At 56.7% G+C, this 57,671-nt stretch carries 47 protein-coding genes and 1 tRNA gene (2 of these 48 only partly in view); 37 read left to right on the forward strand and 11 right to left on the reverse strand.

The genetic code is table 11. The features are described from left to right. The 6 genes from AC0V61_RS13960 to AC0V61_RS13985 form a co-directional block, all read left to right on the forward strand. Positions 1–632, forward strand: partial view of an enoyl-CoA hydratase/isomerase family protein gene (locus AC0V61_RS13960; protein ID WP_486158510.1) — the 3' portion only. It extends 148 nt beyond the left edge of the window; 632 of the gene's 780 nt are visible here — the last part of the coding sequence; the start codon falls outside the window, past its left edge; the stop codon is at positions 630–632. Between the two features lie 14 nt (positions 633–646). Next, on the forward strand, positions 647–1,657 hold the full coding sequence (gene bioB / locus AC0V61_RS13965) for a biotin synthase BioB (RefSeq protein ID WP_486158512.1): 1,011 nt from the start codon (positions 647–649) through the stop codon (positions 1,655–1,657). Positions 1,658–1,736: 79 nt separating this feature from the next. Beyond that, positions 1,737–2,450, forward strand: coding sequence for a heme-dependent oxidative N-demethylase family protein (locus tag AC0V61_RS13970; protein ID WP_486158514.1), 714 nt, complete (start codon positions 1,737–1,739; stop codon positions 2,448–2,450). Then, positions 2,450–2,863 (forward strand): lysozyme inhibitor LprI family protein, encoded by a 414-nt coding sequence (locus AC0V61_RS13975; protein WP_486158516.1) that lies wholly within the window; start codon positions 2,450–2,452, stop codon positions 2,861–2,863. The genes AC0V61_RS13970 and AC0V61_RS13975 overlap by 1 nt, the downstream gene beginning before the upstream one ends. Before the next feature lie 94 nt (positions 2,864–2,957). Then, positions 2,958–4,994, forward strand: coding sequence for an ATP-binding protein (locus AC0V61_RS13980; protein ID WP_486158517.1), 2,037 nt, complete (start codon positions 2,958–2,960; stop codon positions 4,992–4,994). Positions 4,995–5,208: 214 nt separating this feature from the next. Beyond that, entirely contained in the window at positions 5,209–5,475 is a 267-nt protein-coding gene (locus tag AC0V61_RS13985) for a hypothetical protein (protein WP_486158519.1), read from the forward strand. 13 nt (positions 5,476–5,488) lie between these two features. Here the strand turns inward: AC0V61_RS13985 and AC0V61_RS13990 are convergent, their stop codons facing one another. Genes AC0V61_RS13990 through AC0V61_RS14005 form a run of 4 tightly spaced genes read right to left on the reverse strand, consistent with a single transcriptional unit; the run spans position 5,489 to position 8,387 of the window. Next, the gene (locus tag AC0V61_RS13990) at positions 5,489–5,929 is read right to left on the reverse strand and encodes a hypothetical protein (protein WP_486158521.1); all 441 of its coding nucleotides are present in this window, start codon (positions 5,927–5,929) and stop codon (positions 5,489–5,491) included. Further along, entirely contained in the window at positions 5,930–6,703 is a 774-nt protein-coding gene (locus AC0V61_RS13995) for a cyclase family protein (protein ID WP_486158522.1), read from the reverse strand. Then, positions 6,700–7,830, reverse strand: coding sequence for a 3-dehydroquinate synthase (aroB, locus tag AC0V61_RS14000; RefSeq protein WP_486158524.1), 1,131 nt, complete (start codon positions 7,828–7,830; stop codon positions 6,700–6,702). Before aroB ends, AC0V61_RS13995 begins: the two co-directional genes overlap by 4 nt. Beyond that, a complete protein-coding gene (locus tag AC0V61_RS14005; protein WP_486158526.1) occupies positions 7,821–8,387 on the reverse strand; it encodes a shikimate kinase in 567 nt (188 codons plus the stop codon). The genes aroB and AC0V61_RS14005 overlap by 10 nt, the downstream gene beginning before the upstream one ends. Before the next feature lie 106 nt (positions 8,388–8,493). On the opposite strand from AC0V61_RS14005, the gene AC0V61_RS14010 reads away from it, so the two are divergent. The 6 genes from AC0V61_RS14010 to AC0V61_RS14035 all read left to right on the forward strand — a co-directional run bounded on the left by AC0V61_RS14010 (position 8,494) and on the right by AC0V61_RS14035 (position 14,107). Next, a complete protein-coding gene (locus AC0V61_RS14010; RefSeq protein WP_486158527.1) occupies positions 8,494–8,739 on the forward strand; it encodes a hypothetical protein in 246 nt (81 codons plus the stop codon). Continuing rightward, positions 8,732–10,690: a hypothetical protein gene (locus AC0V61_RS14015; protein WP_486158529.1), complete on the forward strand. Its 1,959-nt coding sequence runs from the start codon at positions 8,732–8,734 to the stop codon at positions 10,688–10,690. Before AC0V61_RS14010 ends, AC0V61_RS14015 begins: the two co-directional genes overlap by 8 nt. A gap of 9 nt (positions 10,691–10,699) precedes the next feature. Continuing rightward, complete coding sequence (locus tag AC0V61_RS14020; RefSeq protein WP_486158531.1) at positions 10,700–11,587, forward strand: tyrosine recombinase; 888 nt, start codon at positions 10,700–10,702, stop codon at positions 11,585–11,587. 10 nt (positions 11,588–11,597) lie between these two features. Beyond that, positions 11,598–12,542: an acetyl-CoA carboxylase carboxyltransferase subunit alpha gene (locus tag AC0V61_RS14025; protein WP_486158533.1), complete on the forward strand. Its 945-nt coding sequence runs from the start codon at positions 11,598–11,600 to the stop codon at positions 12,540–12,542. Between the two features lie 90 nt (positions 12,543–12,632). Further along, positions 12,633–13,469 (forward strand): M48 family metalloprotease, encoded by an 837-nt coding sequence (locus AC0V61_RS14030; RefSeq protein WP_486158535.1) that lies wholly within the window; start codon positions 12,633–12,635, stop codon positions 13,467–13,469. Continuing rightward, positions 13,466–14,107: a LysM peptidoglycan-binding domain-containing protein gene (locus tag AC0V61_RS14035; protein WP_486158537.1), complete on the forward strand. Its 642-nt coding sequence runs from the start codon at positions 13,466–13,468 to the stop codon at positions 14,105–14,107. Before AC0V61_RS14030 ends, AC0V61_RS14035 begins: the two co-directional genes overlap by 4 nt. A gap of 110 nt (positions 14,108–14,217) precedes the next feature. Here the strand turns inward: AC0V61_RS14035 and AC0V61_RS14040 are convergent, their stop codons facing one another. Both AC0V61_RS14040 and AC0V61_RS14045 read right to left on the reverse strand, forming a co-directional pair. Continuing rightward, complete coding sequence (locus AC0V61_RS14040; protein ID WP_486158539.1) at positions 14,218–14,391, reverse strand: Flp family type IVb pilin; 174 nt, start codon at positions 14,389–14,391, stop codon at positions 14,218–14,220. 132 nt (positions 14,392–14,523) lie between these two features. Continuing rightward, positions 14,524–14,712, reverse strand: a complete 189-nt coding sequence (locus AC0V61_RS14045) for a Flp family type IVb pilin (RefSeq protein WP_486158541.1) — start codon at positions 14,710–14,712, stop codon at positions 14,524–14,526. A 96-nt stretch (positions 14,713–14,808) separates the two neighbouring features. Here AC0V61_RS14045 and AC0V61_RS14050 point away from each other — a divergent pair, with 96 nt between their 5' ends. From AC0V61_RS14050 to AC0V61_RS14070, 5 genes are all read left to right on the forward strand, one after another. After that, the gene (locus AC0V61_RS14050) at positions 14,809–15,249 is read left to right on the forward strand and encodes a (deoxy)nucleoside triphosphate pyrophosphohydrolase (RefSeq protein WP_486158543.1); all 441 of its coding nucleotides are present in this window, start codon (positions 14,809–14,811) and stop codon (positions 15,247–15,249) included. A 67-nt stretch (positions 15,250–15,316) separates the two neighbouring features. After that, positions 15,317–15,393, forward strand: a tRNA-Arg gene (locus AC0V61_RS14055). Positions 15,394–15,554: 161 nt separating this feature from the next. Beyond that, positions 15,555–16,046 (forward strand): hemerythrin domain-containing protein, encoded by a 492-nt coding sequence (locus AC0V61_RS14060; protein ID WP_486158545.1) that lies wholly within the window; start codon positions 15,555–15,557, stop codon positions 16,044–16,046. 341 nt (positions 16,047–16,387) lie between these two features. Then, positions 16,388–17,002, forward strand: coding sequence for a GTP cyclohydrolase I FolE (folE, locus tag AC0V61_RS14065; RefSeq protein ID WP_486159563.1), 615 nt, complete (start codon positions 16,388–16,390; stop codon positions 17,000–17,002). Between the two features lie 31 nt (positions 17,003–17,033). Beyond that, a complete protein-coding gene (locus AC0V61_RS14070; protein WP_486158546.1) occupies positions 17,034–17,468 on the forward strand; it encodes a PaaI family thioesterase in 435 nt (144 codons plus the stop codon). Between the two features lie 553 nt (positions 17,469–18,021). Here the strand turns inward: AC0V61_RS14070 and AC0V61_RS14075 are convergent. Continuing rightward, the gene (locus tag AC0V61_RS14075; protein ID WP_486158548.1) at positions 18,022–18,501 is read right to left on the reverse strand and encodes a redoxin family protein; all 480 of its coding nucleotides are present in this window, start codon (positions 18,499–18,501) and stop codon (positions 18,022–18,024) included. A 225-nt stretch (positions 18,502–18,726) separates the two neighbouring features. On the opposite strand from AC0V61_RS14075, the gene AC0V61_RS14080 reads away from it, so the two are divergent. The 9 genes from AC0V61_RS14080 (at position 18,727) to trxA (ending at position 32,531) form a co-directional block, all read left to right on the forward strand. Beyond that, on the forward strand, positions 18,727–19,296 hold the full coding sequence (locus tag AC0V61_RS14080; RefSeq protein WP_486158550.1) for an S-adenosyl-L-homocysteine hydrolase: 570 nt from the start codon (positions 18,727–18,729) through the stop codon (positions 19,294–19,296). Between the two features lie 167 nt (positions 19,297–19,463). Beyond that, on the forward strand, positions 19,464–20,882 hold the full coding sequence (ahcY, locus tag AC0V61_RS14085) for an adenosylhomocysteinase (protein WP_486158552.1): 1,419 nt from the start codon (positions 19,464–19,466) through the stop codon (positions 20,880–20,882). A gap of 137 nt (positions 20,883–21,019) precedes the next feature. Next, positions 21,020–23,365, forward strand: a complete 2,346-nt coding sequence (locus AC0V61_RS14090; protein ID WP_486158554.1) for a PAS domain-containing sensor histidine kinase — start codon at positions 21,020–21,022, stop codon at positions 23,363–23,365. Positions 23,366–23,391: 26 nt separating this feature from the next. Next, the gene (gene tsaE, locus AC0V61_RS14095; RefSeq protein WP_486158555.1) at positions 23,392–23,877 is read left to right on the forward strand and encodes a tRNA (adenosine(37)-N6)-threonylcarbamoyltransferase complex ATPase subunit type 1 TsaE; all 486 of its coding nucleotides are present in this window, start codon (positions 23,392–23,394) and stop codon (positions 23,875–23,877) included. After that, positions 23,874–24,899 carry an aminoglycoside phosphotransferase family protein gene (locus tag AC0V61_RS14100; RefSeq protein ID WP_486158556.1) on the forward strand — a complete coding sequence of 342 codons (1,026 nt, stop codon included), beginning with the start codon at positions 23,874–23,876 and terminating at the stop codon, positions 24,897–24,899. Before tsaE ends, AC0V61_RS14100 begins: the two co-directional genes overlap by 4 nt. A 38-nt stretch (positions 24,900–24,937) precedes the next feature. Further along, positions 24,938–25,627, forward strand: a complete 690-nt coding sequence (locus tag AC0V61_RS14105) for a nucleotidyltransferase family protein (protein WP_486159565.1) — start codon at positions 24,938–24,940, stop codon at positions 25,625–25,627. Continuing rightward, a complete protein-coding gene (locus AC0V61_RS14110) occupies positions 25,620–28,664 on the forward strand; it encodes a PD-(D/E)XK nuclease family protein (protein WP_486158557.1) in 3,045 nt (1,014 codons plus the stop codon). Before AC0V61_RS14105 ends, AC0V61_RS14110 begins: the two co-directional genes overlap by 8 nt. Next, positions 28,661–32,158 carry a double-strand break repair helicase AddA gene (gene addA, locus AC0V61_RS14115; RefSeq protein ID WP_486158559.1) on the forward strand — a complete coding sequence of 1,166 codons (3,498 nt, stop codon included), beginning with the start codon at positions 28,661–28,663 and terminating at the stop codon, positions 32,156–32,158. Before AC0V61_RS14110 ends, addA begins: the two co-directional genes overlap by 4 nt. A 52-nt stretch (positions 32,159–32,210) precedes the next feature. After that, positions 32,211–32,531, forward strand: coding sequence for a thioredoxin (trxA, locus tag AC0V61_RS14120; RefSeq protein WP_486158561.1), 321 nt, complete (start codon positions 32,211–32,213; stop codon positions 32,529–32,531). Here the strand turns inward: trxA and AC0V61_RS14125 are convergent. The 3 genes from AC0V61_RS14125 to argJ all read right to left on the reverse strand — a co-directional run bounded on the left by AC0V61_RS14125 (position 32,528) and on the right by argJ (position 34,912). After that, entirely contained in the window at positions 32,528–32,686 is a 159-nt protein-coding gene (locus AC0V61_RS14125) for an SEC-C metal-binding domain-containing protein (protein ID WP_486158563.1), read from the reverse strand. The two genes, trxA and AC0V61_RS14125, sit on opposite strands and share 4 nt — an antisense overlap. A 190-nt stretch (positions 32,687–32,876) precedes the next feature. Then, positions 32,877–33,689, reverse strand: coding sequence for an inositol monophosphatase family protein (locus AC0V61_RS14130; RefSeq protein WP_486158565.1), 813 nt, complete (start codon positions 33,687–33,689; stop codon positions 32,877–32,879). Further along, positions 33,686–34,912 (reverse strand): bifunctional glutamate N-acetyltransferase/amino-acid acetyltransferase ArgJ, encoded by a 1,227-nt coding sequence (gene argJ, locus AC0V61_RS14135; RefSeq protein ID WP_486158567.1) that lies wholly within the window; start codon positions 34,910–34,912, stop codon positions 33,686–33,688. Before argJ ends, AC0V61_RS14130 begins: the two co-directional genes overlap by 4 nt. A gap of 94 nt (positions 34,913–35,006) precedes the next feature. Between argJ and AC0V61_RS14140 the strand changes: the two genes are divergently transcribed. The 6 genes from AC0V61_RS14140 (at position 35,007) to AC0V61_RS14165 (ending at position 41,382) form a co-directional block, all read left to right on the forward strand. After that, entirely contained in the window at positions 35,007–35,747 is a 741-nt protein-coding gene (locus AC0V61_RS14140) for a TonB family protein (RefSeq protein ID WP_486158569.1), read from the forward strand. A gap of 118 nt (positions 35,748–35,865) precedes the next feature. Beyond that, positions 35,866–36,150, forward strand: coding sequence for a hypothetical protein (locus tag AC0V61_RS14145; RefSeq protein WP_486158571.1), 285 nt, complete (start codon positions 35,866–35,868; stop codon positions 36,148–36,150). Positions 36,151–36,291: 141 nt separating this feature from the next. Next, positions 36,292–39,063 carry a preprotein translocase subunit SecA gene (secA, locus tag AC0V61_RS14150; RefSeq protein ID WP_486158573.1) on the forward strand — a complete coding sequence of 924 codons (2,772 nt, stop codon included), beginning with the start codon at positions 36,292–36,294 and terminating at the stop codon, positions 39,061–39,063. 22 nt (positions 39,064–39,085) lie between these two features. Continuing rightward, the gene (locus tag AC0V61_RS14155; RefSeq protein WP_486159566.1) at positions 39,086–39,841 is read left to right on the forward strand and encodes a sulfite exporter TauE/SafE family protein; all 756 of its coding nucleotides are present in this window, start codon (positions 39,086–39,088) and stop codon (positions 39,839–39,841) included. A 35-nt stretch (positions 39,842–39,876) separates the two neighbouring features. Next, the gene (locus AC0V61_RS14160) at positions 39,877–40,284 is read left to right on the forward strand and encodes an energy transducer TonB (protein WP_486158575.1); all 408 of its coding nucleotides are present in this window, start codon (positions 39,877–39,879) and stop codon (positions 40,282–40,284) included. A gap of 255 nt (positions 40,285–40,539) precedes the next feature. Next, positions 40,540–41,382: a hypothetical protein gene (locus AC0V61_RS14165; RefSeq protein WP_486158577.1), complete on the forward strand. Its 843-nt coding sequence runs from the start codon at positions 40,540–40,542 to the stop codon at positions 41,380–41,382. Positions 41,383–41,583: 201 nt separating this feature from the next. On the opposite strand, the gene AC0V61_RS14170 is transcribed toward AC0V61_RS14165, so the two are convergent. Next, positions 41,584–43,281 (reverse strand): bifunctional helix-turn-helix transcriptional regulator/alpha/beta hydrolase, encoded by a 1,698-nt coding sequence (locus tag AC0V61_RS14170; protein ID WP_486158579.1) that lies wholly within the window; start codon positions 43,279–43,281, stop codon positions 41,584–41,586. 591 nt (positions 43,282–43,872) lie between these two features. Between AC0V61_RS14170 and AC0V61_RS14175 the strand changes: the two genes are divergently transcribed. The 5 genes from AC0V61_RS14175 to AC0V61_RS14195 form a co-directional block, all read left to right on the forward strand. After that, entirely contained in the window at positions 43,873–44,394 is a 522-nt protein-coding gene (locus tag AC0V61_RS14175; RefSeq protein WP_486159568.1) for a TonB family protein, read from the forward strand. Between the two features lie 222 nt (positions 44,395–44,616). Continuing rightward, entirely contained in the window at positions 44,617–50,088 is a 5,472-nt protein-coding gene (locus tag AC0V61_RS14180) for an SdrD B-like domain-containing protein (protein ID WP_486158581.1), read from the forward strand. A gap of 5 nt (positions 50,089–50,093) precedes the next feature. Continuing rightward, positions 50,094–53,888, forward strand: a complete 3,795-nt coding sequence (locus AC0V61_RS14185) for a hypothetical protein (protein WP_486158583.1) — start codon at positions 50,094–50,096, stop codon at positions 53,886–53,888. Between the two features lie 18 nt (positions 53,889–53,906). Beyond that, a complete protein-coding gene (locus AC0V61_RS14190) occupies positions 53,907–56,036 on the forward strand; it encodes a methyl-accepting chemotaxis protein (RefSeq protein WP_486158585.1) in 2,130 nt (709 codons plus the stop codon). Between the two features lie 293 nt (positions 56,037–56,329). Then, positions 56,330–57,671: the 5' portion of an Eco57I restriction-modification methylase domain-containing protein gene (locus tag AC0V61_RS14195; protein WP_486158587.1), read on the forward strand. 1,850 nt of this gene lie beyond the right edge of the window; 1,342 of the gene's 3,192 nt are visible here — the first part of the coding sequence; the start codon lies at positions 56,330–56,332; the stop codon falls past the right edge of the window.

The following is a 57,671-nucleotide window of genomic DNA, read 5'->3' on the forward strand; positions in this document are numbered from 1 at the left end:
GCGCCATCCTGCTTTCTGCCAAAGGAAAGATGTTCTGTGTGGGCGGCGATCTTCAATATATGAAAGCCCAAGACGACCAAATCGAGCAGGCGGTCAAAGTCATTGCCGATGAGATGCACCGGGCGCTTTCCCATTTCGCCCGCTGCAATGCGCCAATGGTGGTTGCCGTTGAAGGAACCGCAGCGGGGGCAGGCCTTCCATTGGCGGTAAGCGGTGACATTGTGATCGCTGAGCCGCGGGCCAAGTTCACCATGGCTTACACCGCTTCCGGCCTTAGTCCTGATGGCGGATCAACCTATCTTCTCCCGCGCCTGATTGGGCTTCGCCGCGCTCAGGAAATGACCCTTACCAACCGCGTTCTGACCGCAGCAGAGGCTGCCGAATGGGGGCTGATTACGACAGTTACTGAGGAAGGTCAGGCGTTAGAGACTGCGCGCGCGATCGCAGTGAAACTGGCGGGCGGATCCAAAAGCGCGAATGCCGATGCCAAACGCCTTTTGCGCACTTCGCTCGACAATTCGTTCGAGACGCATATGGAGCTGGAAGGCCGAGAGATCGCCAAGAACGCTGCGATTGATGGCCGCGAAGGTATTGCCGCCTTTTTCGAAAAGCGCGCACCGAAATTCACATAAACTAGAGACTGACAATGACCCAAATTCGCAACGATTGGACCCGCGAGGAAATCGCGGAACTTTTCGAGCTACCCTTCACAGAGCTCCTTTTCCAGGCAGCCAGCGCCCACCGCGAGAACCACCCGCCAGAGCAGATCCAGCTGTGCACATTGCTCAGCATCAAAACCGGCGGATGCCCTGAGGATTGCGGCTATTGCTCGCAGTCTGTGAAGGCGGACAGCGGCGTTGAAGCGACAAAATTGATGGATGTGCAAGCCGTTCTGCAACGTGCAGCGCAGGCGAAGGATCAAGGCTCGCAAAGGTTCTGCATGGGCGCCGCTTGGCGCAATCCCAAAGACCGCGATATGCCCGCGATTGTCGAAATCGTGAAAGGCGTGCGCGATATGGGGCTGGAGACGTGCATGACCCTTGGCATGCTCGAGCCGCATCAGGCAGACATGCTGGCGGAAGCGGGGCTCGATTATTACAACCACAATATCGACAGCAGCCCGGAATATTACGAGCGGGTGATTTCGACGCGCGATTTCCAGTGCCGCCTCGATACGCTCGATAACGTGCGCAAGGCAGGCATCAATGTGTGCTCAGGCGGAATTGTCGGCATGGGCGAAACGCGCGAGGACCGGGTGGGTTTTGTCCACACGCTCGCGACTTTGGAAGAACATCCTGAGAGCGTTCCGGTCAATGCTTTGGTGCCTGTCAAAGGCACTGTGCTGGGCGATATGCTGGCCGATACGCCGATGGGAAGAATCGACGACATTGAGTTTGTGCGCACCGTGGCGGTGGCTCGGATCACTATGCCGATGAGCATGGTGCGCCTCTCCGCTGGCCGTGAGAGCATGTCAGAGGCGACGCAGGCGCTGTGCTTCTTGGCAGGCGCGAACTCGATCTTCACCGGAGACAAACTGCTCACCGCGCCCAATGCGGGCGATGACAGCGATGGCGCTTTGTTTGCGAAACTGGGGCTGACGGCGCTGCAACAGGAAGAGCCTGCTCGGGCGTGCAAAGTCGCCGAGCCTGCGGAGTAGGATGACCCTCGGCTTTTCCGTCAACTCACTACTTCCCAAAGCGCGGGGAGGAGGTCAGTTGCGGATGGGGCTCACCCGTTTGAATAAAGACGAATGGCTTCAGTCTGATCCTGACTTTGAAGCGCGCGCAACAGGTTTCAGAGAATGGCCTGAAGGGGTGCAACTCACATCCGAGGCTGATCAGCCGGGCCAAGAACTGGCGGCAATGCTGGGAGTGGACGGGGCTCTCACGCAAGCCGCGATGGCTGCGCATGAGGATATGTGCCTGCTTACAAAGGCGCCGGGGGGCGGCCAATACCGCCTGATCGGCGCGGCCGTTGCATGGCCCTCTGACTGGCATCCTAAAGACAAAATCGGTTTGCCCTTGCGCGCGCTTCATGCGCCCATTGCGGGCTATGACGAACAGCTCGCGACCGGAGTGGATCGGTTTATGGAAACGCTCAAACCGGGCGCAGTTTACGGCCGTTGCAATTGGTTCATCGCGGCCACGGGTGAGCGGCGTTGGCTAGAGACGCGTCCGGCGAAAGAGACATTCGCTCATGTAACAGCGCAGAACGCTGGCGAAACGCTGTTTGTCCGATCAGAGCGTCAAACCTTGCGGCGACTGCCCGAAACAGGGGCAATCCTCTTCACCATTGGCATTTATGTCGAGCCCTTGGCGGCGCTTTCCAGCGCCAATATTGCGATGCTCGCTAAGGCTGCTCAAAGTCTTATTCAAGGCGAGGGTGACCGGCGCGGTGCGCCTGCTTATGCTAATGCGCTTACGCAATTTGCCTCGCAAAGGAGTTTTTGATGTTTTCTCTATTGTTGCTGCTTGCCGGGGGTGAGCCTGCTGAATTGCCAGATTGTGATCAGGACGCAGCGGATCAGGGCATCCAGCAAGAAATGAACATTTGTGCGGCGCGCGAATTTGCAGCAGCCGATGCGGATATGAATGCGCAGTGGGCTTTGACGCGCGCTGAGATGAAAAGGCGCGATGAGCAATGGGAGGAGGAACTGGCGCCCGATTGGGATGACCGACCCGGCTATTTTGCAAGCCTTCTCGAAGCGCAGCGCGCCTGGCTAACCTATCGTGACGCGCACTGTCGCCTGGACGGCTACACCGCGCGCGGCGGCAGTTTGGAGCCCTTATTGGTTTCCACCTGCAAGACCACATTGACCGAGCAGCGGACAGCGCAGCTGCGCGACTTGGCAAGAACATATTGAGCAGCCACGCGGCTCTCATATTCGATAGGTTGCAAGGGTGCACTCAACTCTGCATAGGCGTTGGGGCATAAAGAATTTCCGTTAGGGAGCGGGCATGTTTTCAAAGATTTTGGTGGCCAATCGCGGTGAGATCGCGTGCCGTGTGTTTCAGACTGCGCGCAAGATGGGGATTGCGACGGTGGCGGTCTATTCCGACGCTGACAAAAACGCGCCGTTTGTGCGCATGGCCGATGAGGCGGTCCATATCGGGCCATCGCCTGCGGCCGAAAGCTATCTAATCCCTGAAAAGATTATTGCAGCGTGTAAGGAAACGGGCGCTGAGGCGGTTCATCCGGGCTATGGCTTCCTGTCAGAGCGCGCGAGTTTTGTAGAAGCTCTCGAAGCCGAAAAGATCGCCTTTATCGGCCCGCCTGCAGGCGCAATCGCTGCGATGGGCGATAAGATTGAATCGAAGAAACTCGCCAAGGAAGCAGGCGTCAATGTGGTGCCCGGTTTTGTCGGCGAAATCCGCGATACCGATCACGCGGTCGAGATCGCAAATGAGATCACTTACCCTGTGATGATGAAGGCTTCCGCTGGCGGCGGGGGCAAGGGCATGCGTCTTGCGTACTCTGAAAAAGACGTACGCGAAGGGTTTGAAGCGACTAAGCGTGAAGGTCTCAACTCCTTTGGCGATGACCGCGTTTTCATTGAGAAATTCATCGAAAACCCGCGCCATATCGAGATCCAGATTCTTGGCGATAAGCACGGCAATATCCTCTATCTGAACGAGCGCGAATGTTCGATCCAGCGGCGTCACCAAAAGGTCGTTGAAGAAGCCCCGTCGCCCTTCGTCACAGAGAAAATGCGCAAAGCTATGGGCGAACAATGCGTCGCTCTGTCCAAAGCGGTGGACTATCATTCTGCTGGTACAGTCGAGCTAATCGTGAGCGGCGCGGATAAGACGGGCGAGAGTTTCTATTTCCTCGAAATGAACACCCGCCTTCAGGTTGAGCACCCTGTGACCGAGGCGATCACCGGGGTTGATCTGGTCGAGCAGATGATCCGCGTTGCTGCGGGTGAAAAGCTGGGGTTGACCCAAGACGATATTGGCATTGATGGCTGGGCGATTGAAAACCGCGTCTATGCCGAAGACCCCTATCGCGGGTTCTTGCCTTCAACAGGCCGTCTCATTGAGTATTCGCCCTCGGTCGAAGGCTGGACCGATGACGGCGAGGTCGCTGGAAAGCCGCGCCGCGGTGTTGCTCGCGGAAACGGCTCTGTGCGCGTCGATGATGGCGTGTTCGAGGGCGGCGAGGTTTCCATGTTCTATGACCCGATGATCGCTAAGCTGATCACTTGGGCACCCACGCGCGAAGAAGCCGCTGACCTTCAGATCGAGGCATTGGATGCTTTCCGCATTAAGGGCCTTGGCCACAACGTCGATTTCCTCTCTGCGATCATGCAGCACGAACGCTTCCGCTCTGGCGAGCTGACAACCGGCTTTATCGCCGAAGAATATCCCGAAGGGTTCGAAGGCGCGCCCGCAAGTGATGCGGACTTGCGCCAACTTGCGGCTTTGTTTGCAGGCGCTGAGTTCGACACTCAGGTGCGCGCGCGCAAGATATCAGGCAAGCTTGCAGGCGTTGATAACCCGCCGTCTCACTGGATGGTGAAAATTGGCAGCCAGAGCTTTGACGTGACGCTCGAAAAAGGCGGGGCGACCGTGGATGGCGTGCGTTTGAATGGCACTTGGGATTGGGCCGTGGGCAAAACTTTCGCTCATGTGACAGGCGACAATGAGATGATCGTCCAGATCGAGCGCGAAGGCGTCCGCTGGCGGATCACGACACGCGGTGCCTCGCATGAAGCGCTGGTCTTGCCGGCCCGCCTCACTGCCCACGAAGGGCACATGATCGAGAAAGAGCCGCCTGACCTTTCCAAATTCCTGATTTGCCCGATGCCCGGCATGCTGATGAAACTGCATGTTGCTGAAGGCGAAACGGTTCAGCCGGGACAGCCACTCGCCACGGTCGAAGCGATGAAGATGGAGAACATCTTGCGCGCTGAAAAAGAGGCGGTGATCGCCAAGGTCAATGCAGCAGAGGGCGAAAGCTTGGCTGTGGATGCAGTGATCCTAGAGCTTGAATAGATCGACTAAGGCAAATGATGGCCGCTAGGAGGCGTTTGATCGCTCAAAGACACAAGTTAACCTTGTGCCGAAACAATTAATGCCCCCAACATCCCATTTTGGTCAAAAAACACAGTTTTACACAAGCGCTCTAGCTAGAGCCCCTGAATTGTTGGAGACTTGCCGAGCCGAATCGGCATAAAACGCAAGCTCACCTTTAGGGAGGAGTGGTATTGTGGCTAAAAAAGGAACGGGATACTTTGACCGCAAAGGCCAGTTTTTCAAGTCTGCGCGCGAAGCAACTGCTAGCGATATAGCGGGGTTACTCGGACAAATTGGTGATGGCGAGAGTTTGGCGCCGGGAATTGCGCACATGCTTATTGAAAAGCGTGAGGAAATTGAGCGGCTTTTTGCTGAACACGATGAGATGACCCAAGCGGAAGGCGCGCTTGATGGTGACACTTCGGGCAAAGTGACAAAGCTGCCGCGTTCGGCAAGCTGATTTCAGCATCGACCTAAAATGTGTCGGTGAAACTCACATTCGTGACGCTCCAGCCGCGCGGTAAGTGATCTGCGCGCAAGGTCCACTGAAGCAGCAAGTCTTGGTGTTGGCAGATATACTTAATGCTAATGCGCAGCTCAGACTTATGCGAGTGCGAGCTCAATATACACTTCGTGATCGGGCCGTAGAGTTGGACCCCTGTTTTTGCCTGTGAGACGACGAGATCCATGTCCTGTTGCTTTTCTTTAAGCAGCGGACTTCCTTCTTGAAGTTTGGCAATGGCAGCTTCGAAGTTGCCTCCCTCTATCAGCCTAATGATGCCATCGCTCACCGCTTTAGCGGCAGCGAAATCGGGCCCGCTCGGCTTAGAATGGTATGTTGTCGAGTGATCGTCTGCGTAAGCAACTGAGGAAAGAGCGGCTAAAGCTGCTCCCAAAAGCGCCATATTTTTCATTCACTTGTCCTCCACTATGGCCACCGCACGAATCCATCCGGCGCTGGCGCGTTCGATCTTCACTGGGAAACAGCTTAAGGTAAAGCCGTGGGGCGGCAGGCTTTTCAGATTGGTCAGCTTTTCGATCTGATAATAGGGGCGGATGCGGCCCGCCTTGTGGCCTTCCCAGATGATCGATGGGTCACGTTTCTCAGCCCAGCGCTGTGCGGTGTGGCTAAACGGTGCATCCCAGCTCCACGCGTCCGTGCCAACAACTTCAACGCCGCGTTCAGTCAGCCAAAGAGTAGCCTCTGCACCAAGCCCAACGCCTTGATCGGTGAAGTGATCGGTCCCGTAAACTGCGCCTGATTGAACAAGAACAATGTCGAGCGGTTCGAGCTCATAATCGATCTTGGCAAGGGCGCCTTCAACCTCGGCGGCGCTCACGACATGGCCGTGGGGGAGGTGTGAAAAATCGAGCTTAACACCGGGGCGAAGGAAGCGGTCAAGCGGGGCTTCATCAATGCTCGGGGCTGGGGCAGAACCATTCTGCGTGGTTGAGTGGTAATGCCACGGGGCATCCATATGGGTGCCATTGTGAGTGGAAAGCTCAAGCATCTCCACCGCCCATCCTTCGCCGTCCGGCAGGTCATCTTTCTCAAGACCGGGGAAAAACATCGCGATTTGCTCCCACGTGTTTTCGTGGGTCATATACGTGACCTTGGGGCGCATGACCTCTGGGTCGGAAATCACGTCATTGGTGATCGGAATTGAGAGGTCAATGAAGGTTGTCATGCAAGCTCTTCATCCAGAAATGCCGCAACATCACTCAGTTCAACGTCGCGCGCCATGTAGGCCTCGCCAAGACCCTTCAGCAAAAGGAAGGGCAAGGTGCCTGACCCTTCCATCTTTTTGTCATGACGCATATGCTCGACGAGCGTTTCGCCGCTGCAACTAAGGCCTAGCTCAGCGATCTCGGCAGGCAATCCGCTCGCGCCAATAACAATCGCGGCGCGGCTTGCGTCTTGTCCCGAAATCTCACCGCGTTTTGCTGAAAAACGTGCAGCCAGCACCATGCCAAGTGCGACCGCTTCGCCGTGGAGCAGGCGGTCAGAAAAACCTGTCTCAGCTTCCAACGCGTGCCCAAAAGTGTGCCCCAGATTGAGCAGAGCACGCACCCCAGAAGTCTCACGTTCATCTTCTGCAACAATACGGGCCTTTGCCCGAATGCTGGTGGCAATAGCGTGGGTAAGCGGTTGGGGCTCACGCGCCAGAACGCCCGCTGCATTCGCCTCAAGCCATGCGAAGAACTCAGCATCGCCAAGCAAGCCATATTTTATCACCTCGGCATAGCCCGCGCGCATCTCCCGGTCGGGCAGGGTATCGAGTGAAGCCGTATCGGCGAGCACCAGCGAAGGCTGGTGAAACGCACCAATCATATTCTTGCCTGCAACGGTATTGATCGCAGTCTTGCCGCCAACCGAACTATCCACTTGAGAAAGAAGAGTAGTGGGCAATTGGACAAATCCGCACCCGCGTTTGAGGATACTGCATGCAAAACCCACAAGATCGCCCACAACCCCGCCGCCAAGCGCAAACACGTGATCTGAACGGGTTATTCCAAGGCCTAGCATCCAATCGGTTAGCTTTTCCAAACTCGCCCAGCTTTTGGACGCTTCGCCAGAGGCCACATCATACCAAACGGCCTCATATCCTGCTGCCACAAGCGATTTTTCTATACGAGCTCCATGGTGCTTGCGCGCATTGACATCGGCGACAATCGGCACACGGCGCGCAGCGTAGCTTTTCAGAAACGCGGCCGCGTGCACGGCAATGTTGTCAAGGAGGCCTGCACCCACCAGCACATCGTACGAGCGCCCTCCCAATTCCACCCGGATCGTTTCGGACGCGGTCACAACCATGTATCAATTGCTTTCAAAATCGCCTCTGCCGTTTCAGAGTGCGGTGCATTTTTGCTCGTCACCTTAATTTGGGCCTGCGAGTAAAACGGTTCGCGCTCTTCATAAAGTCGCGTCAGAATTTCACGTGGGTCCCCGTTTTGAAGAAGCGGGCGGGTGTTGCGCCTCGAGGTGCGCTCAACCAAAGTCTGGATATCGGAATGGATCCACACTGCAATTGCGTGCTCTAAGATCAAGGAACGGGTTTCAGAATCGACGAATGCGCCGCCCCCGGTCGCGATCACGCCGCGGCGTTCGCTCATGAGGCGTACGATAACCCGGCGCTCTCCGTCACGAAAATAGGCCTCGCCAAACTCTTCAAAAATCTCAGAGATAGAACGCTGTGCCGCTTCCTCTATCTCCTCATCAGCATCAACAAAATCGCGACCAAGCATCTCTGCAACTTTGCGACCAACGGTGGATTTGCCTACACCCATCAGGCCAACCAGCACGATTGGCTGCTTAATACGCATGGCAATCTGGTCAATCTGTGACCTGTTGAGGGCGGCTTGGTCTCTCATTTATCGTTCAAATCTTGATGTTTCGATCAAATCTTGGTGTTTGGGCAGCATCGTTTCAATTTCTCTGTTCCTTATCGGCCTAGACTTGGGGTAAGCCGCGCGCAATATGTCTGACAATGCAATCTCATCTTCGATGCAAACTGATCCCCGGCCGCTCGCACAGCGCTCTATGTCCCGATCAAAGGGCCAACGCGCGAAGTGGCGCTATGTGTTTTATGGGGTTGCGGCGGTGATGCTGGCTTTGATTGTTGCTTACATCGACGGCGGTGAAGAACCGCTTCATCCCATTGTCCAGACGGTTTCTCTCCCGATTAATGGGCCCCAATCAAATGGGGGAACCAGCCGTGAGTAGATGGAAGACCTATATTTCGGGAAGAGGTGCGGCTGGACTGGCGGTCTCAGGGCTAGCGGTCTCAGGGCTAGCGGTTTCTGGGCTTGCGCTGACTGGTGCATTGGCTGGTGTTACGGCAACAGGGTTGGCCTCGGCACAAGAAGCACCTGAATCCCTGCTGCCCCCTGGTTTTGATGATCCGGCACCGGCACCAACCCCTGCGCCGCAGCCCACAGCCGCGCCGCCCGTCTCGCCAGTAACCGCTCCCGGTGGCACCGCACCACCTGTGAATGCTCCGGTCGGTCCGGGGGCGCCAGGACCAGCACCTCTTCCCGGTAACCTGCCCAACGTTCCACAATTGTCAGCTGAAGAGCGCGATGGCTTACCAACCCTTGAGGAATTGGAGGAGCTTTCCACCGACGAGCTCGACGATCTTCTTGGTCTCAAACCCAAATTTGATATCCCTCCAGCAGCGCGCCGTTCGTTAAAGCAGGTGGGCGTGCTTGCCCCATCCGAAGGGGGCTTGCCGGTCAAATCGTTTGCCAATCAGCCCGAGCGGCTGGTTGAGGCTATTCTTAAAGGCACCAAGGGACCGCTGGTTTCGCGCTGGGGCCATATAATGGTGCGCCGCGCTCTTGTGAGCCGCCTCGAAGCGCCTGCTGGCATGAACCCGTCCGATTTTGCAGCAATGCGCGCGGGCGTACTCAACACCATGGGTGAATTCGCGCTCGCCCGCGCGCTTGTGCAGGATATTGACACTGGCAATTGGAACGAGGCGCTAACGGCCGAGGCGCTCACCGCCTATGTGGGGGCAAGCGATGTGGTAGGCGCATGCCCTGCGGTCAGGCTCCAGGGGTCGAGCCGCGACGACCCGCAGTGGGTTATGCTCTTGGCGATCTGCAATGCTTATGCAGGGGAAGGGGCACTTGCCTCGCGTCAGCTTAATACGGCACAAAATGAAGAGATCGCGCCAGAAATCGACCTCCTGCTGGCTCAGCGGTATGCTGGTGCTGCTGGGCGAGGGCGAGGCGGTACGACCGTTGAATGGGACGGGGTGGAAGGCATCACCCCTTGGCGTTTTAGCCTTGCCAATTCGGTGGGGGAGACGATCCCTGAAGGCATCCTTAGCAGCGCATTGGAGAGCCGTACTGGTTCCTATTACCGGCTAGCAGGTGCTGCCTCTTCCGCAGTGCCGCTGGATCAACGTATTCCGCATGCAGAATATGCAGCGACACGCGGTGTGTTTTCCTCCAAAGCCTTAGTGGATTTGTATAGCGAGCTCTATAACAATGAAGGGCTTGGCGGCGAGTATGCGCAGCGCGCATCGCGCCTTCGTGAGGCCTATGTGGTGGTTCAACCGGCGGCTCGGATTACTGCAATGCGCGGTCTTTGGGGCGAGGGTTCAGCAGGCTTTGCAGGTCAGATACTCACCGCTTACGCCGCAGCTCGCATACCGCCTTCAACCGAGGCGCTTGGCGATGCTGACCAACTGATTTCCTCGATGCTCACCGCAGGGCTCGACCGTGATGCCATGGCTTGGGGCGCATTTGTGGAAGAGGGGTCTTTGAGCTGGGGGCTGCTCGCGCTCGCAGCTCCTGATGGAGCGACCGCCACGATCACCGGCGTTGACGGATTTTTGAGCGGTGATGACAGCGAAGAGGCGCGCAAATCGCAGTTCTTTATCGCAGGACTGGGCGGCCTTGGCCGTGTGCCGGGAGATGATGTGAACGGTTACGGCGCTCAAGTGGGCGTCGATTTCACTCGCCAAACGCGTTGGACCCGGATGATCGATCGCGCCGCTGAGGTGAATAACAAGGCGATGGTCGCGCTACTCGCAGGGCTTGGCATGCAAGGCGAAAGCTGGAGCCAAATGACGCCGGTGCATCTTTATCACCTTGTTTCTGCATTGAACCGTGTTGGCTTTGAAGCTGAGGCTCGAATGATCGCTGCTGAAGCGGTCGCACGCGGTTAACCTTAAGCCATGTCGGCTGCGACGCGCGATTTTCTGGATATGCTTGCAGCGGAGCGCGGCGCCTCGGTAAATACCCTAGCAGCGTATACACGTGACCTTGATGGGGCGGAGGAGTTGCTGGGGGATCTGGCGAAAGCACCGCGCGCATCGGTGGCAAAATTGGCAGGAGCATGGGCTGATCTTGCGCCCTCTACAGTGGCTCGCAAGACTTCGGCGTTGAGGCAATTCTTTGGGTTTGCGATGGACGAGGGCTGGCGCGAGGATGATCCCTCAGGCGCTTTGCCCTCGCCTCGCACAAGGCGGCCTTTGCCAAAAGTCATGAGCCACGAGGCGGTGAACGCATTGTTTGCGCGTGCTGAATTGGAGGCGGAGAACGGGAAGCCTGCAAGTGTTCGGCAACTCGCACTTCTCGAATTGCTCTATGGGTCAGGGCTAAGAGCGACAGAACTCGTGAGCCTTCCAATCAGCGCTGTTCCGCGCGATGCGCCGCTTCTGACTGTCATGGGCAAGGGCGGGCAGGCCCGCATGGTTCCCGTAAGCGAGCGGGCAAAAGACGCAATTTCAGCGTGGCTGGAAGTGCGGCCTACTGAGCCAACCTCACGCTTCTTGTTCCCCTCGCGAGGTGGCAAGCACTTATCTCGTGTGCGGCTTTTCCAGCTCTTGAAGGAGCTGGCTGCACGGGCGGACCTCGACCCCGCAGGCATATCCCCGCACGTGTTGCGCCACGCGTTTGCGACCCATCTTCTTGAGGGCGGCGCGGACCTTCGCGTACTGCAAACCCTGCTTGGCCACGCCGATATTGCGACCACACAAATCTACACGCATGTCGATGCAGCACGGCTAGTGGAGCTGGTAAACTCGCGCCACCCCCTTGCAGGGGCGCGTCCAAAGCACTAGCGGAAATGGCATGATTTCTTACCTCGAATTTGAAAAGCCGGTCGCAAGTTTGGAACTGCGCATCAAAGAAATGCGCAGCCTTGAGGTTGATGACGGTGTCGATGTGGCAGCTGAGATAGAGCGGCTTGAAGTAAAAAGCGGTGAGCTGCTTGCTTCAACCTATGCCTCCCTAACGCCGTGGCAAAAGACCCAAGTGGCCCGTCACCCCCAACGTCCGCATTTTCGCGACTATATCGAACACGCCTTCACCGATTTCATGCCTCTTGGCGGGGACCGGACCTACGGCGATGATGAGGCGATCATGGGCGGATTTGCCAAGCTCGGGGAACGCCGGGTGATGGTCATTGGCCATGAAAAAGGCCATGATACGCAAACCCGGATCAAGCATAATTTTGGCATGGGAAAGCCTGAGGGGTATCGCAAAGCGATCCGATTGATGGAGCTGGCTGGACGTTTTGGATTGCCGGTTGTCACTCTCGTCGACACGTCGGGCGCTTTTCCGGGCATCGAAGCCGAAGAGCGTGGGCAGGCCGAAGCCATTGCGCGCTCGACCGAGGCTTGCCTTGCGCTGCCGACACCGATGGTTTCTGTGATCGTTGGCGAAGGCGGCTCTGGTGGGGCCGTAGCTTTGGCAAGCGCCGAGCGCGTGCTGATGCTTGAACATGCCGTTTACTCAGTGATTTCGCCTGAGGGTTGTGCATCGATCCTTTGGCGCACGTCTGACAAAGCAGCCGACGCAGCGCAGGCGATGAAAATCACCGCTCAGCATCTGAAGCGCCTTGGCGTCATCGACCGAATTGTAAAAGAACCTATCGGCGGCGCGCATCGCGATGTTGAAGGGACAGCAGCAGTGCTTGGCAAAACCATCGGCGAAGAGCTTGATAAACTTGCCAAAATGGACAGCAGCGCGATCCTTTCTCTGCGTGAAAAGCGGTTCTTGGAACTAGGCGGCTAGTTGTGTGTCCTAGGTCAGGGGGCTGACACAACCGCAAAGGATGTGCTTCAGCACCTCCAATATCTATCTGCACCGACCAGGAGAGGCCTCATGACCAAATTCACGCGCACGTTCAAAATGGCGGGGGTTGCCTCGCTTTCACTCGTTTTAACCGCCTGTGCGACCACACCCATTCCGGGGCAAACCGAGGCGATCACTCAAACCGAAGCGCAGCAAGGTGCACAGTACCACCCACAGCTGGTTGCTGAATTTGGCGGCGAAATGTCAGGGCCGCTGGGGCAATATGTCGAAGGGATCGGCAAGAATGTCGCTGTGAACTCTGGCCTCGGCGGCGCGCGCGACAGCTTTACCGTCTCCCTTCTGAATAGTCCGGTAAACAACGCCTTCGCGGTGCCGGGCGGCTATATTTACACCACGCGCCAGCTTGTAGCTCTAATGGAGAGCGAGGCAGAGCTTGCAGGCGTGCTCGCGCATGAGGTCGCTCACGTCACCGCGCGCCACTCTGAGCGGCGTCAAAGAAGGGCGCAGCGCAATCAAATATTTGGTGTACTTGGCGCAGTTGCTTCGGGGGTTCTGCTCGGCGATAGCCAACTTGGTAACCTCGCCACACGCACAGCCTTGGCCGCACCGCAATATGCCAATCTTGCCTATTCGCGCGCTCATGAGGAAGAATCAGATCAGCTCGGCATCGATTACATGAGCCGTGCTGGATACAATCCCAAAGCGATGGGCGATTTGCTCGAAAGGTTAGCGCTTCAAAACGCGCTCGACGCGCGCCTTCAGGGGCGGTCAAATGCGCGCCCCCCGTTTGGGCCAGTAGCCACCCGGACCCTGCCGCAAGGGTCCGTCTTGCGCATGCTTATGCCGAAGGAAAGCCGGGAACTGTCAACAATCGCGACGCATTCCTCAATCGAATCGATGGGATGATCTATGGTGATGATCCCAAACAAGGAATTGTTGAGGGGCGCGACTTCATCCACCCTGATCTTCGCCTCAAATTCAGCGCGCCAGATGGCTATTACATGCTCAATGGCACACGCGCCGTCGCTATTAACGGGCAAGGCGGGCAGGCCCAGTTCACAACGGCAACTTATAACGGCGATCTCTCGCGGTATATTTCACAAGCGTTTACAGCAATTGGGGGCCAGAACAGCCAACTCGCACCGAGCCGAATCGAGCGGACCCGTGTGAATGGGCTTTCTGCTGCCTATGGTCAGGCGCGTGTGAATAATGGAAATAGCCAAGTAGACGTCACTGTCTTCGCTTACGAGTTTGCACGTGATCAAGCATTTCACTTTGTGACGATTACTCCGGCGGGGCAGTCTAACCCGTTTGGCAGCATGTTCCAGTCAATCCGGAAGATCAGCGCATCAGAGGCCGCACAGGTTATTCCGCGGCGTTTGCGGATCGTCACGGTTCAGCGCGGTGATACGATTTCAGGTCTGGCGCGGCAGATGGCTTATGACACCGCTCAAGAAGAGAGGTTCCGTGTGCTCAACGGACTTGGCAACGGGGATGTCCTTCGCGCCGGGCAGCGTGTGAAATTGGTGGTGCGAGCGCGTTAGGCTTGAACCGGGTCCTGGTTGGGCTGCAGCCAAATACCAGTAAGACAAAAGAAAAGCGGCGGGGAAATTCCCCGCCGCTCCGCTTTTGAAAAAGTCGTGACGACTAATTCTTAGTTGAGGCCCGACTGCATGTCAGTCTGAACTTTAGTGAAGGTGTTGGTGAGCGTGCCACCAAGTGCACCCATAGCGGTGATTGCAGCAACAGCGATAAGAGCAGCGATAAGGCCGTACTCGATTGCAGTTGCACCAGCTTCGTCACGAGCAAGCTTGTTGATGAAAGTCATTTGTAGTCTCCTGGTTTTGGTCTTCGGTACCCGTTGTCCGCCTAACCCCGGTTTGATTGGGTTCAATTGGACGATTCGTGGAATAAACGCTGAGCAATTGAGAAATTCCTAATTCGGAACCTTTCAAATGTCTTAATTGCCCTCCATTGCCTCCACTGAGCGTTCCCGAACGAGGGTCCATGTTTCGTCGGTTACAGAAGCAACGCTCTGCAACGCTCCGATCATGGCGATAACGATCAGGCTCACTATCAGTCCGTATTCCACAGCAGTGGCGCCAGAATTGTCGTTCCCAATGTGCTTGAGGAAAGTCGTCAATTTCATGATGTCACCCGTAAAAACTTCCTGACGAGACAGAAAATCGGCTCAAGGCGTTAAAAAATCTCTAAGATGACAACCGAACATGGAAAAAAATCCGACATGACAGGCGAAATCATCTGGGTGGTCGCGGGTGCCTTGGCGGGTCCCGACGGTGAATGGCTGATGCACCAACGGTCCTTAAAAAAGGCCCATGGAGGTTTATGGGAGTTCCCCGGAGGGAAGATCGAAGCAGCTGAAATTCCAGTAGAAGCTTTGATTCGTGAACTTCACGAGGAACTTGGAATTGTGGTCGAGCCTGGTGATTGCAGCCCCGTTGGATTTGCAGAGGAGCAGCGCTCAGCGGGCGAAAAAGCGATTGTCATCTTATTTTACAAAGTCGCCGATTGGATCGGTAGCCCCCAAGCTTTGGAAGGGGAGGGCGTCGCTTGGTTCATGCCTGATGAGATTATGGCTTTGTCAAAGCCACCGCTTGATGAGCAATTGGCAAAGCAGCTGTTTGAAGACCAGCTTTACAGGCAATCTGACCAAAAAGGCAGTTAGTGTGACTATTTGACGCTGAAAGGGATTGCCAATCTGCTTATGGCCGCTTAAGAGCCGCCTCTCTCGCGCGCCAGTAGCTCAGCTGGATAGAGTACCTGACTACGAATCAGGCGGCCGGAGGTTCGAATCCTTCCTGGCGCGCCATAAAAGCCCATCCTCCGCAAAGAGGGTGGGCTTTTTTGGTGGGGCGTCGCGGCTAAGCGTTCGTTCGATGGGGAGCGCTGTGAGCCGGCAATACAATTTGGAACGATCGGCATTGCCAATCCTAAGTGTGATGTATGACAATTCACACGCAAGGAGCGACCATGACAATCGAGACAAACGTCCTCAAACGCATCGAGGAAGACCACAACCGCCAGCGTGACCTTCTTGACAGGATCGCGAAAACCGAAGGCGACAGCGAAGAACGCAGGCAGCTTTTCGAAGAACTTACGAAGGATTTGAAAAGCCATGCCGCAGCTGAAGAGCAGTCCGTCTACTCTGAAATGATCGCTAAACCCGAAGCCAATGACGAAACACGTCATTCAGTAGCGGAGCACCAGGAGATTGATGAAATGCTCAATGATCTTGCCGCGACCGATATGAGTTCGCCTGGTTGGCTGCAAAAATTCAAACAGTTTGATCATCGCTATCGCCACCACATCAATGAAGAGGAAGAGGACCACTTCCCAAATTTTGAAAAGCTGATCGATGAAGAAACAGACGCCGAGATGGTGGAAGTTTTTGAAGAACGTAAAAAGATCGAGAAGGCGCAAGCCGAAATCACTCCCGTGAGTTCTGACGACGCTAAAGAATAACACTCTTTCGCCAGACCGTTTTATCACAAGAGGGCCCTCCACTTAACGTGGAGGGTTCTTTCGTTGAGGGGTAGCCCATTGCGCGCCCGAAAAGGGAGCTGCCCGTTTGTGCGTGCAATTTCGCAGATTGCCCCTATATTGATTTGCAGGGGCAACCTATGGGGGTTGCAATCAATTCACGCCCGCCGATAGGTGCAAATTTTGCACGGAACTATCTGAGCATGCAGCGATTTTTACCCTTGGGATCACGGAAGGAAAGTTAACGGACCGCATGCCGGCTCCCTTTGCTTGCCAGGAATATGCCGCCCAAGCGGCAACAGAAAGGTAATGCCATGAATAGAATGCAAAGCCACATGCACGGGGAATTTGACCCCGACAATCCGCTTAACAAGCCCGACGTGCCAGAAGATGTGCAGGATGCCATTCGCACGCTGCTTCGCTGGGCAGGCGATGATCCTGAGCGTGAAGGGCTTCTCGACACCCCGAAAAGAGTGGGCCGTGCCTGGCTCGAATATTGCCGTGGCAATCAGGAAGATCCCTCAATCCACTTAGCCCGCATTTTTGAAGATGTGGGCGGATACGAAGAGGTGGTTCTGTTGAAGGACATCCCCTTCCAGTCGCACTGTGAACACCACATGGCCCCAATCACGGGCAAGGCACACATCGCTTATCTGCCTCACAAAAAGGTCGTTGGCATCTCAAAGCTTGCCCGTGTGCTTCATGGCTATGCGAACCGCCTTCAGGTGCAAGAGCGCCTGACGGCCGAGGTGGCTGAGTGTATTTGGAACAATCTGGAGCCGCGCGGGGTCGCTGTTGTGATTGAAGCTGAGCATGGCTGCATGACCGGACGCGGGGTTAAGGTGCATGAGGTTGAGATGCTTACAAGCCGCATGATGGGTTGTTTCCTTGAGGATCCGGCCAGCCGCAAAGAAGTGCTTGGCCTGATGGGCTTTTGAGCTTTTCAATAATCCCGCTAAAGATGCGGGCATGACCTCAAGTGAACGCATGCCCGTATTAACGGCCGATCAATTGGTCGACTTTTTTTGCGAAGCTTTTCCGGGCCAAGATCGCTCGGTTCATGACTTTGTTGAAATTAAAACTGGCTTTGTTCGGCTGCGTTTGTCGGCGGAGCATGCCATGCTGCGCCCGGGTGGGATTGTGTCTGGGCCCACACAAATGGCGGTGGTGGATCGTGCTGCTTACGCGGTGATCCTTGCACACATTGGCATTGTGCCTATGGCGGTTACGAGCAATCTCAACATCAGCTTCCTGCGCGCGGTTAAAGCGCACGAGTTTTTCGCCGATGCTCAAATCATTAAACTCGGCCGAAGATTGGCCACAGTCGATGTTCGCTTATGGCAGGACGATCCGGCAAAGATCGCTGCGCAATCGACCGTTACATACGCTCTTCCTGCAGAATAGACGCGCTCATTTGTGCGGCCATCAATCCGGTCCCATTTGTACCGCGATCTGAACCGACGATTTTAGATACAGGGAACGACGAAAATTCCAGACCCTCTAGCGTTTATGCGCTCTAGGGGTATGGAGCAGCCGGCGAGAAAGTCGCGCGCACAAGGTTTGGTGCATCCAAGCAGACCGAGTTTTCGCACCCATCTTTTGCGATCAGGTCTTGGATTATTCGAAGTCGCTGACAGCTTGCACCTTCACTCTTCACAGCAGTCAAGGGACGTTCGCGCATCACAGAGACTGATCTCACGAGCCGCGATAGTGTTTCCTCATCGATCGGATTACCATTCCAAGCAATGGTTTCATCCTGCCTGACTGTGACGAGGTTGAGGGGGTATCGCCCGGCCAAGTCTCTCCTTCGAACCGCGTCCATTCCCGAGCCGCTTCACACCTTGGGGTGGCTTGCGTCACATCTGCCACTGCGGGCGAAGCATGGAAGCTCCGCCCGCCGACAAAAATATCGGTGCGGCCAATGCTGAAACCGCAAAAAAGTTCAGGGTAGTTTTGATCAGAGCTGGCCGAGCATATGTTCAGCGCTGGAGACCTTAAAATCGCCGGGTTCCTCGACGTTCAGCTGGGTGACGGTGCCATCATCGATCACCATAGAGAACCGCTGACCGCGCTTGCCCATGCCGAAGCCTGAGCCGTCCATGGTAAGGCCAACCGCTTCGACAAAATCGCCATTGCCATCGGCCAGCATCGTGATGTCGCCAGAGCCCGCCGCATCATTCCACGCGCCCATAACAAAAGCGTCATTCACGGCAGTGCCTACAATTTCGTCAACGCCCTTGGCTTTGAGATCGGCTGCTTTCTCAACAAAGCCGGGCAAATGCTTGGCTGAACATGTTGGCGTGAATGCGCCGGGGACTGAGAAAAGCGCGACTTTCTTGCCTGCGAAATATTCTGACGATGAGACCGGCTGAGGGCCTTCTGCAGTGGCTTTCACCATGTTTACTTCTGGCATTTTGTCGCCGACTGAAATCGTCATTGTAGTCTCCATGAGCTATTACGGACTCGTACCTAAGAGAGGTCCTCCTTAGGTTTCCCCACTGATATAGGCGCTCCGTGCTGCTCCACAATGCCGGATTTTTTACCCGCTTTTTGAAGGAGAAGCGTGGTTTAATTTTCTTAACTCCAGATATTGAACCCTCGGTAAACCGGCTCAGCGACATTCAAAGACGTGGTGGAACACGACAGTCTTTGGGGACGCAAAATGAAAAGCAAATACGATATGACGGCAGATGGGGGCCTTCGGCGCTCGATAAGGTCGATTGGCTTTGTCATGGGGGTCGCATTGTCAGCGGCAGTGACGAGCGCTCCGGCAAAAGCAAACGATGGCTTTGAAGAGGCACATTCGCTGCGCAGTCTGGATATCATGCTTATGGTCACCGCTTTGCGATGCCGGACAGGGGAGCATGACTTTCAAAGCGATTATCAAGCGTTTTCAATCGCCCATATTGCGAGCCTTAAAGCGGCAAGCCGGACGCTCAAGCGAACCTTTGCGGCAAGCTATGGTGAGCGAAACCCGAACCGCGCGCTCGATCGTATGGGGGTTAAGATTGCAAACGCTTATGGCGGTGGTCATCCGTGGATGAGCTGCGCTGAACTCCAAAAGGAGGTCCGCGTGCTTTCGCAAAACTCAGATGTGGTGAGTTTGGCTCAGCGTGCGCGAACATTGCTCAGTGCGACCCGGCCACCTGCAAGAGTAGCCCCGCGGCTCGCACAAAATGAAGGTGTGAGGATTAGCTACAATATGACGGCTGAATGGGATAAGCGGCCCTGATGCAGGGATTGGCACGTGTCGAATTGCGGCTAGGTCATATCAACATATAAAGAAAACTTTATATTGTGATTGCCCAAGGGGAGAGAGGCGGCTAAAGGGCCACCTCATACCCTTTGGGCATTGCGCATTTTCGGCCGGTGCTCATCCAACAAGACAGGAGATGGCCCATGGCCACCGCAGCTCACACCCACGAATATGTGATCAAAGACATTGCGCTTGCCCAATTTGGCCGCGACGAAATTGCCATTGCTGAAACTGAAATGCCGGGCCTGATGGCTCTGCGTGATGAGTACGGCGCAGCTCAGCCTTTGAAGGGCGCGCGCATCACTGGTTCGCTGCACATGACCATTCAGACCGCTGTTTTGATTGAAACGCTTGTGGCGCTTGGCGCGGAAGTTCGCTGGGCGACCTGCAACATCTTCTCGACGCAAGACCACGCAGCAGCCGCGATTGCGGATCAGGGCATTCCCGTATTTGCGATCAAAGGCGAGACGCTGGCGGATTATTGGGACTATGTTGGCCGTATCTTCGATTGGTCGACTGATACCGATGCGGACCTTACCGCAAACATCATCCTCGATGATGGTGGCGATGCGACCATGTTTGCGCTTTGGGGCGCACGCATCGAAGCTGGCGAAGAAATGCCGGCACCTGCCAACGCTGAAGAGATTGAATTCCAGCGCGCGCTCAAAGCTTATGTCAAAGCGAAGCCCGGCTACCTCACCAAGTCGGTTCAGAACATCAAAGGCGTCTCAGAAGAGACCACCACCGGCGTTATGCGCCTCTATCAGATCGCCAAACAGGGCAAGCTTCCTTTCCCAGCGATCAACGTCAACGACAGCGTGACCAAGTCGAAGTTCGACAACCTTTACGGCTGTAAAGAGAGCCTCGTCGATGCAATCCGCCGCGCAACCGATGTGATGCTCGCCGGTAAAGTCGCCTGTGTCGCGGGTTATGGCGATGTGGGCAAAGGTTCTGCCGCCTCGCTTCGTGATGGCGGCGCGCGCGTTATGGTCACTGAGATTGACCCGATCTGTGCGCTTCAAGCGGCGATGGACGGCTACGAAGTTGTTTCCATGGAAGAAGCGACAAAGCGCGCTGACATCTTCGTGACCGCAACCGGCAATGAAGACGTCATCACCGGCGAGCACATGAAGAACATGAAAAACATGGCGATCGTGTGCAACATCGGCCACTTCGACAGTGAAATTCAGATCAGTGCTCTGGACAATTATGACTGGAAAGAGATCAAGGAAGGCACCGACATGGTCACCTTCCCTGAAGGCAATTCGCTTCTGATCCTTGCGAAGGGTCGCCTCGTGAACCTTGGCTGTGCGACCGGTCACCCAAGCTTCGTGATGAGCGCAAGCTTCACCAACCAGGTGCTCGCGCAAATTGAGCTCTTCACCAAGTCGGATGAGTACAACAATGAGGTCTATGTTCTGCCTAAGCACCTCGACGAAAAAGTTGCAGCGCTTCACCTTGAGAAGCTCGGCGTGCAGCTCACCCAATTGAGTCAAACGCAGGCCGATTACATCGGTGTGCCGCAAGCTGGTCCGTTTAAGCCGGATCACTACCGCTACTGACGCAAACTTACGGGGGCTCGTGCCTCCTGAACAATTTAGCCCCCGGACACCCGTAAAGCGTATCGCCTGTGGGTTTCCGGGGGCTTTCGTATATCTCCCCCGTTGCAAGCTGAGCCCCGTGCGCATAGCTCAAGGCGATGGAACTCTCGCAACCTGCCTTGATTGTGATAGCGATTGTGCTTGCGGCATGGACGATTGCGGCGGCTGTGTTTGTCCTGCGTGCAAATGCCAAGACCAACCGCACGAAGGCGATGCAGACCTCTTTGCGGCGTATGCAGCATTTGATTGATGCAGCTCCTGCTATCCCGCTTCTGGTCCGAACCGATGGACGTATCGAAGCGCCTGAACGTTTGGCACGCTGGCTGGGCCTTGAGAATATCCCTGCCTATCTGTCAGAACTTCAAGGCAATGCAGGCGAGGGTCTTTCCAAGGCCCAAGTGAACGAGCTGTGGGACAAGGTGCGCACCACGCAGAAAAGCGCCGGGCCTTTTTCGATGACCATTACGCCGCCAGGCTCCAAGAAAAGCCTGTCTCTTGAAGGCTCCCTTGCCGATCCTCAGGTGTCTCCGGGTGGTGCGGTGATTGTATGGGTGTTCGATTTTACTGCCAGCGAAAGCGAACTTGGCCGTCTTCGCTATGAAGCAAGCAATGCGAAGTCCGATTTCGCCGCGCTCAGTGGACTTATTTCCTCGGCTCCAACGCCGATGTGGATACGCGATCCAGAGATGAAGATCCGCCTTGCGAACGAGGCGTATGTGGAGGCGGTCGGGGCTCCCAATCTTGAGACCGTTATCGAAGGGCAGATTGAACTTCTTGAGCCGCGAAACGGACAATCTCCAGCTCAGCTTGCTTTGGACGCTTTTCAACGCAAGCAGCAGATTGACCGGGTTGATGGCGTTACGATTGATGGTGAGCGGCGCGCTATGCGAGTGACGGACCTGCCGCTTGGGCGGGACGGTGTTGCAGGCTATGCCATTGACGTAGAAGAGCAGCAGCAGATTGCCCGCGATTTTCGCGCCTTTCGCGATGCGCAAAGGGCGATGTTGGATCAGTTGTCAGTGGGCGTTGCCCAATTCAGCCCTGATGAAATGCTAAGCTTTGCAAACCGGCCATTTCGTCGCTTGTTTGGGTTGACCACCGACATGATCGAGGGGCGTTTGATCTTTGCGCGCTTTTTATCAGATGCAAGGGAACGCGGGCAGACCCCAGAAGTCAGGGATTTTCCAGAATGGCGCGAAGAGCACCGTTCATGGTTTGATGCCTCGGAGACGGTCGAGGAAAACTGGCCATTGCCAGGAGGTATGCACCTTCGGATCGTTGCACAGCCGATGCCAGATGGCGGCCTTGTTATGATCGCTGAAGATCGCACTGAGCAACTCGCGCTTTCCGCGACGCGCGACACCCTTCTTCGCACGCGCACCGCAACCCTCGATAGCCTTATCGAGGCGCTCGCGATCTTTGCGCCTAATGGCTCTGTTCAATTGTGGAACCGCAGCTTTGCAGGCACTTGGGGCCTTTCGGCAGAGCTGCTTGATACGCATCCTAGCGCAGAGGCGCTTTTGACCGCGATTAGCAGGAATCTGCGCGAACCATCAGAAGTCGAGGCCATTGGGGCTGTGGTGAGGGCTGCAACGCTGGACCGCCGCGAAAAACAGGGGCAGGTGGCGCTCAACGATGGGCGGACCCTGCGATTTGCAGGTGTTCCATTGCCCGACGGGAATGGTCTCTTGACGGTCCTCGACATCACCGATTCTCAAAAGGCGGAGGCGGCTCTACGAGACCGGGCGGTTGCCTTGGAAGAGGCAGATGCCGTCAAAGCTCGCTTTCTTGCCAACATGTCATACGAATTCCGCACGCCTCTCACCACGATCGGGGGCTATGCTGAATTGCTCGCAAGCGGGGCAGCAGGCGAGATAAATGAGCCGGCTGGCGAATATGTCGATGCCATTCTCACATCGGTTGCGCGGCTTACCGAACAGGTTGAGAATGTCCTCGATCTTTCGCAAACCGAAGCGGGCCTGATGCCAATTACGAAGGAGAAGGTGGACCTTTTGCCGTTCCTCACAGACTTGGTTCGCGAGCGTGAAACGGCGATTGTGAAGGCGGGAATTGGGCTTGATCTCAAAGGCCGGCGCGGGCGCGTGGTTGAGGCCGATCCACGCCAGCTTGGCCGGGCGGTGGGCAATCTGATTGACAATGCGATTACCGGCACGCCGCAAGGGGGGCAGATCACGATTGAGATCCCCAAACCGGGCCGCGAGGATGAATGGCGCGGGTGCATCATGGTTCGCGACGACGGCAAAGGCATGTCGCGCGAGCATTTGGACCGGGTGTGGAATTCACAGCCCAGCGGTGAGGAGGCCGGAGCAGGCTCTGGCCTTGGTTTACGCTTGGCGCGCCAACTGGTTGCAGCACATGGAGGAATGCTCGAACTCGATAGCCAAGAAGGTGTCGGCACCATTGCAGTGATAACTTTGCCATGAGTGATCGGGCCATGAGTGATCGGGCCATGAGTGATCGGGCCATGAGTGACCGGGCCATTGGCGACACACGCCAATACAATCTACCCGATTTGGCAGCGATGAGCGCGTGGGGCGCTAAGATCGCAGCGCTCGTTCAGGCTGGTGATGCCATTGCGCTTGAAGGCGGGCTTGGGGCTGGCAAGACCACTTTGGCTCGGGCAATCCTTGCAGGGCTTGGCCATGAAGGCGAAGTTCCATCGCCAACCTTCACGATTGTAGAGACCTATGACGCTCCGCCTTTGCGTGTGCCTGTTGCGCACGCCGACTTTTACCGTTTGGAGGACCCTCGCGAAGCCTTGGAACTTGGCCTTGATGATTATCGCGAGGGCGCTGTCCTTATCGCGGAGTGGCCGGACCACGCTGGCGGGTTCGCGCATGAGGCGGGCTGCCTCACGATTGTGTTGGAAACGTGCATGCAAGGCCGGATAGCGACTGTGAAAGCGGGGCAAGATTGGTTAGGGAGAGTGCCATGAGCAAGCTACCTGACGGTATTGAGAGATTTGTCGCCGAAGCAGGATGGAAAGGTGCTGCGATTGAGCCACTGGATGGCGATGCGTCTTTCCGCCGCTATTTCCGAATTCGGCGTGCTTCGGGCGAAGCACCGTTAACCGGAATGCTGATGCATGCACCGCCGCCTAAAGAAGATCCCAAACCGTTTCTCAAAGTAGCCAAATGGTTGGAAGAAAATGGGCTTCGCGCTCCTAAAATCTATCATGAGAAATGGCGCAAAGGCTGGGTCCTAACCGAAGACTTTGGCGATGTGCGGATGAAGGAATGGATCGATGCTCATCCCGATGGAGAGAAAGGCGCTTACACACAGGCGCTCGGCCCTCTTTTTGATCTGCTTAAATGTCAGCCAGGCCCATTTCCGCAATATGATATGAATGCGTATCTGGCTGAGGTTGCGCTCCTGCTCGATTGGTATTGCCCGGCCGCCGGGCTTACATTTGACCGGGAGAGTTATTTCAAGGCATTTGAGGAAGTCCTTGAGCCTGTCGTGGCAGCGCAAGTCCCCGGCGTAACAGTCCTTCGAGACTATCATGCTGAAAATATCATGATGCTCTCACCACAAACCGAGGGGCCAGATATAGGTACGGGAGACCAAGGCCTTATCGACTTTCAGGACGCGCTTGTTGGGCATCCCGCCTATGATTTGGTCTCATTGCTTCAAGACGCTCGGCGTGATGTACCCGAGGAGCTCGAACAAGAAATAATGGACTATTATCTCTTGGGTGCCCTTGGATCAATCAAAGGGGATTGGGATTTTGACGCGCACTATGCGATCCTTGGTGCGCAGAGAAATGCAAAGATTGTCGGTATCTTCACCCGGCTTGCCAAGCGCGACGCAAAGCCGAAATATCTTGACCTGATCCCGCGAGTTTGGGGCTACCTTGAAAGAGATTTAGCGCATCCAGCGCTCGAACCCCTGGCCAATTGGTTCGATGCCAATATCCCCGCCGAGCTTCGAGCTTCTGGCGGGAGGATCACTTTGTGAGCGACATCGCAAGATCGGGCCTTGTCACGGACACAGCTATGGTAATGGCCGCCGGTATGGGCAAACGTATGCGCCCGCTCACAGCCACAATGCCAAAGCCAATGGTGCGTGTTGCAGGGAAGCCTCTGATCGACCACGCACTTGATCGGCTGGCTGAAAGCGGTGTGAGCCGCGCGGTTGTTAATGTGCATTATCTGGCCGATGCGCTTGAGGCCCATGTGCTAGAGCGTGACCTTCCCAAGGTAACGATTTCCGATGAGCGCGAGACTTTATTGGAAACGGGCGGCGGCTTGATCAAAGCGCAAGAAGAGCTTCCAGATACATTCTTTTGCCTTAACGCCGACAACATCTGGCTTGATGGACCGCGCACCGCGTTCCAGGACCTGTCGGCGCGCTGGGACCCAGATCAGATGGATGCGCTTTTGCTGTTGGTTGGCCATGCTCGAGCTGAAAACTTCACGGGCAAGGGCGACTTTCATATGGACCCGCTCGGGCGCCTTACTCGTCGCAAATCAGGCCGTATTGCGCCTTTCATTTACACAGGCATTCAGCTCGTCTCAAAGCGCCTCCTTCGCGATGCGCCACAGGGTAAGTTTTCAACCAACATCCTTTGGAACCGCGCTATGCAAGAAGGGCGGCTGTATGGCATTTCCTTCACTGGACTGTGGTTCGAGGTAGGAACGCCAGAGGCCATCGCTCCCACGCAAGATGCGCTCAAACGTGGCTGAGGCGAACAGATCAAAAGAGAGCGCGCCCAATATCTATTCTATCGCGGCGCATCGCGGCTTTGCTGATGCCCTCGTTGCAGGGCTCGTTCCGCGGTACGGCGATGAGGACATGGGCCTTGCTCGCCTTACCCTTCTTGTTCCCAGTTCAAGAGCCGCGCGCACAATATCCGAGGCGTTCATCCGTCACACAGGCGAAACGGGCCGTGCGGGCATGCTGATGCCGCGCATGGTGGCGATTGGTGATCTTGATTTGGACGAAGCCTTAGGCGCGCTGCTTGATCCACTTGGCGCCACAAAAATTTCTCCTGCAAGCGATCCAACGCGGCGCTGGCTTGAGCTTGCACGATTAATCGAGGTTGAACGTTCAGAGCTGAATGAGCCGAAACTGCCAGGTGCAGCAAGGCTCAAACTGGCGCGCGAGCTTGCTCGCACGATGGACCGGCTTTTGGTCGAGGAAAAGGCGCCCGATGATCTTTTGAGCGATCCCATTCTCGATATGCTTGGGAACCTTTCAGAGCATTGGAAGCGCTCGCTTCGCTTGTTTGCACGGGTTCAAGAACGCTGGCGCGCGCGGCTTGAAGAATTAGGCGAGATTGATGCGGCCACAAGGCGCAACCAGCTGTTCGACCGGGCAAGCGGCAAGTGGAAAGCGCAGCCCCCGCAAACGCCAATTGTCGCAGCCGGTGTGACAAGCGCCTCGCCAGCGTTAGCGCGCATGCTGCGCGTGGTTGCAGACCTGCCAAATGGCGCGGTGATATTGCCTGACCTTGACCTTTCGCTTTCTGACGAGGCTTGGGAAGAATTGGGCCGGGCAGGGGCAACGCCGGAACCAGGCGGTGAGATATTTGGCAAGCAGGACGCGCTCACGCACCCGCAATACCACCTGAAGCTGCTGCTACAACGCATGGGCATTGCGCGCGAAGAGGTTCGGCCGTGGCATCGCTCTGGCATGAGTGCTGCAGAGCCTGCTCGCACGGTAGCGATCAGCTCGCTGTTTTTGCCCCCACAGGCGAGCCGGTCATGGGCGAAGATGGGGCCTGAACTACGCCGCCTTAAAGATGTGCGACTGATGACCAGCGCTACGGCAGAAGATGAGGCACAAAGCATCGCTCTGTTGGTGCGCGAGGCCCTTGAAGTGCCTGAGAAGCGCGTTGCTGTGATTAGCGCAGACCGGTCGCTTGCGCGCCGCATTGCGCAAAATTTGCAGCGCTGGAACATTGACGCTGATGATACGGCAGGCCGCGCTTTGTCCCTGACGCCAGCGGGGCGTATAGTTGGACTGCTCTCCGATTTGGCGTCGACCGGATTTGGTCCTGCACAAGTGGTGAGCACGCTGTCGCATCCATTAGTGCTGCGTGATGATCCTGAGGCGCGACGTGTTTGGCTCTCTTCGCTGCGTAAGTTTGATCGTAAGCTGCGCGGCCCATCGCCTGCGCCCGGCCTTGCACCCCTGCGGCAATTTGCGCGCGAAGCGGATGTTGTTGAATGGTGGGATACGATCGAGAAGGTGCTTACACCGCTGTCTGATTTTCCCAGCGAGTTGCCGTTTGCTGACGCCTTGGATGTATTGGCGCAATGTGGCGAAGCGCTAGCAGGCGAGGCGCTTTGGTCGCGCGAAGATGGCCGTGCGCTTTCTGCAATGATCGAAGAATTGCGGCTCAACTCGCGCAATCTTGGCACGCACGTGGCGCCCTCTGACCTTGCAGGCGTTATGCGCGATTGCATGGACGAAATCGCGGTGCGACCGCCTTATGGTGGGCACCCCCGCGTGGCGATCTACGGCCTGCTTGAGGCGAGGTTGGCGCGCGCAGACCTTGTCATATGCGGCGGGCTTAATGAAGGCAGCTGGCCTCAGGCACCGGGTTCAGATTCGCTGCTCGCCCCAGGCGTTTTGCGGGCGCTGGGCGTGCCGGGGACAGAGTTTCGCATTGGCCTTGCGGCACATGACTTGGCAGGAGCGATGGGCGCGCCAGAAGTGGTGCTGAGCCGGGCTCAGCGCGATGCAGAGGGGCCAACGCTGCCTTCGCGTTTCCTTTTGCGTGTAGAAGCGCTGCTGGGTGAGCTTGCCAAGGAATCGCGAGAGACACGCATGGGTTCGCTTTTGGCGGCTCTTGACCGTGCACCTGAGCCCGCTCAGCCGTATCCACGTCCCGCGCCATCCCCAAGCGCCAAGCAGCGGCGTGTTGATATTAAAGTGACTGGTTTGGACCGGCTGTTGGGCGATCCTTACCAATTTTATGCCAGCGAAATTTTGGGTCTCAGGAAGCTCGATTGCCTGGCCGCCGACCCTTATGCAGACCCTGCGCTAAGAGGTACTTTGGTCCATGATATCCTCGACAAGTGGCACCGCGCGCGTGTGAACGAACCGGGCCTGCCAATTGCTGAATTTGCCGCTGAAAAATTTGAACAGGCGCAGGTACACCCCCTGTTCAAAGGACTTTGGCAGCCGCGCCTTATTGCCGCCTTAGAGCGCTTTGCCGCGTGGGTTGATGAGGGCGCTTTAGAGGGGCGGCAAGTTGTTGTCACCGAGGCGGATGGCTCAATGTTAGTCAAAGGCGTCAAAGTGCGCGGGCGCGCTGACCGGATAGACCGCATGCCTGATGGGACCCTTGCTATTGTGGATTACAAAACCGGTGCGCCGCCTTCCAAACAGCAAGTATCGGCAGGTTATCGTCTCCAATTGGGCTTGCTTGGCCTCATTGCGCGTGACGGCGCGTTTGAGATCGATGATGGCCTTCTTTCACAAGAACCAAGCAAATTCGAATATTGGTCTGCACACAAACATGAAGGCGATTATGGTGAGATATTTGAGCCGCTTAAACTGAGCGACCGGCAATCTGGTTTTACGCTGGACGAATTCCTACCCGAGCATGAGAAATTCCTGCACGATGCGATCAATCGCTTCATCCTTGGCACAGATCCTTTTACCGCCAAAGAGAACCCGGATTATCCTGGCTATTCTGAATATGATCAGCTGATGCGCTTGGAGGAGTGGATAGTCCGAGTGAGCAACCTTCAACAGGAAGGTGAGCGATGAGCGGCGCGGTATTCCCTCTCGAAGACAACCAATTAGACGCAGCAAACCCGCGCGACAACGTATGGCTGTCGGCCTCTGCTGGCACGGGTAAAACGCAGGTTCTCTCCGCGCGTGTGCTCCGCTTGCTGCTTACCCCCGGCGTTGAGCCGAGCCAGATCCTTTGCCTGACCTTCACCAAAGCGGGCGCGGCTGAGATGGCTGAGAGGATCAACTCTGTGCTCGCGCGCTGGGTTAGGCTGGATGACGTTAAGCTTATGCAGGAGCTTGCGTTTCTTGGCGCTGATAAGCACCCTGAAGCGCGCGACCATGCCCGTACCTTGTTCGCCAGCGTGCTCGATTGCCCCGGCGGTGGTCTCAGGATCGATACGATCCATGCGTTTTCACAATGGTTGCTCGCAAACTTTCCCGAAGAAGCACAGCTAACCCCCGGCGCACGGCCCATGGAGGACCGGGAACGCGAGCTTTTGGCGCGCGATGTCTTGGCGCAGATGCTGTCAGCAAATGATGAGAGCTTTAACGCGGCCGTGGCTCACTTTGCGAAAGCGAAACAGCCAGATGATTTGCGCAAATGGCTGATGAAATGCGCGAGCTCTGCCGACATGTGGGAAGGCCACGGGGCGTGGCAAAGCCCGATGGATGGCCGTGTGCGCTGTGTATTGGGAATGCCTGCTGATGCGGACGACGCTTGGGCTAGGGAAGTCCTGCACCCAGATCTCTTTCCTGATGCGCAGCTCACCGCGATGCTCCCGTTGATGCAAGCTTGGGACACGCAAGCGGGACGCGCTTGTGCTCAGTTCATCCCTGTTTGGCTGGCAGGCGAGCCAGAGGCCCGTCCCTCGCTGGTGGATCAGTTTTACCAAACGATCCTTACAAAGACGGGCACTCCGCGTAAGATGGCAAAGCCGTCTAAAACCGATCCTGTCCTGCCACAGCGACAAGCGGACATTGCTGAGAGCCTTGCGCTCTATAAGGATCGGCTCGCACTCCTCGACCTCTCAACCTTTCTCACCAATGCGCTGGAGATGGGGCGCAAGTTCTGGCAGCGTTGGGAAGAAGCCAAGACGCGCGAAGGGTATCTGGATTTTGACGATCTCATCCGGCGTGCAGCGCAGCTTTTAAGCAATAACGAGGCCTCCGATTGGATTCGCTATAAACTCGACCGGGATTTTGATCATATCCTGATCGACGAGGCACAGGACACCAACAAAAGCCAATGGGACATCATCTTTGCGCTGATCGATGACTTCTTTTCAGGCGAAGGCGCTCGGGGCGACAATATCCGCACGATTTTCACCGTGGGCGATTACAAGCAGGCGATTTTCGGATTTCAGGGGACCAGCCCGGAAAATTTCGAAACCGCTAAACTCAAAGTCAAAGCGCGTATCGAAGCGGCGCGTGCCAACGCTCACGAGATGCGTGATGAGCGGCGCTTGCCCACATGGAATGACCTTGATCTGGGACGCTCCTTCCGCACCGCGCTGCCTGTGCTCGATTTCGTCAATCAGACGATGGACGCAATTGGGCATGAGGAGTTTGGCCTGACGGAGCGTTCCGCTGAACATATAGGCGATGATCGCGCCGGGCTTGTGACCTTGTGGGAGCCGGTCAAAGGTGTCGCCGATGAGGTCGAGGGCGAAGACCGCAAGCAGGATTGGCTGCCTGCACACGATACCCAAATGGCCGAGAATATCGCAGAACAAGTGCGCCTTTGGGTCAGCGATGAAGAGCCTTTCGTGCTTGAAAAGGACTTTGATCGCAAAGGCGAACGGCGCCATGCACGGGCGGGCGATGTCATGGTACTGGTGCGAAAACGCAAGGATTTGGCGCGCCAGATTGTGGCGAAACTTCATGCTAAGGGCGTGGGCGTGGCAGGGGTTGATCGGCTGCGCCTTGGCGAACCTCTGGCGGTGAAGGATTTGATGGCGGCCTTGCGCTTTGCTGCGCAGCCCTTGGATGACTTGTCGCTTGCCAATGTGCTTGTCTCGCCGCTCATCGGATGGTCGCAAGAAGAGCTGCTTGAATTTGTGCCGCGCGGCCCGGGCAAACGCTTATGGGAACACCTTCGGCATCACGATAACCCTCGCGTGGAAGAGACCGCAGAAAAGCTCAAAACACTGCTTGCGCGTGCTGATTTTGAAACGCCGCAGGACTTGCTGTCTTGGCTCCTCACCGGACCTTGGGGCTCTCGCCGTGAGTTGGTCGCACGGCTGGGGCGTGAAGCAAACGATCCGATTGATGAGCTTATAAACTCCGCCTTCGCCTATCAAACCTCGCATACCCCTAGCCTTGCCGGTTTTATCGAGTGGTTCGATGCTGGTACGACCGATCTGAAACGCGATGCCGACGATGCAGGCGGGCAGGTGCGTGTGATGACGGTGCATGGCTCGAAAGGCTTGCAGGCGCCGATCGTGATCCTTGCCGATGCGACAGGTGATCCGGACACAAAAGGTGATCTGGAACTGCGCGATGATCCGCTTGGGGCAGAAAAGGAAGATGCGCGCAAGGTGCCTCTTCCATCGCTCAAGAAAGACGAAAGCGTTGGCCCGGTGGAGACCGCGAAAGAAGCCGCTGCCAAAGCTGCCATGGAGGAACACTGGCGGCTTCTTTATGTGGCGATGACCCGCGCGGAAGAGGCGCTGTTTATCGGTGGCTCGCTTGGCAAATCGCGCGCGGAGAAGGGGCCGCACGAGGACAGCTGGTATTCTCGGCTTGAACCGCTGTTTGATGTGCCAACTGAGGAAGACAGCGTCTGGGGTACGCGGCGCGAGCTTGGCGCGAGTGCCGTGCCAGAGGCGCTTGTTCATGAAACGCGGGCCGGCGGGGGGATCTGCGAAATTCCGAAATGGCTCACCGCGCCTGTGGGATTAGAGCCCAAGCCGCCAAAACCTCTTGCACCAAGTTCTGCGGGCGAAGAGCAGGGCTCTGACCCGCCGCTTGCGCCAGAGATTGCCAAGGATGCGGCGAGACGGGGGACTTTGATCCACGCGCTGTTGGAGCGCCTGCCCGATGTGGCACCCGATGCGAGGCGCGAGGCGGCGGGACGGTGGCTGGAGAAGCATGCTGGTGATCTGAACCAAGGCGCACGTGACGAGATGCTCGAGAGCGCTCTGGCGGTGCTCGATACGCCTGAATTTGATGAAATTTTCTCCGACCAAGCGCTTGCCGAAGTGCCGCTAACCGCACAAGTGGGCGGGGTGGTGATCGCTGGCACGGCTGACCGGCTTTTGGTGACGCCCCAGGCCGTTACGGTGGTCGATTTCAAAACAACTCGCCGCCCGCCTGAGAATGCCGGGAGCATTCCCAAAGGCACAGTCAAGCAGATGGCGGCCTATGTGAGCGCGCTTGAGGTGATCTATCCGGGCAGGTCGGTGAGGGCCGCTGTCCTTTACACCCATGCGCCTGCGCTCTTCGAGGTTACACCTGCCCAGATTGAGGCGCACAAAAGAAGTTTGGGGGACACACAGGATAAGTTTGTACCTCTTGATATTGAGTGAGAGGCCTTCGCGCCCTACCTCACACACAACACAAGAATAAGGAGTAAGCCCCATGGCCACCGTGAATATCACCGATGAGAGCTTCAAGGCCGATGTGCTTGAAAGCGAAACCCCCGTTCTGGTCGATTTCTGGGCGGAATGGTGTGGCCCATGTAAGATGATCGCGCCTGCCTTGGAAGAAATCAGCGAAGAGCTGGGCGGTGCGGTTACTATCGCGAAAATGGACATCATGGAAAACACTGGCATTCCAGCCGACATGGGCGTCCAGTCAATTCCGTTGATGGTTCTTTTCAAGAATGGTGAGCCGGTTGCACGCAAAGTCGGCGCGGCTCCCAAAAGCCAGCTCAAAGAGTGGATTGAAGGCGAAATTTAAGAATTTGGGGCGCCGCACCGGGCGCCCCATTCTTTACCGCCAATAATTGTCGCGCTCCGCTCCATCGAAAGCGACCAGATTTGAGGCAACACTTCTTGAAAGCTCCGGCCTGATCCACACGGACAAGGATCGTTGCGGCCGAGTTTTTCGACCAATTCCTTATCGCCGTGGACGAAGCGCAGGCCTCGTTTAACGCTGGTTTCAGATGGGAAGCCCTTGCGGCGCTTAGATGTGCGCTCGAAAGCAGGGCAGGTCGGTCATGTCATTGGTCTTGCGAGCCATAATAGCCTCCTGTTGCTTAGCCCAAATATGTAGGGCCCGGCCCCATAGAGCTCACACCCTAGATTAGTCCAGCTTTCCCTGAACACGCGCCGCAAACGCCTCCCACAGATCGGGGCTTGATGCGCCGATCATGCCGGTTCGCTCGTGCTCATCGACGCGGTATTCGCTCCCGTCATATCGTGCCGCTTTTCCGCCCGCTTCGTTGAGCCAGAGAACGCCCGCCGCGTGGTCCCAGGCAAGCGTGCGCTTGAACACAGAGATATCGTTTTCGCCAAGCGCAAGCCGGGGATATTGCTCGGCAGCGCAGCGAGGAATGTCGACCAGACTGTAATGCGGGGCGATCCGCTCATCCATTTGCGCGCGTTCTTCTGCGTCGAGGAACAAGGTGCTGATCCCGGCGATAGGCGGGGTTTGACCTGTTGTCTTGGCGCGGACCCGCTCACCATTGATAAAGGCCCCTTCGCCTTTGCGCGCGTGGCATAGGCGGTCTTTGTTCGGGTCGTAAAGCCAGCCAGCCACTGCTACCCCAGCATCTGCGAGCGCGATGATGATGCCGAACGGCTCTTTGCCCTCGGTGAAGTTGGCGGTGCCGTCCAGCGGGTCGATGATCCAGCAAGCCTCGGAGAGCTTATCCAAGACACTGGGGTCTGCGGCAACCGCCTCCTCTCCAACCACCGCCACATCGGGGGCAAGCCGGGTCAGCGCTTCGGTGAGGAACTGTTCGACTTCGCGGTCGACGATGGTGACGGGATCGTCCACGCCCTTCATCTCAATCTCATCGTCAGCCAGCGCGCGGAAACGTGGCATCATGCTTCGCTCAGCGGCAAAACGCAGGAGGTCACGGATTTCGGCGTCTAGGGCAGAGAATTCGGTCATGATCTGTAATCCGCATTGATCGAGATATAGCCATGGGTGAGGTCGCACGTCCAAACGGTGGCTGAGCCTGCACCCATTCCTAACTCCACAGCGAGGTCGATTTCCTGTCCCTTGAGGTGCTCAGCCACTGGCGCCTCGTCATAGTCCTCAACCGGCAAACCATCGCGCGCTGCCCAAACCCCTCCAAAGGCGATGGAGAGCTTGTCGCGGTCAGCCGGTTCGCCTGCTTTGCCGACGGCCATCACGACCCGGCCCCAATTGGCGTCTTCGCCTGCAATCGCCGTTTTCACCAGCGGTGAGTTGGCAACCGCAAGGCCCACCCGGCGCGCGCTGTCGTCGCTGACCGCGCCTGAGACGCGGATGGTGATGAATTTGGAGGCTCCTTCGCCGTCCCGCACCACGGCCTGAGCGAGCTGGCGGCACACATCGGCAAGGGCGGCAGCAAAGGCGTCTGCGCCCGGACTGTCCCATCCAGTGATTTTGGCATTGCCCGCCTTGCCCGTGGCGAAGACTAGCACTGTGTCGCTGGTCGAGGTGTCGCCGTCCACGGTGATGCAGGAGAAAGTCTGAAGGTTGGCAGAGCTCAAGAGCTCTTGCAGGAACGCTGGCTCGACATCGGCATCGGTGAAGATATAGCCCAGCATGGTCGCCATATCGGGCGCGATCATGCCCGAGCCTTTGATAATCCCGCACAGCTCCACGCGAGTGCTGCCCAGCATCGCCGAAGCGTGTGCGCCCTTGTTGAAGGTGTCGGTCGTGTTGATTGTGGCCGCAGTATCCTCCCACCCACACGGTTCAGCGCTCAACGCCGCAGCGACGCCTTCGCGCGCCTTATCCTTGGGAAGGGGGACGCCGATCACGCCAGTTGAGGAAACAAGCACTTCACTTGGTCCGCACCCAAGCCCCTCAGAGACCTGCGCCTGAATAGCCTCAACAGCCTCTGCCCCGCGATAGCCGGTAAAGGCGTTCGAATTGCCAGCATTGACGATTAACGCGCGCGCCGTGCCGGATTTGACCTGCTCACGGCCTAGCTCAACTTCGGTGGAAGCACACGCGCTTTGGGTGAAAACGCCCGCTACGCTCGTGCCCTCGGCAAGTTCAACAAAGGTCAGATCGCAGCGGTCCCAGTCCTTATACTGAGCACGCGCCACGCGCAGGGTCACGCCATCAATCGCTGGCATATCGGGAAAGGGCAGGGCGAGGGGAGAGGTCTCAAGGTCCATAATGCGAAGGGCCCTAGTGGTCTTTTTGTGCAGCTGCAATTGCTAGGCGTGGGGCGAGGGGGTAGGCTGAGCGTCAGTTTAGGAGAGCGCCCCCGTGAAATTTGTTTACTCCACCGTCTTGGCATCACTTTTCTTCACAGGGACCGCAAGCGCGCAGCAGTCGGCGGCCGCAGAGGCTGCTCAGGACGCTGCGAAGGCGGTAGCGGCGGCGGCAGCAGAGGAGCGACAAATCCCGCCACCGGCTCCACCGATCGAAGTAGTTCCAGCAATTTCGCCGCCTCCCGCTCCGATGGAGACTTCATCTAATCCAGCACCGAAGAGCTGGCGGCTAAGTCGTGGTCAACCCATTGACTATCCTCCAAGTTCGTGGGCAGCGGATGAAGAGGGTGTGGTCAATTTTCGGGTGCAGCTGGATTATGATGGCAAGGTTACCTCATGCGAGATTGCCAAAAGCTCAGGGTTTCCGACCTTGGATGCAAAGACCTGCGAAATTCAGAAGGAGCGCGGCGAATATTATCTGGATCGTGATGAGAGCGGCGAACCCATTGAGGCCACTTATGAAGGGCAACAAGTATGGGAGAAGCGGGAGCATGAATTCCCGGGCACTTCCGCCATCGAAGTCACGTTCGACGTACTGGAAACTGGGGAGACAACCAATTGCGAGTTTGTTGAGGTAAGCGGTGAAATCTCACAGCGCACCCGCGACCAATTAGAGAGGCGGCCTTGTCCCTTTAGTAGCCGAAATGGTCGCAACATATACCGCGATGAAAATGGTGTCCCTGTGCCAAAGACGGTGAGTTTCAGGGTTGAAGTGACGGTTGAAGACCCCGAGTAACCTCCGGGGCACAGGCCACGCGCTCACCAAATATTCACCATAAGTGGGCAAAGGACATGTGTAACCGCCAGCAAGGCGGTGGACGAACACATCTGAAATGCCTATTTGCAAGGTCCCTATGGTCAAACGCCATCTCTTGACGCTCTTCGTGCTGCTTAGCGGGCTTACCGCTTTGCAAGCGCCTGTGCATGCGTCTGGGGCGGAAACTGTGGCGGCGCAGACCCGTGCGTTTGCGGGTGGTTGCGAGGCGGTTGAGGCGGCACATGAGCTGTGCGCTTTTGTTGCCGAGGCGCGTGCAGAGGCGACGGGTCGGGTCGATGAGGCACGGCCAAATTACGATGCTGTGCCATGGGAGGCGTTCAATGCGCCTTACGTTTTCGGGGTGGAACGCGCGCTTGAATAGCGCCCGCTGATCCAATTTCCTTTCTTTGACCGCAGCTCGATTGGGTGCGGCGTACCTTTCATAAAATTCAGTTTGCACAAGGCGGTTTATGCAATCGCCATTTTGCGCAAAAACGTATATTTACAAGGCTTTGTCAGTCCTATGTTCAATTCAGTGGTAAAATCGGTCTTCGGCTCATCCAACGACCGCTACGTCAAGAAAATCCGCAAAGTCGTCGACAAAATCAACGCTTTGGAGCCTATGATCGAAGGCCTCTCTGACGAGGCTTTGAAGGCGCAAACCAACAAGTTCCGTGATCAGATCGATGCAGGCACCAGCCTCGATGATATCCTGCCCGAAGCCTTTGCCACTGTGCGTGAGGCATCAAAGCGCGTTTTTGGAATGCGTCACTTTGACGTGCAGATGATCGGCGGCATCGTACTTCAACGCGGTGAAATCGCGGAGATGCGCACCGGTGAGGGTAAAACGCTGATGGCGACGCTTGCGTGTTACCTGAACGCGCTTGATGGCAAGGGCGTCCACGTCATCACGGTCAACGATTACCTCGCGCGCCGCGATGCCGAGTGGATGGGTCAGCTTTACACTTGGCTTGGCCTAACAGTTGGCGTCATTGTCCCCAATATGATGGAGATGGATAAGCGCGACGCTTACAACGCCGACATCACGTATGGCACAAACAACGAATTCGGCTTTGACTACCTGCGCGACAACATGAAGCATGAGCGCGCTCAAATGGTGCAGCGTCCGTTCAACTACGCGATTGTCGATGAGGTGGACTCGATCCTTATCGATGAGGCGCGGACGCCGCTGATTATCTCAGGGCCGACTGAGGACAAATCCGACCTTTATGTAAAGCTCGACGCGGTTGCCAAAGAGATCCCTGAGGATTGGTATGAAAAGGACGAGAAGACCAAGAACATTCAACTAAATGAAGATGGTCTTGATAAGGTCGAAGAGATGCTCATCGAAAAGGGGCTCCTGGAGACAGAGAACCTCTACGATGTTGAGAACACGCAAGTGGTCCATCACCTCGATCAAGCTCTCAAAGCCGTCCACATGTTCAAGCGCGATGACCACTATATCGTGAAGGACGACAAGGTTGTGATCATTGATGAGTTCACCGGCCGGATGATGGACGGGCGGCGCTGGTCGAACGGTCTGCACCAGGCGGTGGAGGCCAAGGAAGGCGTCAAGATCGAGCCTGAGAACCAGACGATGGCCTCGATCACCTTCCAGAACTACTTCCGCATGTATCCGAAACTTGCCGGAATGACCGGTACGGCGGCGACTGAGGCGGCCGAATTCTGGGACATTTACAAGGTCAATGTGGTTGAGATCCCAACCAATCTTCCTGTCGCTCGGATCGATGAGGATGATGAGTTCTACAAGAACACGATGGACAAGTTCCAAGCGATTGCAAAAGCGATCCGCGAGAAGAATGAGATCGGTCAGCCCATCCTTGTGGGTACAGTTTCGATTGAGAAATCTGAGCTCCTTTCAAAATTCCTCGACGAAGAGGGTGTGCAGCACGAGGTCCTTAACGCACGCCAGCATGAGCGTGAGGCGCATATTGTGGCGCAAGCGGGCCGGATTGGCGCGGTGACGATCGCAACCAATATGGCAGGGCGCGGGACCGACATTCAGCTTGGCGGCAACCTTGATTTCCGCCTCGATGATGAAGTCGGCGAAATGGAAGATGGCCCAGCCAAGGACGCGGCCATCGCCAAGATCAAAGAAGAGGTCGCGGCTGAAAAAGCCAAGGTTCTGGAAGCAGGCGGGCTCTTCGTGCTTGGCACAGAGCGCCATGAAAGCCGCCGGATCGACAACCAGCTGCGCGGTCGTTCGGGCCGTCAGGGTGACCCGGGCCTTTCACGCTTTTACCTGTGCCTTGAGGATGACCTCCTGCGCATCTTTGGCCCCGATACTTTGTTCGCAAAGATGATGAACTCCAATCTTGAAGATGGTGAGGCCATCGGTTCGAAGTGGCTGTCGAAAGCCATTGAAACCGCTCAGAAAAAGGTTGAGGGCCGCAATTACGATACGCGTAAACAAGTCGTCCAATACGATGATGTGATGAATGACCAACGTAAGGTCATTTATGAGCAGCGCGGCGAAATCATGGAGAGCGAAACCGTCGATGACGTGGTTGTCGATATGCGCCATGATACGCTTGCTGCGATCATCTACGGCAATTGCCCTGCTGGCTCTTATCCAGAACAATGGAATGTGCAGGGCCTCAAGGACAAGCTGGAGGAAGTCTTTGGCATCACTCCACCAATCGACGAGTGGCTCGAAGAAGACGAGGTTGAGCAAGAGATCATCCAAGAGCGTATTAAAGCGCAAACCGATGAGATGATGGACACCAAAATCGCAAAGACTGATCCTGCCATCTGGCGCTTGGTCGAAAAGCAGGTGCTGCTTGAAAAGCTCGATTTCCATTGGAAAGAACACCTCGCAACGCTGGATGCGCTGCGTCAGGTTATCTGGATGCGCGGTGTGGCTCAAAAACAGCCGATCAATGAGTATAAGCAGGAGGCGTTTGGCCTGTTTGAAAGCATGCTCGACACGCTGCGTGAGGATGTGACCAAAGTTCTTTTGAAATCTGAACTTCGCATCCAACAACCAGAGCCAGAGGCACTGCCTGATCTGCCCGATTTCCTGACCAGTCATATTGATCCGCTCACCGGGCTCGACAATTCGAACGATGGCGATGGGTCAGAAAACCGCCCGGATATGATCGGTTCACTCGCGCCGTCAACGCGCGCCGAGGCAGGCACCGGCGGGGCGATCACTGAAAACCCCTATGCGCATTTGAACCTTAGCCGTAATGCAACGTGCCCTTGTGGTTCGGGCAAGAAGTACAAGCATTGCCACGGTGCAGCGGGCGTTCCCCCGGTCGCTGCTCCTGTTTAAAACGAGCGATTAGGCTGTGCCGCTGATCCTACTTTTAGCGGTCGGGTTTTTCCTAACTGCGCTGCTTTATGCCAGCGTAGGGTTTGGCGGCGGTTCGACGTATTCGGCGCTTTTGGCGCTGGCAGGCACCGACCACCGCGTGCTGCCGCTTATTGCGCTTGCGTGCAATATTGTGGTTGTTGCAGGCGCGAGCGTGCGCTTTGCAAGGGCAGGGGTAACCCCGTGGAAGGGCGCATTTGTGCTAACCGCCTTGGCAGCACCGGCTGCGTTCTTGGGCGGACTGGTGCCAATAGACCGCACAAGTTTTCTGTTGCTCTTGGGCGCCAGTTTGGTGCTGACAGCGCTCACTATGTTGATCCCGGTCCGGGAGGGTACAAGCGAGGATACGGGGGAGGGCGCTCCAAACAGGTGGGTGAAAGCTATGCCCTTTGTGGCCGCTCCTATCGGGTTTCTTGCAGGGCTAGTGGGCATTGGCGGCGGCATATTCCTAGCCCCTCTGCTGCATTTGACCCGGTGGAACGGTGCACGCGAGATCGCTGCGACTGCCAGTCTGTTTATCCTCGTGAACTCGATGTTCGGTCTTGCAGGACAACTCGCGAAAAACGGCCCCTCAATGTTCGCAGGCGCAATGGTGGAGGCTCTGCCGCTGCTGCTTGCCGTAGTGGTCGGCGGGCAAATCGGCAGCCTAATGGCGGTGCGCGTACTTCCGGTGAAGTGGATTAGGTGGCTCACGGCGGCGCTTGTGTTTATTGTAGGAGTGCGGTTGCTGGGGCTTTAGTCTAGGTGTTCTGTCATCGTGGGACGGGTGTATTTATGATGAGATATCTTTTGGCCGCCATCCTCTGGGCGACCCCGCTTTGTGTTAGCGCTGCCCAGATCGACGAGGCTGATGACACCCAGCAAGCGCGAGAGGTCAATGACCGCGCCAGAGGTGCTGTACCCGTTAACCGATTGCGCTGGGCCAAGAAGATACTACGCGATTATCCGAAGGCGGCGCGCAAAGCTGCGCTTTTTGGTTCCGTTGGTCTAACCGTGCGGGTTAATGAGAAGGGGCGCGTCATTCAGTGCACTGTCACCAGCACAAGCGGGCATGATACTCTCGATGCAGCCGCCTGCGAAGGCATGATACGCCACGCAAGGTTCAGTCCTGCGAGAGATACAAATGGTGACAAGGCAATTGGCAACTACAGCACGCGAATCACGTATCAACCAAACGGATAGCGGCATTATTCTGCGCTGATCCTCGAAAAACTCGTCGATGCTTGGGCTATCAATGCCTCGCGATAATTGTGATGCACATCACATATCAGCGAGAAACCTCTGACTTTCCGCAAAATTACGGACCGATTATCCCGCCCCTTATACCACATGGGATATGCCAAAGTGCGCGTCCCACCAATAGTTCGATCCTCGTTGTCAATCAGGCCGGTCAGCCATGGGGGCAGAGCCGACCAATCAACGAAGGATCGAAGTTACATGAAAAACCTTATATGCACTTTTGTGGGCACCTCGCTTGCGCTTGGCACTCTTGCCTATGCTGATCCCGCGTCTGCTCAATTCCGCGGGCTTCGCGACGCTGTGCGCGATGTCAAGAAAACCACTGATGATGCCAAGGACGTCGCCGAGGCGGCAGAAGATGTGGCCGAAACGGTCACAGGCAATCGCACAACCCGGCGTTCGCGTGGCGGCTTTGCCAACCGTGGCAGCACATCAAACAGCCCGCGTACCGCAAGAGCGCCGGGCCATGCAGGTGTCGCAGGCGCCGCTCCAGCGAATTTCTCAAGTCAGCTTTCCTGCGCCAGTCTTGGGCTTGGCAATGCTTTTGTTGCGCGCGCTGGCAACTACACCTTTAGCAAAGGCATCAAGACCGAAGAGCGCAGTGGTCTTATTGAGCGTCGTAATGTCACACCGACAAACGGTTGTATGTTTGAGGGGCTTGGCGTTGGCGATGTGCTTTATGTTGAATTTGACAAGAGCCGCTTCAAAGAACGCGATTACGACATGCAGTGCGTATCGTTTGACGGCAGCGAGCAGTTGACCCGTGCAACCCGGCCTCCGGTGAACAACTACAAAGGCAAAGATGTGATGCTGCACACCGGTCACTCTTTGGGCTACACGCCGACCGCATCGGGCAGCAATTCATCGCGTTCTGGCGCGTATGACAAATATCTCGACGGGCGCGGGCGTGCGATGGCGACGGTCAACTTTGGTTCGCTTCACACCGATAAAAGCGGAACCGACTTCTTCTGCCAGTGGTACAGCGAAAGCACAGGCAAAAGCGCATTTGCCCTGACCTTCCGCCGCGGTCCATCGGGCTAACTCAACCAAGAATTGCAAAGCTTTACTGAATTGCAAGCGGCTCAGTGGCGCGGCTTGCAAGCTGCGATGGCCTTATCTTCATCCGCTTTGCGATCCTCAGCCTTGAGGTAAGGCCGTCGCAGCGAAACATTTGCGGGTTAGGGCCCGATCAAGACGCGTGACTGATGTGTGGGGGCAGCCCGCATCAGGCTCGCGTCTTTTTCATGAAGAGCGGATGAAATCCGCGAGCCTCGGGATGATTAGGTGCGGCTTTTGATAAAGCGCCAGATGGCCGGCGCTTTCAATGACCTCAACGTTGAGATCGAGGGATTTTTCATCCTCAAACGTGCTTAATAGCTCCGGCGTAAAGGACAGGTTCTTCTCCCCAACGAGGTTGAGCACAGGGCATGGCATATCGCTGATCAGCTCTTGCCAATCGAGTGAGGCGAGGGTGATCTCATGGCTGAATCCGGTAAAGCCATGTGCTGTGATATGGCTGTGGGTGCGGCGGAAGCGGCGCTGAATTTCCGGATTTTTGATGGTCTCCAAATCAACGGGGTTCTTTTGCAGGAACACTTGGAGGAATTCGAAGTCTTGGCCTGAATCAACCACGCGCAGCATTGAGCTCATCACGAGCCCAGCAATTTTGGGCAGATGGCGGTGGACGTGAAACCGCAGGCGCTCTGCCGGGTTGAGCATCTTCACATGCGCCCCCGAATTGACCGGGATGATGCCGTTTACATTCACCACATGCGAAATGCGCGAGGGCAAATGGGTGCCAAGCGCGTAGGCAAACATCGAGGATGTAATATGCCCCATGACCGCTACGCGTTCGGTCCCAATGTGATCAAGCAGGGCAGCAATATCGCTCGCATAGTCAACGAAACGCTCCTTTGTGGGACCACCGCAGCTATCGGTGCTTCCCATGTTTGGCCGCCATGGAATGATAAAGCGCAGTCTGCTTTTAGCCATGGCTGCGACCATATCATCGGTTATCGCTGAACCGCCGAGAAGCGAGGGGAGGTAGAGGACAGGCGTATCGCCGGGCGCTCCGACCATTTCGTACTCAAGTTTTCGCCCATCAGGCAGGTCAATTGCCAAAATTGGTGCGCAGGTGTTGTCGTCTTCCAATGCAGGAACGGCGCCGCTTGCCCCGACATATCCGTCATATTTGACGACGCCGGAATACAGACAAACCAACTCCGTTTGTGAGCGCAGTTCCAGCTTGGCGAGCAATTGCTTCATCTGCTGGCGCACTGTGCCAACAGATCGCCCCCGCCTTTCAGCAATAGCGCCCAAAGATATGCCGTTCACAAGGCCCTTGGTTATGTCCATCTCGGCCTGTGTAAGCCCAAAAAGCGATTGGAAATGCGCAGCTTTTTCAGGCAGCCAATTGATTTTGGCCAATTCAAGATATCCAAGAGCGCCGTCCGCGAGTTGATCTACGCGCATCATGGCGACGTGAAGCGGGTCGTCCGCATCGCTTGCATAAAGGCCAAACAGCGAGATGACTTTGTTTTCAGAAAAACTCTCTATCTTGCTAAGATTGTTGAGGAAGTTTTTATGCTGGCCGCGTTCAAAGAGCGCTTCGGAAACAAACTCCCCCGCTTCAAAACCGAAGGTATCGCGGGCCGGAGTGTTGGCGACAACCACACGGCCTTCACGGTCGACCAAAGCTGCAGGCGTTTCGCTTGCCTCGATCACCTTAAAGGAGAATGCAACGCTGTCCTTTTGACGGCCCGAAAGATCAAGCAGGCTCAGCGCATTGCTAAAATGATCTTCTAATGCCTCAAGTTCCGCGGTGATTACGGCTTGGCTTTGCGCATCTTGAGCCGCTGCCTCGTCTTGCTCCAACAGCTCTTCAAGGCGGCGTTTGAGACTTGCGAAAAGATCAAGATAACGCTGTTCACCGATTGCCATGCAATATGCAAACTTGACGATTTCCTCGTCTGCTTGAGATCTTTGCACGGTTAACACTGACCTGAATCGAAGGTGACAAGAGCCCGATGGGGCTAGCGGTTTTTAACACCGCTCCGCGCCGTGTCTAACGCAAACTTCGCAAGTTCGGCGGCAAAATCTGCCAAACATGGACCCAATCCGGGCGAGGCGTTTTCTTTAATGCAATAGGTCAAAGGTTCGCATATCTTGTTTGGATCGATATGGGAGCGAACATGCAGGCGACTGACACGAAATCCACGCGGGTGAAATTTTCCCGTTTTCTCCGAATACCCCTGTACTTTGCGGTCGCTGTTTCAGTAGCGGCCTCGGCAGGTACTGCGCACGCGCAGGAAGGATCAACGGTGAGCGAGAACGCCGCTGATTATCCAATCGCCTCGCCCAAGCCTACACCAGAACAGGCGTTGCAAACGGTGCCAATTTCGCCGCCGGAACCTTCTCCCATCGTGCGAAGACCCCCTACAACTGCGCCCCCTCTCTGGCTCGCGGCGTGACAGAGCGTAACGTTGGTCGTTGGGCGGCCAGAATACAGGAAAACTACCCCCTTGGTCACTTTTGCTGGCGCAAGAGGGAAGCGTGGGCGTGTGGATCGACGTCTTGCCGAACGGGCGAGTTGGGCGCTGCAGGGTCACAATGTCGAGCGGACATTGGCAACTCGACGAGGGCGCCTGCAAAAGCATGACGCGGTATGCACGCTTCAACCCTGCGCTCGACCGGGAGGGTAATCCAACCAACGGGACTTACAGCACGCGAATAACCTACGCGTTTGTTCCAAGTGTGCTTGCATCGAGCAAACCCGTTGCAAAGGCGCGTGATGAGGACGTGTGGTTGGGACAGATTATAGACGAATTGGCCCTAACCACAGATTGGAAGGGGCGGGTTGGTTACCTGGTGGCTGTTGGGCCCGATGGCCTTGCAAGTAAATGCGAGATAAGCAGATCCAGCGATATAAGAGAGGTCGACTTCAAAGTCTGTGAGCTTGTTGAGCGATATGCCCGGTTCGACGCCAGCGATGCGACGGCAACAGATAAAACCCCGGTCGCCCACTATCGAGGGACTGTCGAGCTTAGCGACTAAAGGAGAATAGCTCCGAGTTGGCGGAAGCCTTTCGTCTCGTAAGGGACTGTAAGATAACGTGAAAATGCATTACGCCTTGGATGGCCTGAGGCGCCCTAAGGAAGAGCCGATATGCCGCAGTTAATCTCCTGAAAATAGGGGATAATAGCGGTGAGCTGCGCCCTATTCTCACACTTTAGCCTTCTACGCCCCTGGTCGCAAATATGACTCAGGAGAAGGCGGTTGAGCCGTTCCAAAATTTCCACTTGGCCAAAGACTTCCGCGCGTGTGTGGGCAAGGATCCTGCTTGCAGCGACGGCGATCGGTTCGGGTTCGGCGGTTTTGGCGGCTCCGCCTCTTATCATCAATGATGTGGCCGCCCCTTCGACCCAAGGCTCGGGCCAAGGCGAACGGGCAGTTTGGACGAACGCGGGCACGGTAGGCGGGCAAGCAGTTGATATCGTTGGGGTGGTGGTTACCGCAAGCATTGACCATCAATGGTCGACCACCGCCAACCGCCCCTCGATTGTCTCGGGCGGTCAGGACCAGATATTCATCCAGTGGTTCATTTATGAGGCTGGCACGTACAACATTTCGACCGATTCCGGCGGCGTCCCGGTGCTGGCTGATATTCATGTGCAGATTAATGATGTTGATGGCCCTAGCAATGAGGAAGTCTATTTCCCTGTCTGTCAGGGCGACATCCAAAGTGTTCGGATTGATCGCAACGCGACAACAGGCCGCACCTTTGGGACGGTGGCGGGCCGCCCTGAAACACTCTCTTTGATCGGCGACCAGAATTACAACAACGAGCCAGAATCAGGGATCGAGATTATCCTGCCAGATCGCCCGTCTTTTGAGATGGGTCGCACAGCAAACAACGGGTTTTTGATCCGCCTCGACAATCCGACCTACTCGGAATTCAACACTCTCGATTTCTCCTGTGCTGACTTCACCACCCCAACCGCTGTTGATGATAGCCAAGAGGGCACACCAGGTGTGAACACCTCGATTGCCATCTTGCGCAATGATTCCGCAGCAACGGACAACAACAATCCACCCAACAACAACTCTATGGTCGAAAGCGAGGCGGCGCGTGCCTCGGTCAATCTGATCCCGCCTGGAACTGCGACGAATATTAGCCTCGACGTGGATGGAGATGTCGCAAGCTTCATCGTGCCGGGGGAAGGGACATGGAGCTATGATGAGGGCACAGGCGAGGTGACCTTTACGCCCGATCCCAGCTTTGTGGGAGAGGCAACCCAGATTGAATATGAGTACACCAACGGCGTTGGCGTTACCTCAAACCGGGCGACGGTCACGGTGTGGTATCCAGGGCTCGGCCTTCTCAAGAGCTCGACTTTCAATGACGAGAGCGCCGATGGCTTTGCGCAAGTGGGTGAGACGATCACGTACAGCTATGAGGCGCGTGCCTATGGCATGGAATCGCTTGGCAATATCAACCTTTTGGAAACCGGGTTTACCGGTAATGGCACAGCGCCCATGCCGATGTTCCAGGGCGGGGATGCCAATGGGGACAGCCGCCTCGATCTGGGTGAAGTGTGGACGTACACAGCGACCTATGCGCTGGTGCAAGATGACATTCCGGGAACGGTTCAAAACAGCGCAACGGTAACAGGGCAGACCGCTGGCGGGACGGTGGTCAATGATGTGTCGGATTCTAGCAATCCGGGCGATGGCAATAACACCGCTACCTCTTCGCCGGGGCCGGGAAATGATGACCCGACTACGACCACACCGCCAAGCACTCCGATAGATGCCGATGATGATGGGCAATCTGGCACCATCTTCACAAACCTTGGTGCAGCGAATGCGTTCAATGTTCTCGATAATGACACGTTTGACAGCGCACCGGCCAGTCTTACCGACGTAACACTGGTTGTCACTGCGCCAGCGTCCGATCCCGGTGTCACCTTGGATACGGCCAGCGGGGAGGTTTCGGTCGCGCCCGGAACGCCGGCTGGCACATACACCATCGATTACGACATCTGCGAGATTGGCAATCCGAACAACTGTTCCAGCGCGCGGGCAACCGTTGTCGTCTCCGCGATCAATTCGATCAATGCCGTCGCCGACATGCCGGGCTCGGTCACTTCCTCCACGGGCGGGGTGAACATTATCAATGTTCTTACCAATGACGAATTGGCCATGGCTCCTGCCAACGCTGCTGTGGTCGATATTTCTGTCCTGACACCGGCCTCTGATCCGGGCGTTACTCTGGATACGGCAACGGGCGAGGTTTCGGTCGCGCCCGGAACGTCGCCGGGCAACTACACAATCGCCTATCAAATCTGCGAAAGCGCAAACCCGATGAACTGCTCTGATGCGGTTGTGACGGTTGTGGTTGATCCCAACCCGATTAGCGCCTTGCCCGATACGCCTGCGGCAGTGATTGGCGCGAGCGGCAGAGATGACGTTGTAAACGCCTTTGCCAACGATCGGCTGAACAATGCGGCATTCGATCCGGCCGACATCAATGCAAGCGTTACCGCGCCTGCAACGCCTGCCTCTCCCGGTGCCCCGGTGCCCGTTCTGGACACCGCAACAGGGCTTGTCGATGTGCCAGCCGGAACGCCTGCGGACATTTACACAATCGGCTATCAGATTTGCGAGGCAATTGACCCTGACAATTGCGCCTCATCCAGCATCACCATCGAAGTCACTCCTGCGCCCATTGTGGCAGATCCTGACAATGCGCCAACGGTGACCGCGGGCGCTGGCAATCCCAATGCGATCAACGCCTACGACAATGATGAGTTGAACAACGCGGCCCTCGACCCGGCTGATATCATCGGCAGCGTGCTGACACCGGCTACACCAGCAAGCCCCGGTGCGCCTGTCCCGCAGCTTGATCCGGCAACCGGCATTGTCTCGGTCGCGCCCGGCGTTCCAGCAGGGACTTACACGATCACCTATCAGATTTGTGAGAGGCTGAACCCCACCAATTGCATGTCGAACACTATCACGGTGACGGTCTCTAACGCGCCGATCATCGCAGACCCTGACACGCCCCCTGTGACCAATGGAGCCACTGGCGGCTCTGGCATCATAAACGTGTTTGACAATGACCGGTTGAATGGCGCGATGCTGGACCCGGCTGATGTGACGGCAATAGTGTTAGCCCCTGCCGACCCGGCAACACCTGGCGCGGCGGTGCCAGTTCTGGATCCCGCAACAGGACTTGTGGATGTGGCTGCTGGCACTCCGGCGGATACCTACATCATCCGTTATGAGATTTGCGAGAATGCAAACTCCATCAACTGCGCATCGAACGTTGTAACGGTCGAGGTCTCCGCTTCGCCAATTAATGCACAGCCAGACGCGCCGCCCCCTGCCAATGGAGCCGTGGGTAATAGCGCGCTCATCAATGCTCTCGATAACGATACGCTGAACGCTGTTTCGGTTGATCGCGCCGATATCATTCTCACTGTAACGGCACCGGCACCGGCACCGCCCAGCTCGCCGGGCGCGCCTGTCCCTGCGCTCGACCCGGCAACGGGGATCGTTGACCTGCCCGCAGGCACACCAGCCGGCACTTACGTCATCAGCTACCGGATTTGCGAGGCTCTTAACCCGGGCAATTGCGCTGACACTACGATCACTCTCGAAGTGACCGGTTCCTCCATCATCACGCAGCCTGACATGCCTGACCCCGTTAGCGGCGATTTGGGCGGTGAGGATATTATCAACGCCTTTGCCAATGACACGGTGAACGACCAGCCGGTTGATTTGACCTCCGTTACTGCGACAGTAACTTCGCCTGCTACCCCCGTCACACCGGATGCGCCAACTCCTGTTCTCGACCCAGCCACCGGCTTCGTCAACGTACCGCCGGGCACGCCAGCTGGCACATATGAAATCACCTATCAGCTGTGCGAGGATTTGAACCCGGACAACTGTGCGACCGGCACTGTGACTGTCACGGTTGAGCCGCCGGAACTGGTTGCACTCGGCGAGACGCTGGACCCCGTCCGCAATGGCGTTGGCAGCGAGAATGCGGGCAATGTCCTTGCCAATGACACCCTTGGCGGTGGTCCGATTGATCCGTCAGACATAACGCTCACCCTTGTCACACCGCCCGCCGATCCCGGCATCACTTTGGACACAGACACCGGTATTGTCGCAGTCGCGCCGGAAACGCCTCCGGGCACCTACACGATCACTTACGAGGTTTGCGAGAACCTCAACCCTGACAATTGCGCAGTCGGCACCGCGACTATCGTGGTTCAAGAACCGACCGGCTCGATCGCGGGCAATGTCTTCACCGATCAAAACGTCAATGACGTGCAAGATGGCGGCGACACCCCGCGCGAAGGTTTCATCGTTGAGGTCGTGCGCGATGGCGAAATGGTCGCCTCCACAACAACCAAGGCCGACGGCAGCTATGTAGTCGACGATGTGCTTTCGGGTGAGGGTTATTCCATCGTCTTCAGGCAGGCTGACAGCGGCACCGTCTACGACGTCATCGGCGATATCACCGTCCGGGTCGCAGCGACCACACAAGATGTGAACCTGCCGATTGACCCCTCCGGCATCCTCTACAATTCGATCACCCGCGAACCTCTTGCAGGCGTTGCCATCGCATTGGTTGATGCCGATGGTGACCGCTTGCCGGCGGTCTGCTTTATCGACGCATCGCAGGCTGATCAGGTCACAAGTCCGCTTGGCGAATATCAGTTTGATATCGTGCCGGGCGCGGCTCCTCAGTGTCCAACGAATGAAGCCGTCTATGGGATTACGATTACCCCACCTTCAGGCTTCAGCGCGCCTTCAAGCGTGATTGCGCCGCTCGATGGGCCGTTTGACCCCACCGGGCTCACAGCGTCGGTGCGGATCAACCCAGATGCGAGCGCGCCAACAATCGCAAATCCGCCGTATCATCTGAGCTTTAGGCTGGAGGCAGGCGATCCCGATGTGATCTTCAACCACATCCCGCTTGACCCGTTCCTAAGCCGCAATCCGCTGGTGGTCACCAAAACCAGCACACGGCGCACCGCCAATGTCGGCGATATCGTCCCTTACGAAATCACCGTTCGCAATCAGGAAGCCGCTCAGCGTGCAGATGTGGATGTGGTCGATGTGCTGCCATCAGGCATGCGCTATATCGCTGGCTCTGCCTTTGTGAATGGTGTCGCGACCGAGCCTGAGACCGACAATGCAGGCCGCCAGCTTGTGTGGCGCGATCAGTTGGTCCCGGCAAATGGCTCAGTCACCTATTCGCTTTCTCTCGTAATCGGGGCAGGGGTCAGCACGGGCGAGAAGGTGAACACCGGCCTTGCCGAAGAAGGCATCAATGGCGATGTAATCTCGAACCGGGGCACGGCCGTTGTTCAGATCGTGCCAAGCTCGGTCTTCGATTGCTCTGAGCTGATCGGCAAGGTCTTCGAGGACGCCAACCGCAATGGCTACCAAGACGAAGGCGAACCCGGCGTTCCCGGAGCGCGGCTTGCGACGGTCAACGGCCAGCTTGTCACCACGGACGAATTTGGCCGCTACCACATTGCTTGCGCTGCGGTTCCCAATGCTCGGATCGGGTCGAACTATGTGCTCAAACTCGATGTGCGCACGCTCCCGCTTGGCTGGGATGTGACCACCGGCAACCCGCGCTCCATCCGGCTGACGCGGGGCAAATTTGGTGAGCTCAACTTCGGCGTTGCCGCCTCTCGTTCTGGCCGCTCGCAAGGAGGGGAGTGAAGCTCATGACAAACCGTAACTCCCATTTCCCTGCCTCATCACGCACGAGCAATGCATGGGCGCTCAGATGCTCTTTGATAGCAGCAGCCGCGGTCTCGGCGCCGAGCGTTGCGAAGGCCGAAAGCGGGGCAGGGCGTACTGCAGAGCCCCCGATCGTATTTGTTTCTGTCCCAGTGGTTCAGGGCGAATTTAACGCCTCGACCTCGAAGGCAGCGATTGCGAGAGCGGTTGCGGCAAAAGGGCCCGCCAAGCCAGCAGCCTTGCGGTCTCTCCCAAAGCCAGTGCCGAATGCCAGAGCAGCAGCACCAAAGGTTGCTGATGCTGAGCTTGTGCAAATTTCTAACGGCGAGCCAATTGGTTCAAGCACGCCAGAAGTTCAAAGAAACGAAGCGCTTCAGGAAGCGGGTGCCTCTGCGAACAGCCGGGTAGAAGACCAGAAGGCTGAAACAGCTTCATCAGACCCGCACCAAATCCGGTTTCGCGCTGATACGCTTGTCATCAACCCGGTCCTAAATGTCGGGCTTGTGGATTCCGCAAGAACCGCTGCGGCGGGCGAGACGGTCAGCTTTTTGAGCTACAACAATTATCCCGCTTTCGTTGAACGCGGGGAGCTGCGCATTTTCCGCGCCTCGCAGTCACCCGATGGCGAGCCGGTTGCGGTGATCGAAACGGACCGCAATGGCGCAGCAAGCTGGCAAGTGCCCACCGGCAGCGCCTCCGCGCTGTTCTATGTCCTGCGCGTGTATGGCAAAGGCGGGAAGTTCGATGAGACGAGCCCGCAAGAGCTCACCATTGTCGATGCGCAGGTTTCCAGCGTCCTTCGCCAGGAAAAGGTCGAACGCCCGAACTTTGGCACCATTGACGAAACCGCACGCCGCAACATCGAGCTTGGCGGAATGATGGCCAGCGTGAGCGGTTATGCAGACCCTTTAAACGAACGCGTGTTTGTCGCAGGGCAAGCCGTACCGGTCGATGCTGATGGCCGCTTTGCCGCTCAGCAAATCGTTGCCCGGCGCGGCTCTGCCTCGCGTCTCGGCGTGGTTATCGAGCGCGGCGGACGCAAGGTTCACGAAGTCGAACAAAGCTTTGCCGCCCCTAAGGACGATTGGTTTATCGTGGGCCAAGGCGAAGTCACTCTGGGCGAAAGTCTGGGATCAGGCCCCGCCGCCGATGTGTCGGGCGACCCCACGGCTGAGGGCACCTACGCGATTGGTCGCGGCGCGTTTTACGCGAGCGGCGTGATCGGCGATGAGGAGGGCGATGACAGCAAGGATATTCGCATCACAGCCTCGCTTGATACAGGCGAGACTTTGATCGAGGACCTCCTCTCCAACCTTGATCGCAAAGACCCCACACAGCTCCTGCGCCGTCTTAACCGCGAGCAATTTTATCCGACCTATGGCGACAACTCGACCCTAGTGGAGGACGCGCCAACGCAAGGGCGGTTCTATCTGAGAGTGGCGCGTGACGACGATCAGCTCGTCGTCGGCAATTTCACCACCAGCATCAATGGCGGCGAGCTGGCTCAGCTTGATCGCGGCCTCTTCGGCGTGCTGGCCGATGTGAACTCGCAAGAGACCACCAGCTTTGGCGAGCGCAAGCTCCAAGTCACCGCCTTCGCCTCTGACCCCGGCACCGTTCCGGGGCGCGAAGAGTTTCGCGGGACGGGCGGTTCGCTCTATTTCCTCAAACGTCAGGATGTGTCCGTGGGCTCGGAACGCCTGCGGATCGAGACGCGCGATGTGACCACGGGCCTAGTGCTGGAATCACGTGATCTGTTCCCGCAGCAGGACTATGATTTCGACCCCTTCCAAGGTCGGATCACCCTGCTGCGTCCCCTCGCCTCGATTGCCTCGACGGGGGCAACCGTGCGCGAAGGGCCCACATCGGGCAGCATTCCGGTGTTGGTCGTGCGCTACGAATTCTCCCCCACAGTGGGCGATCTCGAAGGCTACACCATTGGCGGGCGCGCAAGCGCATGGCTGGGAGACTCATTGCGCCTCGGAGCCACCGCGCAGCGTGATACCGTCGAAGAAGCAGGGCAAACGCTGATCGGAGCAGACGCTTTGCTGCGCTTCACCGCTGGCACATATCTGAAAGCCGAAGTCGCACAAACCGACGGCCCCGGCTTTGGTCAGTCCAATTCGGTCGATGGCGGCCTCAGCTTCACCGATATCGTCAATCCGGGAGCGGGTGTTACCGCCCAAGCCTATCGCACCGAATTGGCGGTCAACTTGGCTGAGCTTCTAGGCGAAACGGGCGATGCAGGCGAGTTTGCAGGGTATTTCGAACATCTCGACCAAGGCTTTGCCTCGGCAGGCCGCTTGGCCCCTGCTGAAACCCGAGCATGGGGTCTGAGTGCGTCCATGCCCGTGGGTTCCATCGGCGGGATCGAAGCGCAATATGACGAGCTGACCTCTGGTGCTGCCGGTGACAGCCGCACGGGACGCCTCGATCTCTCCACTACCTTTGGCGCAGTCACGGCGAGCGCGGGCTTTCGCTATGAAGACCGCACACCAGGCACGCTCAACAACTCACTTGCCGATGGCAGCCGGTTGGACGGCGCGGTTGAGCTGGGCGTTGATCTGGCCGACAACATCAACGTCCACGCCTTTGGCCAGATGACGCTCGACCGCGATGGCACGCGTCAGCGCAACAACCGCTTTGGCGGCGGTATCAACGCACAAGTGGCTGAGCGGATCGGAATTGTCGGCGAGGCGTCTGCTGGCGACGGCGGGCTTGGCGCAGATGCGGCGCTCAATTACCGGCTGGGCGACGGGTCAGAGGCCTATGTTGGCTATTCGCTCTTTGCCGATCGCACGGACACAGGGCTCGATCCGCAAAACATCTTCACCCGCTCCAACCGCAGCACGTTGACCGTGGGCGCGCGCCACCGCTTCACCGACAGCCTCAGCGTCTATGGCGAAAACCGCACAGGGATTGGCGGCACAGCGCCATCGCTCATCCGCAGCTTTGGCCTTCGGTTTGAGCCCAACGAGCACCTCTCCTTCACAGGGTCCGGCGAGCGTGGGCAGATCGATGATCCCACCACCGGCCTCTTCCGCCGCACAGCGGGCAGCATCGGTGTGGGTTATGTCAATGAAGGGGTGCGCATCGGCTCTGCGATTGAGCTGCGCAAAGAAGACGGCAACGGCATCGACCAGACCGTCTGGCTGCTTCGCAATGACCTCTCCTATTCGGTAAACCCCGATTGGACCGCGCTCGCCCGCTTCAACACGGCCAAGGCGGACAACGACAGTGCCTCCGTGCGCGCAGCCGAGTTCACCGAGGCCATGGCAGGCTTTGCCTATCGCCCGGTCGATAATGAACGCCTCAATATCCTCGCGCGCTTTCAATATTTCGAGGACTTGGGGCCCGCCGGACAATTCACCGGATCAGGTGAGGTCGAAAGCCCCAAACAGGAGAGCATCGTGGGCTCGATTGACGTGAATTACGACCTCAGCAACCAGCTCACCGTGGGCGCCAAATATGGCTATCGCTCTGGCCGCGTCTCGCTTGGCAGAGACAGCGATGAATTCATCAGCTCAAACGCGCACCTCGCTGTCTTGAGAGCCGATTACAACGTCCACCGCGACTGGGATGTGCTCATCGAAGGCCGCGCGCTTTGGGTCGAGCTCTCCGATGATGTGCGGTATGGCGGGCTTGGCGCGGTCTATCGCCACCTTGGCAACAATGTGAAAGTGGGCGTTGGCTATTCGCTGTCCGATTTCTCAAGCGACCTCACCGACCAATCCTTCACCAGCCACGGCCCTTTCCTCAATATCTTGAGCAAATTCTAAGCATCTTGGATCGCGGTCTTGAAAGCAAAGCTGAACATACCATCGTTCCTCGCCAACCTCCCGATCGCTCTTCGGCTATCGGTGCTTGCCTTGATCCCTCTTTTGGCGGTTCTTGGACTGACCGGGCATTCTCTTGCTGATCAATTTGCGTTTGCGCAGCAGACAAGAAAGGTGGAGACGACCATTGCATTCAGCCGCGATGTGTCTGCGCTTGTCCATGAGCTTCAGAAAGAACGGGGGATGTCGGCCGGCTACACCGCGAGCGCGGGAACAAAGTTCAAAGCTTCTTTGGCAGAGCAGCGTGGCCAAACGGATCAACGGATCAAAGCCCTGGAAGGGCAGCTTGAGGCTCTTGGACAGGAGCGGTTCAGCGATGCTCAAAGACAAGCCATTGGGCATGCCTCGCAGCGCCTGAATTTTCTTTTGCAGAAACGCCAAGAGGTCACAGCGCTCAATTTGAGTGTCGGGGAAATCGCCAGTTACTACACAGATATAATCGCAAGCCTTCTGAGATTTGTCACATCAACACAGGTCCAAGAACGCGACATCGCAATCGTGGGTGGCCTGACTGCCTATGACAATCTCCTACAGGCGAAAGAGCGGGCCGGATTAGAAAGAGCGATGGGTGCGACAGGCTTTGGCAAAGGCCAATTCGAGCCCCGCATCCACCGCCAGTTCATTGAGTTGATTTCGCGTCAAGAAAGTCACTTTGACGTCTTTGAAGCACACGCCTCACCTTCTCAAAACGATGCTCTTGCAGAGGCCCTTAGCAGTGATGCAGCCAATTTGGTCGCTACCATGCGCCGCGTGGCGATTGGTGACCCTTTCGAGGCAAGAGCCAAAGATGTGGACGTGGATCAATGGTGGGCTGCGACCACAACAAGAATTGACGCCCTAAAGAAAGTCGAAGAGCTTGTGGCAGGCGATCTTCAGACGCTCGCCGAACAAAAGTCGAGCGCTGCAAGCCATGCACTTTGGTCAAACCTGCTTTTGGCTTCAGCTCTAACAATCGCGATGGTTGTCCTGGTCGCGGTTATCGCTGCCACAATAATACAACCCCTTCGGTCGTTGAGTGTGTCTACGCAGCGCATGGCAGAAGGCGATTTCACAAACGCTATCAAAGTGAATGAAACATCAGATGAAATCGGCACACTCGCTCGGTGTATCCGCATCTTTGGAGAGGGGCTCATCGAAAGGGAAGCTGAAAGAGAAAAACTCGCTCAAGCGCAAACACGCATCCAGCAAGAGCGTGAAGCGCGTGAATTGGATCGAAGAAATGAGGCAGAGACCATCATCAGCCGTGCGCGCACAGTCGATACGATCACTCATTCCTTGGATGAAAGCATGACAGGCACGCTCTCTATGTTTGCAAAGTCAGTTCAAAAACTCAGGGATACAGCGCTTGTGATGGAGGCCGAAGCTTTGGGAAATGCACAGCGCGCATCCGATGTTGCCGATGCTTCAAGACAAACAAACCTCAGTGTTGAGACAGTTCTGCGCGCAACGCAATCGATGTCGTCGTCGATCCAAGAGGTTGTTGAGCAGGTCGCAAACAGCTCTAGTGAGCTTTCATCTGCGGTCGAATTGACCCGGTCCACCGACGATCAGATCAGCTCTCTTTCCGATTCAATGAATGACGTCGGGGCGGTTGTCGAAACGATCGGTGGGCTTGCAGAACAGACCAACGTGCTCGCGCTCAACGCGTCGATCGAGGCAGCACGCATCGCTAATGAAAACCAAGGGTTTGCAGTTATTGCCAACGAAATACGAGCATTGGCAGCCAAATCAGGCGCTGCCAGTCAGGAGATCGGTGCCACTGTTGATGCCATGCAATCGAGGGTCACATCGGCAATCGATGCAATTGCGATGATTGCGCGAATAATGGAGCGCTTGGAGACCAATGGCAAATCCGTCTCGGGCGCCATGGAAGTTCAAGCGCAAACCGCCAACAGCATTGCATCAAGCATGACAGAAGCATCGCGCGGCGTCACTCAGGTTGATGCGAACATCGAAAGGATTGCTCTTTCAAGTTCTGAATCCTGCGAGAAAGTGCGCAGAGTTCTTGAGGCTACCACCGATTTTGGCGATCAAACCAATCACGTAAGAACCAGGCTCTCCCAGTATCTGTCGGACATAAAGGCGGCGTAATCTCAGCACACGCAGCATGTCCGGTAAAACTGCCTGAGTATTGCGCGATGTCGACGGTCGGATCGCAGGAGGGTTGCGGAGCCAGCCCTGCTTCAATCAATGAAACAATTTCGATTGAGGCAAATGGGCGGACGATAGACCAGCTTATTGGCTATTTACGCGCGCGCAGCCAAAAACCTTCGAGCGGCTAAACCATGTCCTATAAATCAAGTTTTCCCTGTTGATTTTGGGAAATTAATTGGCGGCTGGGATCAACGCTACTAGGCTTTCTGGGCGACTATTGGAGCGGGGCCTTGCAACTATTCAATCCAAAGACCCTTAAGGGGCATATTGAGCGAGCAGAGGCACCAGACCCACCCAAGATCGCCATCTTGGCAGACTGGGCCAAGACCATCAGCGACCGCTCGATTGAAAGCCAAAAAGAAACGGCGCTTCATGGTGAGTTTAAGCAAAAGATCGTTTGCGATGTTCTGGGCTACCAACCGTTCAATGAAACGGGCGATTGGAGCGTCGCAACCGAACAGGCGATAGGAGCGGGCTCGGTTGATCTTGCGCTGGGGCGGTTCACCACCAGCAAAGCCGATATCATTGCGCCTTTCGAGCTAAAAGGCGCAAAGACCAAAGACCTCGATGCCATTATGCCCGGGCGCGCCAAAACGCCGGTGCAACAAGCGTGGGAATATGCAGCGGACAATGCAGGCACCAAGTGGGTGCTTGTCTCCAACTATCTCGAAATCCGCCTTTACAGCTATGCAGACGGGCGGCAATTTTTCGAGAGCTTTGATATCGCCAAGCTCCACCAGCCGCACGAATATCAGCGTTTCTTGCTGCTTTTGTCAGCGGATAACCTGCTTACAGGAAAGACCGCAGAAATCCTCGCCGCCAGTAAGGCGGAAGACAAAGACATAACCGATGCGCTTTATGCAGACTATAAGGCGCTACGCTCGGACTTGATCGAGGCGGTAAGGACGGCAAAGCCTGATCTTGACCCCCTTCATGCCATCCGCTTTGGCCAGACGATACTCGACCGAGTGCTCTTTATTGCCTTTGCAGAAGACAACGGCCTGCTCCCTGACAGAAGTCTGGAGCGAGCGTTTGAACACAATGACCCGTATAACCCGCGACCCGTCTGGCAGAACTTCTTGGGCCTTTTCACAGCGATCAACGAAGGCTCAAGCGGGCTCAACATCCCGCGCTACAATGGCGGCCTGTTCAAACGCGACGAACTAATCCGCTCACTCGAAATCGCAGATGACATTTGTGAAGGGTTCAAGAGGCTGGGGGCCTATGATTTTGCCAGCGAAATCTCGGTCACGGTGCTGGGTCATATTTTTGAGCAATCCATTGCCGATGTGGAGCAACTTCAAGCCGAGGCGCGCGGCGAAGAGGTCAATGAGAAAAAGGCAAGCGGCACCAGCGGTCGGCGCAAGCGCGATGGCGTGGTTTACACCCCCGACTACATCGCCCGGTTTATCGTCGATCAAACGCTGGGCACGCATTGCCGCGAAATTTTCGACGGCATTCTGGCCCAATATGCCGCCAAGGGCGCAAGCGCCGACGATGAAGAGATCAAATGGAAGCGCAAGAGCGCCGAAGGCGAGGCGTGGAGCGCATATCGCGACCGTTTGACGGCGT

It is taken from the genome of Erythrobacter sp. JB1-4 (genome assembly GCF_057365025.1).

Excerpts from the sequence above, each read along its gene's own strand:
- bioB (WP_486158512.1), top strand. The coding sequence starts at position 647 with ATGACCCAAATTCGCAACGATTGGACCCGCGAGGAAATCGCGGAACTT.
- AC0V61_RS13975 (WP_486158516.1), top strand. The coding sequence starts at position 2,450 with ATGTTTTCTCTATTGTTGCTGCTTGCCGGGGGTGAGCCTGCTGAATTG.
- AC0V61_RS13980 (WP_486158517.1), top strand. The coding sequence starts at position 2,958 with ATGTTTTCAAAGATTTTGGTGGCCAATCGCGGTGAGATCGCGTGCCGT.
- AC0V61_RS13990 (WP_486158521.1), bottom strand. The coding sequence starts at position 5,929 with ATGAAAAATATGGCGCTTTTGGGAGCAGCTTTAGCCGCTCTTTCCTCA.
- AC0V61_RS13995 (WP_486158522.1), bottom strand. The coding sequence starts at position 6,703 with ATGACAACCTTCATTGACCTCTCAATTCCGATCACCAATGACGTGATT.
- aroB (WP_486158524.1), bottom strand. The coding sequence starts at position 7,830 with ATGGTTGTGACCGCGTCCGAAACGATCCGGGTGGAATTGGGAGGGCGC.
- AC0V61_RS14005 (WP_486158526.1), bottom strand. The coding sequence starts at position 8,387 with ATGAGAGACCAAGCCGCCCTCAACAGGTCACAGATTGACCAGATTGCC.
- AC0V61_RS14010 (WP_486158527.1), top strand. The coding sequence starts at position 8,494 with ATGTCTGACAATGCAATCTCATCTTCGATGCAAACTGATCCCCGGCCG.
- AC0V61_RS14020 (WP_486158531.1), top strand. The coding sequence starts at position 10,700 with ATGTCGGCTGCGACGCGCGATTTTCTGGATATGCTTGCAGCGGAGCGC.
- AC0V61_RS14025 (WP_486158533.1), top strand. The coding sequence starts at position 11,598 with ATGATTTCTTACCTCGAATTTGAAAAGCCGGTCGCAAGTTTGGAACTG.
- AC0V61_RS14030 (WP_486158535.1), top strand. The coding sequence starts at position 12,633 with ATGACCAAATTCACGCGCACGTTCAAAATGGCGGGGGTTGCCTCGCTT.
- AC0V61_RS14035 (WP_486158537.1), top strand. The coding sequence starts at position 13,466 with ATGATCTATGGTGATGATCCCAAACAAGGAATTGTTGAGGGGCGCGAC.
- AC0V61_RS14040 (WP_486158539.1), bottom strand. The coding sequence starts at position 14,391 with ATGACTTTCATCAACAAGCTTGCTCGTGACGAAGCTGGTGCAACTGCA.
- AC0V61_RS14045 (WP_486158541.1), bottom strand. The coding sequence starts at position 14,712 with ATGAAATTGACGACTTTCCTCAAGCACATTGGGAACGACAATTCTGGC.
- AC0V61_RS14050 (WP_486158543.1), top strand. The coding sequence starts at position 14,809 with ATGACAGGCGAAATCATCTGGGTGGTCGCGGGTGCCTTGGCGGGTCCC.
- AC0V61_RS14060 (WP_486158545.1), top strand. The coding sequence starts at position 15,555 with ATGACAATCGAGACAAACGTCCTCAAACGCATCGAGGAAGACCACAAC.
- folE (WP_486159563.1), top strand. The coding sequence starts at position 16,388 with ATGCAAAGCCACATGCACGGGGAATTTGACCCCGACAATCCGCTTAAC.
- AC0V61_RS14070 (WP_486158546.1), top strand. The coding sequence starts at position 17,034 with ATGACCTCAAGTGAACGCATGCCCGTATTAACGGCCGATCAATTGGTC.
- AC0V61_RS14075 (WP_486158548.1), bottom strand. The coding sequence starts at position 18,501 with ATGACGATTTCAGTCGGCGACAAAATGCCAGAAGTAAACATGGTGAAA.
- AC0V61_RS14080 (WP_486158550.1), top strand. The coding sequence starts at position 18,727 with ATGAAAAGCAAATACGATATGACGGCAGATGGGGGCCTTCGGCGCTCG.
- ahcY (WP_486158552.1), top strand. The coding sequence starts at position 19,464 with ATGGCCACCGCAGCTCACACCCACGAATATGTGATCAAAGACATTGCG.
- AC0V61_RS14090 (WP_486158554.1), top strand. The coding sequence starts at position 21,020 with ATGGAACTCTCGCAACCTGCCTTGATTGTGATAGCGATTGTGCTTGCG.
- tsaE (WP_486158555.1), top strand. The coding sequence starts at position 23,392 with ATGAGTGATCGGGCCATGAGTGACCGGGCCATTGGCGACACACGCCAA.
- AC0V61_RS14100 (WP_486158556.1), top strand. The coding sequence starts at position 23,874 with ATGAGCAAGCTACCTGACGGTATTGAGAGATTTGTCGCCGAAGCAGGA.
- AC0V61_RS14105 (WP_486159565.1), top strand. The coding sequence starts at position 24,938 with ATGGTAATGGCCGCCGGTATGGGCAAACGTATGCGCCCGCTCACAGCC.
- addA (WP_486158559.1), top strand. The coding sequence starts at position 28,661 with ATGAGCGGCGCGGTATTCCCTCTCGAAGACAACCAATTAGACGCAGCA.
- trxA (WP_486158561.1), top strand. The coding sequence starts at position 32,211 with ATGGCCACCGTGAATATCACCGATGAGAGCTTCAAGGCCGATGTGCTT.
- AC0V61_RS14130 (WP_486158565.1), bottom strand. The coding sequence starts at position 33,689 with ATGACCGAATTCTCTGCCCTAGACGCCGAAATCCGTGACCTCCTGCGT.
- argJ (WP_486158567.1), bottom strand. The coding sequence starts at position 34,912 with ATGGACCTTGAGACCTCTCCCCTCGCCCTGCCCTTTCCCGATATGCCA.
- AC0V61_RS14145 (WP_486158571.1), top strand. The coding sequence starts at position 35,866 with ATGGTCAAACGCCATCTCTTGACGCTCTTCGTGCTGCTTAGCGGGCTT.
- secA (WP_486158573.1), top strand. The coding sequence starts at position 36,292 with ATGTTCAATTCAGTGGTAAAATCGGTCTTCGGCTCATCCAACGACCGC.
- AC0V61_RS14160 (WP_486158575.1), top strand. The coding sequence starts at position 39,877 with ATGATGAGATATCTTTTGGCCGCCATCCTCTGGGCGACCCCGCTTTGT.
- AC0V61_RS14165 (WP_486158577.1), top strand. The coding sequence starts at position 40,540 with ATGAAAAACCTTATATGCACTTTTGTGGGCACCTCGCTTGCGCTTGGC.
- AC0V61_RS14170 (WP_486158579.1), bottom strand. The coding sequence starts at position 43,281 with ATGGCAATCGGTGAACAGCGTTATCTTGATCTTTTCGCAAGTCTCAAA.
- AC0V61_RS14185 (WP_486158583.1), top strand. The coding sequence starts at position 50,094 with ATGACAAACCGTAACTCCCATTTCCCTGCCTCATCACGCACGAGCAAT.